Annotated in this window: 51 protein-coding genes (2 of these 51 cut by a window edge); 30 read left to right on the top strand and 21 right to left on the bottom strand. The window is 65.7% G+C overall.

The features are described 5' to 3' along the window. On the bottom strand, positions 1–452 hold the beginning of the coding sequence (locus AC1DUN_RS21405; protein ID WP_477715773.1) for a 1-aminocyclopropane-1-carboxylate deaminase. The gene continues 565 nt to the left of window position 1, outside the view; 452 of the gene's 1017 nt are visible here — the first part of the coding sequence; the start codon lies at positions 450–452; its stop codon lies beyond the left edge, outside the window. 222 nt (positions 453–674) lie between these two features. On the opposite strand from AC1DUN_RS21405, the gene AC1DUN_RS21400 reads away from it, so the two are divergent. Both AC1DUN_RS21400 and AC1DUN_RS21395 read left to right on the top strand, forming a co-directional pair. Next, complete coding sequence (locus AC1DUN_RS21400) at positions 675–1139, top strand: Lrp/AsnC family transcriptional regulator (protein WP_477715749.1); 465 nt, start codon at positions 675–677, stop codon at positions 1137–1139. A 27-nt stretch (positions 1140–1166) separates the two neighbouring features. Continuing rightward, on the top strand, positions 1167–2990 hold the full coding sequence (locus AC1DUN_RS21395) for a sensor domain-containing diguanylate cyclase (protein WP_477715748.1): 1824 nt from the start codon (positions 1167–1169) through the stop codon (positions 2988–2990). 27 nt (positions 2991–3017) lie between these two features. Here AC1DUN_RS21395 and AC1DUN_RS21390 read toward each other — a convergent pair whose 3' ends face one another. Further along, complete coding sequence (locus AC1DUN_RS21390) at positions 3018–3485, bottom strand: Lrp/AsnC family transcriptional regulator (protein WP_477715747.1); 468 nt, start codon at positions 3483–3485, stop codon at positions 3018–3020. 106 nt (positions 3486–3591) lie between these two features. On the opposite strand from AC1DUN_RS21390, the gene mdeB reads away from it, so the two are divergent. The 16 genes from mdeB (at position 3592) to AC1DUN_RS21310 (ending at position 22681) form a co-directional block, all read left to right on the top strand. Continuing rightward, complete coding sequence (mdeB, locus tag AC1DUN_RS21385) at positions 3592–6249, top strand: alpha-ketoglutarate dehydrogenase (protein ID WP_477715746.1); 2658 nt, start codon at positions 3592–3594, stop codon at positions 6247–6249. A gap of 379 nt (positions 6250–6628) precedes the next feature. Then, on the top strand, positions 6629–8311 hold the full coding sequence (locus AC1DUN_RS21380; RefSeq protein WP_477715745.1) for a type IV pilus assembly protein FimV: 1683 nt from the start codon (positions 6629–6631) through the stop codon (positions 8309–8311). Between the two features lie 126 nt (positions 8312–8437). After that, complete coding sequence (locus AC1DUN_RS21375) at positions 8438–9163, top strand: type II secretion system protein (protein WP_477715744.1); 726 nt, start codon at positions 8438–8440, stop codon at positions 9161–9163. 252 nt (positions 9164–9415) lie between these two features. Next, positions 9416–10165: a type II secretion system protein gene (locus AC1DUN_RS21370; protein ID WP_477715743.1), complete on the top strand. Its 750-nt coding sequence runs from the start codon at positions 9416–9418 to the stop codon at positions 10163–10165. 50 nt (positions 10166–10215) lie between these two features. After that, complete coding sequence (locus AC1DUN_RS21365) at positions 10216–12054, top strand: secretin and TonB N-terminal domain-containing protein (RefSeq protein WP_477715742.1); 1839 nt, start codon at positions 10216–10218, stop codon at positions 12052–12054. Positions 12055–12068: 14 nt separating this feature from the next. Then, positions 12069–12791 (top strand): tetratricopeptide repeat protein, encoded by a 723-nt coding sequence (locus AC1DUN_RS21360; RefSeq protein WP_477715741.1) that lies wholly within the window; start codon positions 12069–12071, stop codon positions 12789–12791. Positions 12792–12811: 20 nt separating this feature from the next. Continuing rightward, positions 12812–14497, top strand: coding sequence for a GspE/PulE family protein (locus tag AC1DUN_RS21355; RefSeq protein WP_477715740.1), 1686 nt, complete (start codon positions 12812–12814; stop codon positions 14495–14497). 37 nt (positions 14498–14534) lie between these two features. Next, complete coding sequence (locus AC1DUN_RS21350) at positions 14535–15740, top strand: type II secretion system F family protein (RefSeq protein WP_477715739.1); 1206 nt, start codon at positions 14535–14537, stop codon at positions 15738–15740. Then, the gene (locus AC1DUN_RS21345) at positions 15727–17232 is read left to right on the top strand and encodes a hypothetical protein (RefSeq protein WP_477715738.1); all 1506 of its coding nucleotides are present in this window, start codon (positions 15727–15729) and stop codon (positions 17230–17232) included. Before AC1DUN_RS21350 ends, AC1DUN_RS21345 begins: the two co-directional genes overlap by 14 nt. Further along, positions 17220–17894 carry a hypothetical protein gene (locus AC1DUN_RS21340; RefSeq protein ID WP_477715737.1) on the top strand — a complete coding sequence of 225 codons (675 nt, stop codon included), beginning with the start codon at positions 17220–17222 and terminating at the stop codon, positions 17892–17894. Before AC1DUN_RS21345 ends, AC1DUN_RS21340 begins: the two co-directional genes overlap by 13 nt. Further along, positions 17891–18337, top strand: a complete 447-nt coding sequence (locus AC1DUN_RS21335; protein ID WP_477715736.1) for a hypothetical protein — start codon at positions 17891–17893, stop codon at positions 18335–18337. Before AC1DUN_RS21340 ends, AC1DUN_RS21335 begins: the two co-directional genes overlap by 4 nt. Then, positions 18334–19599, top strand: a complete 1266-nt coding sequence (locus AC1DUN_RS21330) for a hypothetical protein (RefSeq protein WP_477715735.1) — start codon at positions 18334–18336, stop codon at positions 19597–19599. Before AC1DUN_RS21335 ends, AC1DUN_RS21330 begins: the two co-directional genes overlap by 4 nt. Continuing rightward, positions 19596–20396, top strand: a complete 801-nt coding sequence (locus tag AC1DUN_RS21325; protein WP_477715734.1) for a type II secretion system protein — start codon at positions 19596–19598, stop codon at positions 20394–20396. Before AC1DUN_RS21330 ends, AC1DUN_RS21325 begins: the two co-directional genes overlap by 4 nt. Before the next feature lie 14 nt (positions 20397–20410). Beyond that, the gene (locus AC1DUN_RS21320) at positions 20411–21199 is read left to right on the top strand and encodes a hypothetical protein (protein WP_477715733.1); all 789 of its coding nucleotides are present in this window, start codon (positions 20411–20413) and stop codon (positions 21197–21199) included. Continuing rightward, positions 21189–21905 (top strand): hypothetical protein, encoded by a 717-nt coding sequence (locus AC1DUN_RS21315; RefSeq protein ID WP_477715732.1) that lies wholly within the window; start codon positions 21189–21191, stop codon positions 21903–21905. Before AC1DUN_RS21320 ends, AC1DUN_RS21315 begins: the two co-directional genes overlap by 11 nt. Further along, a complete protein-coding gene (locus AC1DUN_RS21310) occupies positions 21902–22681 on the top strand; it encodes an ABC transporter ATP-binding protein (RefSeq protein ID WP_477715731.1) in 780 nt (259 codons plus the stop codon). The genes AC1DUN_RS21315 and AC1DUN_RS21310 overlap by 4 nt, the downstream gene beginning before the upstream one ends. Positions 22682–22759: 78 nt before the next feature. Here AC1DUN_RS21310 and AC1DUN_RS21305 read toward each other — a convergent pair whose 3' ends face one another. Next, on the bottom strand, positions 22760–23314 hold the full coding sequence (locus tag AC1DUN_RS21305; RefSeq protein WP_477715730.1) for a fasciclin domain-containing protein: 555 nt from the start codon (positions 23312–23314) through the stop codon (positions 22760–22762). 168 nt (positions 23315–23482) lie between these two features. After that, positions 23483–24076, bottom strand: a complete 594-nt coding sequence (purN, locus tag AC1DUN_RS21300; protein ID WP_477715729.1) for a phosphoribosylglycinamide formyltransferase — start codon at positions 24074–24076, stop codon at positions 23483–23485. Positions 24077–24232: 156 nt separating this feature from the next. Between purN and AC1DUN_RS21295 the strand changes: the two genes are divergently transcribed. Both AC1DUN_RS21295 and AC1DUN_RS21290 read left to right on the top strand, forming a co-directional pair. After that, positions 24233–25414: an acyl-CoA dehydrogenase family protein gene (locus tag AC1DUN_RS21295; protein ID WP_477715728.1), complete on the top strand. Its 1182-nt coding sequence runs from the start codon at positions 24233–24235 to the stop codon at positions 25412–25414. A gap of 21 nt (positions 25415–25435) precedes the next feature. Further along, the gene (locus tag AC1DUN_RS21290) at positions 25436–26551 is read left to right on the top strand and encodes an acyl-CoA dehydrogenase family protein (RefSeq protein ID WP_477715727.1); all 1116 of its coding nucleotides are present in this window, start codon (positions 25436–25438) and stop codon (positions 26549–26551) included. A gap of 88 nt (positions 26552–26639) precedes the next feature. Here AC1DUN_RS21290 and AC1DUN_RS21285 read toward each other — a convergent pair whose 3' ends face one another. Beyond that, entirely contained in the window at positions 26640–27197 is a 558-nt protein-coding gene (locus AC1DUN_RS21285; protein ID WP_477715726.1) for an HNH endonuclease, read from the bottom strand. Positions 27198–27348: 151 nt separating this feature from the next. Here AC1DUN_RS21285 and AC1DUN_RS21280 point away from each other — a divergent pair, with 151 nt between their 5' ends. The 5 genes from AC1DUN_RS21280 to AC1DUN_RS21260 all read left to right on the top strand — a co-directional run bounded on the left by AC1DUN_RS21280 (position 27349) and on the right by AC1DUN_RS21260 (position 34809). Continuing rightward, positions 27349–28380 (top strand): bifunctional riboflavin kinase/FAD synthetase, encoded by a 1032-nt coding sequence (locus AC1DUN_RS21280; RefSeq protein WP_477715725.1) that lies wholly within the window; start codon positions 27349–27351, stop codon positions 28378–28380. 107 nt (positions 28381–28487) lie between these two features. Beyond that, a complete protein-coding gene (ileS, locus tag AC1DUN_RS21275; protein ID WP_477715724.1) occupies positions 28488–31319 on the top strand; it encodes an isoleucine--tRNA ligase in 2832 nt (943 codons plus the stop codon). Next, the gene (gene lspA / locus AC1DUN_RS21270) at positions 31319–31819 is read left to right on the top strand and encodes a signal peptidase II (protein ID WP_477715723.1); all 501 of its coding nucleotides are present in this window, start codon (positions 31319–31321) and stop codon (positions 31817–31819) included. The genes ileS and lspA overlap by 1 nt, the downstream gene beginning before the upstream one ends. Positions 31820–31948: 129 nt before the next feature. Next, positions 31949–33154, top strand: coding sequence for an AGE family epimerase/isomerase (locus AC1DUN_RS21265; protein WP_477715722.1), 1206 nt, complete (start codon positions 31949–31951; stop codon positions 33152–33154). Further along, the gene (locus AC1DUN_RS21260) at positions 33151–34809 is read left to right on the top strand and encodes a Na/Pi cotransporter family protein (RefSeq protein WP_477715721.1); all 1659 of its coding nucleotides are present in this window, start codon (positions 33151–33153) and stop codon (positions 34807–34809) included. Before AC1DUN_RS21265 ends, AC1DUN_RS21260 begins: the two co-directional genes overlap by 4 nt. 16 nt (positions 34810–34825) lie before the next feature. Here AC1DUN_RS21260 and AC1DUN_RS21255 read toward each other — a convergent pair whose 3' ends face one another. From AC1DUN_RS21255 to AC1DUN_RS21240, 4 genes are all read right to left on the bottom strand, one after another. Further along, positions 34826–35644: an NUDIX hydrolase gene (locus AC1DUN_RS21255; RefSeq protein ID WP_477715720.1), complete on the bottom strand. Its 819-nt coding sequence runs from the start codon at positions 35642–35644 to the stop codon at positions 34826–34828. A 763-nt stretch (positions 35645–36407) separates the two neighbouring features. Next, positions 36408–37766, bottom strand: a complete 1359-nt coding sequence (locus tag AC1DUN_RS21250) for a DUF1501 domain-containing protein (RefSeq protein WP_477715719.1) — start codon at positions 37764–37766, stop codon at positions 36408–36410. A 29-nt stretch (positions 37767–37795) separates the two neighbouring features. Further along, positions 37796–39238, bottom strand: coding sequence for a DUF1800 domain-containing protein (locus AC1DUN_RS21245; RefSeq protein ID WP_477715718.1), 1443 nt, complete (start codon positions 39236–39238; stop codon positions 37796–37798). A 134-nt stretch (positions 39239–39372) separates the two neighbouring features. Next, the gene (locus AC1DUN_RS21240) at positions 39373–40368 is read right to left on the bottom strand and encodes a quinone oxidoreductase family protein (RefSeq protein WP_477715717.1); all 996 of its coding nucleotides are present in this window, start codon (positions 40366–40368) and stop codon (positions 39373–39375) included. A gap of 133 nt (positions 40369–40501) precedes the next feature. Between AC1DUN_RS21240 and AC1DUN_RS21235 the strand changes: the two genes are divergently transcribed. Continuing rightward, on the top strand, positions 40502–41401 hold the full coding sequence (locus AC1DUN_RS21235; protein WP_477715716.1) for a DMT family transporter: 900 nt from the start codon (positions 40502–40504) through the stop codon (positions 41399–41401). A gap of 86 nt (positions 41402–41487) precedes the next feature. Here AC1DUN_RS21235 and AC1DUN_RS21230 read toward each other — a convergent pair whose 3' ends face one another. The 9 genes from AC1DUN_RS21230 to AC1DUN_RS21190 all read right to left on the bottom strand — a co-directional run bounded on the left by AC1DUN_RS21230 (position 41488) and on the right by AC1DUN_RS21190 (position 50365). After that, positions 41488–42348 (bottom strand): ABC transporter permease, encoded by an 861-nt coding sequence (locus AC1DUN_RS21230; protein WP_477715715.1) that lies wholly within the window; start codon positions 42346–42348, stop codon positions 41488–41490. Beyond that, on the bottom strand, positions 42345–43235 hold the full coding sequence (locus AC1DUN_RS21225; RefSeq protein WP_477661293.1) for an ABC transporter permease: 891 nt from the start codon (positions 43233–43235) through the stop codon (positions 42345–42347). Before AC1DUN_RS21225 ends, AC1DUN_RS21230 begins: the two co-directional genes overlap by 4 nt. Before the next feature lies 1 nt (position 43236). After that, complete coding sequence (locus AC1DUN_RS21220; protein WP_477715714.1) at positions 43237–44334, bottom strand: ABC transporter ATP-binding protein; 1098 nt, start codon at positions 44332–44334, stop codon at positions 43237–43239. 147 nt (positions 44335–44481) lie between these two features. Next, complete coding sequence (locus AC1DUN_RS21215) at positions 44482–45633, bottom strand: ABC transporter substrate-binding protein (RefSeq protein WP_477715772.1); 1152 nt, start codon at positions 45631–45633, stop codon at positions 44482–44484. 78 nt (positions 45634–45711) lie between these two features. Then, complete coding sequence (locus AC1DUN_RS21210; RefSeq protein ID WP_477715713.1) at positions 45712–46992, bottom strand: glucarate dehydratase family protein; 1281 nt, start codon at positions 46990–46992, stop codon at positions 45712–45714. A gap of 6 nt (positions 46993–46998) precedes the next feature. Further along, entirely contained in the window at positions 46999–48012 is a 1014-nt protein-coding gene (locus AC1DUN_RS21205) for a Bug family tripartite tricarboxylate transporter substrate binding protein (RefSeq protein WP_477715712.1), read from the bottom strand. A gap of 101 nt (positions 48013–48113) precedes the next feature. Then, a complete protein-coding gene (locus AC1DUN_RS21200) occupies positions 48114–49157 on the bottom strand; it encodes a LacI family DNA-binding transcriptional regulator (protein ID WP_477715711.1) in 1044 nt (347 codons plus the stop codon). Positions 49158–49193: 36 nt separating this feature from the next. Next, positions 49194–49565: a hypothetical protein gene (locus AC1DUN_RS21195; protein WP_477715710.1), complete on the bottom strand. Its 372-nt coding sequence runs from the start codon at positions 49563–49565 to the stop codon at positions 49194–49196. A 5-nt stretch (positions 49566–49570) separates the two neighbouring features. Beyond that, entirely contained in the window at positions 49571–50365 is a 795-nt protein-coding gene (locus AC1DUN_RS21190; RefSeq protein ID WP_477661299.1) for an SDR family oxidoreductase, read from the bottom strand. Positions 50366–50435: 70 nt separating this feature from the next. Between AC1DUN_RS21190 and AC1DUN_RS21185 the strand changes: the two genes are divergently transcribed. From AC1DUN_RS21185 to AC1DUN_RS21175, 3 genes are read left to right on the top strand one after another with little or no spacing between them, the layout of a single operon-like run. Next, positions 50436–51014 carry an SH3 domain-containing protein gene (locus AC1DUN_RS21185; protein WP_477715709.1) on the top strand — a complete coding sequence of 193 codons (579 nt, stop codon included), beginning with the start codon at positions 50436–50438 and terminating at the stop codon, positions 51012–51014. A gap of 34 nt (positions 51015–51048) precedes the next feature. Continuing rightward, positions 51049–52095: a M48 family metalloprotease gene (locus AC1DUN_RS21180; protein WP_477715708.1), complete on the top strand. Its 1047-nt coding sequence runs from the start codon at positions 51049–51051 to the stop codon at positions 52093–52095. Between the two features lie 43 nt (positions 52096–52138). Then, on the top strand, positions 52139–53605 hold the full coding sequence (locus tag AC1DUN_RS21175; RefSeq protein ID WP_477715707.1) for a tetratricopeptide repeat protein: 1467 nt from the start codon (positions 52139–52141) through the stop codon (positions 53603–53605). Here the strand turns inward: AC1DUN_RS21175 and AC1DUN_RS21170 are convergent. Further along, positions 53583–54119, bottom strand: a complete 537-nt coding sequence (locus tag AC1DUN_RS21170; RefSeq protein WP_477715706.1) for an RBBP9/YdeN family alpha/beta hydrolase — start codon at positions 54117–54119, stop codon at positions 53583–53585. The genes AC1DUN_RS21175 and AC1DUN_RS21170 overlap by 23 nt on opposite strands. Before the next feature lie 120 nt (positions 54120–54239). Between AC1DUN_RS21170 and AC1DUN_RS21165 the strand changes: the two genes are divergently transcribed. Continuing rightward, positions 54240–54698, top strand: coding sequence for an Lrp/AsnC family transcriptional regulator (locus AC1DUN_RS21165; RefSeq protein ID WP_477715771.1), 459 nt, complete (start codon positions 54240–54242; stop codon positions 54696–54698). 35 nt (positions 54699–54733) lie between these two features. Here AC1DUN_RS21165 and AC1DUN_RS21160 read toward each other — a convergent pair whose 3' ends face one another. Then, on the bottom strand, positions 54734–55696 hold the full coding sequence (locus AC1DUN_RS21160) for a DMT family transporter (RefSeq protein ID WP_477715705.1): 963 nt from the start codon (positions 55694–55696) through the stop codon (positions 54734–54736). Next, positions 55662–56456, bottom strand: partial view of a gamma-glutamyltransferase family protein gene (locus AC1DUN_RS21155; RefSeq protein ID WP_477715704.1) — the final stretch only. Its footprint extends 816 nt past the window's final position; the window shows 795 of its 1611 coding nt (coding positions 817–1611); its start codon lies off the right edge, out of view; its stop codon occupies positions 55662–55664. The genes AC1DUN_RS21160 and AC1DUN_RS21155 overlap by 35 nt, the downstream gene beginning before the upstream one ends.

Genomic DNA, 56456 nt, shown 5'->3' with positions numbered 1-56456 from the left:
GCCTTGCGCACGTCGTCCATGGCCTGCTCCCAGCTGGGACGTATGCCGATGTCAAAACCGGCCGCGTCCAGCCGCACGTCGGCGCCCATGATGCGCGACATCTCGATATTGCCCACGCGGTCATACACCGCGTCGGAGTAGTTGACCCAGTTCTCCTGCACCAGCACGCACTTCATGCCCAGGTGCGCGGCCACCGCCGCCACCTGCCGCGTCTGGTTGGACTGGATGCCGCCTATGGACACCAGCGTGTCGCAGCCCTGGGCCAGGGCCTCGGGAATCAGGTATTCCATCTTGCGGGTCTTGTTGCCGCCGAAGGCCAGGCCGCTGTTGCAGTCTTCGCGTTTGGCAAAGAGCTCGACCTTGCCGCCCAGGTGGGCGCTCAGGCGTTTGAGCGGCTGGATGGGCGTGGGGCCGAAAGTCAGCGAATGCCTGGCGAATTTCTGGAGCTGCAACGGATGTTGAAGAGGATGCTTGAGCGAAGTGGACATGAAGGAGGTTCCCGGTTGGAAGTGAAACTGACGCTTGAAGCGACGATGAATCAAATCGTAGCCAGGCCCTCCTGCAATGAGTTGCTTAAACACCCTGTCAAACAGACCCAAAAATCTTCCTTTCACGAATTTATGTAATTAATTCCATAAATTCGCATTTTTACGCAATATTTGTAGAATCCCCCCATGGAACACACGCTGGACCGCATTGACCGCAAACTCCTGAAGCTGCTGCAGCAGGACGCCTCCCTGCCCAATATCGAACTGGCCGAAAAGACCAGCCTGAGCCCGCCCGCCTGCTCGCGGCGCGTGGCCAGGCTCAGGGAAGCCGGCCTGATCCGCAAGACGGTGGCGCTGGTGAACCCGCGCGCGCTGGGCTACAACGGACTGGTCATCATCGGCGTGGTGCTGGACCGTTCCACCACCGACTCTTTCGCGGCGTTTGAAAAAGCCGCATCCGGCCTCAGCGGCTGCCTGGAAGTGCAGCTGGTGACCGGCGAGTTCGACTACTTCGTGAAGCTGCGCATCCAGAGCATCGACTCCTTCAACGAACTGCATGCGGCGCAGCTCATAGGCCTGCCCGGGGTGCGGCAAATCCGCACCTTTGTCTGCCTCAAGGAGGTGTTCGAGACCACGGTGATTCCGGTTTAGGCCGGGCTTTTGCAATAAGCTATGCGCATGTTGCCCAAAGCCAGCCTGTGCCTTCGTTTCTTCCTCATGCTGCTGTGCGCCTTCTGCGGCGCAGGCCATGCACAGGTGTTTGACCGCCTGTATGAAAGCAGCGCCCAGATCACCCTGGCCCAGCCGCTGCAATGGATCGCGGTGCCCAGGGATTCCATCGCATCGCCCGATGCCTTCGCCACGGGCGAACTCGCGGCCACCGCAAAACGCGCCTTCCAGCCCTACACCGACGACACCATTCTTCCGACCTCGGACACACAGGAAGTCTGGGCCAGCTTCGCCCTGCCCACCACGGAAACCCTGCAGACCTGGTACATCCGGCTGGCGGGCCAGGCAGTCTACAAGGTAAGCCTTTACTCGCGCGACGCGCAGGGCGGCTGGCAGGTCCATTCCGCCGGCGAGGCGATCGCCCCCGCCTACTGGGCGCTGCGCACCCGCGTCCCGAGCTTTGAGCTGCAATCGCACACCGACCAGCCGCAGACCTACTACCTGCGCTTCGAACACCGCCGGCCCATCACCGAGCGGCCCATGCTGCTCACGCCCGTCGAGTACATAGACGGCGCCTCGCGGGTCGGCGTGGTGATAGGCCTGATGTGGGGCATGTTCAGCGTGCTGGCCGTGCTGTGCCTGGCCGCTTTCAGCATGTCGCGCAGCAAGGTCTTCCTCTGGTTCGGCGCCGTGGTGGTCACGCTGATGTTCACGCAACTGGTGCTGATCGGCTACGGCGGCTGGCGCATCTGGCCCTACAGCGTGCACCTCAACCAGGTCATGGGCTGGGTGTCGGCCACGGTGACCATGGCCGCGGCCGCCTGGTTCTGCGCCCAGGCCAGCTATGCGCGCGACGGCCATCCGCGCGTGTACCGGCTGCTGGCCGGCGTCACGGCGGGCAGCCTGCTCATGGCCTGCGCATTCATGGTCCGCCTGGACTTTGTGCCGCGCGACCTGCGCAACCTGTGGCTGGCGCTGGCCACCGTGACCATCCTCGCGAGCCTGGTCTGGATATCGCTGCGCGGCCAGGCCTGGAACCTCCTTTTATTGATAGGCGCCGCGCCCATAGGCGGGGCCGCGCTGGCGCGGCTTTCCTATAACGCCGGCTGGGTGCTCAATGTGGAATCGGCGCAGGCCGCGGGTGTGCTGTCTGCCATGGTGGGCCTGCTGTGGATTTTCGGGGTGCTGGCGTGGCGCAGCCGGGCGGCACTGTTTTCCAACCACCGCGGCGCGGCCCTGTCGACCTACGATGCGGCCAGCGGCCTGATGCTGCCGCGCATCATCGAAGCCAGGCTGCCAGGCATGCTGCTGCGCGGCCGCCGGCAGAAGCTGGCCTGCGGCGCGATGATGCTGCACTGGCTCAACCAGGCGCCCAGCCATGACGAGGTGGGCGACCTGAAACGCGGCGCCGCGCTGTCGCGCATCGGCGAGATCCTGCGCCGCGCCGCGCGCGACGTGGATACCGTGGCACGCTGCGATGAAAACCATTTCATGGTGCTGGTCGAAGGCCCGGTCAGCCGCGCCGTGCTGTCCGAGATTTCCACCAAAATCCTGGCGGACTGCATACGCGCCTCCGAAAAACTGGGCGAGGCCGACGCATTCACCCTGCACATCGCCATATGGCACGACACGCCGAGCGCGCAAACCGCCGCGGAGGTGACCGACCTGCTCAAGATACGCCTGCACCACATGGCCGCCGGCACCAAACGGCCCGTGCAGTTTGTCGACTCGCCGCTGGAGCCCGGCAGCGCCGCGGCCGAAGAAGCCAGCCGACGCGAAGACCTGGTGGCCAAGATCAACGCGATCGAGACCTCGCATCCCACGCTGGGATAGCGGCGGCTCGCCGTAGAGTCGCCCCGGTCAGCGCCCTGGAAGCGGCAAAGCGGTCTTATACCGGACCTGCTTGAGCGCAAAACTCGAGCGGATTTTTTCGATCCCCGAAATCGGCGACAGCTGCTCGAGGATGAACTTCTCCAGCGCGCCTATGTCGGCCACCGCCACGCGTATCAGGTAGTCGCTGTCGCCCGACATCAAATAGCACTCCATCACCTGGTCGTGCTCGGCGATGCGCCGCTCAAAGTCGGCCAGCGACTCCTTGCTTTGCGTGCGCAGGCTGATCGAAATAAACACATTGAGGCCCAGGCCCAGCGCCGCGGCGTTGGCAATCGCCACATAACGGTCAATCACGCCGCCAGCCTCCAGCGCCTTGACGCGGGCCAGGCAGGGCGAAGGGCTCAGGTGCACACGCCGCGACAGCTCCACATTGGACAGCGAGCCGTCGCGCTGCAGTTCGTCGAGAATCTTTAAATCGAGGGCATCAAGCTGCATAATCTGTAAAAACCGGTTTTTACAGAATTTTATGCCTCTTAACAGCCAAACACCACGATATTGAGGCTACAACTTCTGGGCAAACCTGCGTACAGTCATTTTTGCCATGAACCATTCCACCCCCCATCATTTGCTGGCGCAGGCCGAGATGCCCGCCGATACCGATCCGCAGGAAACCGCTGAATGGCGTGAAGCGTTCGAGGCCCTGGCCCTTACCCACGGCCCAGCCCGCGCGCGGCACATGCTCAATGAATTGAGCCGCGTCGCGCGCAAGCAGCGCATTGGCTGGCAGCCCGAGCTGGCCACGCCCTATATGAATACCATCGCGGTGGACGAGCAACCCGTGTTTCCCGGCGACCTCGCGCTGGAAGAGCGCCTGGCCTCGCTGATGCGCTGGAACGCACTGGCCATGGTGGTGCGCGCCAATCAGGCCGAAACCGGCGGCTCCGCCGAACTCGGCGGCCATATCGCGAGTTATGCCAGTGCGGCCGACCTGTTTGAGACCGGCTTCAACCACTTCTTCCACGCGCGCGAAGGGGTGGCTGAAGGCCAGCACCGCGGCGACCTGGTGTTCTTCCAGCCGCACAGCGCGCCCGGCGTCTATGCGCGCGCCTACCTCGAAGGCCGGCTCAGCGAAAAAGACCTGGGCTTTTACCGCCAGGAACTCAGCGCACCCGGCCAGGGCGCGCAAGGCCTGTGCAGCTACCCGCACCCTTATTTGATGCCGGACTTCTGGCAGTTCCCGACCGGCTCCATGGGCATAGGCCCCATCAGTTCCATCTACCACGCGCGCTTTATGCGCTACCTCACGCACCGGCGTTTGCTGAACTGCGCGGGACGCAAGGTCTGGGGTGTGTTCGGCGACGGCGAGATGGACGAGCCCGAATCCATGAGCGCGCTGACCCTGGCCGCGCGCGAAGGCCTGGACAACCTGGTCTGGGTCGTCAACTGCAACCTGCAGCGACTGGACGGCCCGGTGCGCGGCAACGGCCGCATCATCGACGAGCTCGAAAAGCTGTTTGCCGGCGCCGGCTGGAACGTCATCAAGCTGGTCTGGGGCAGCGACTGGGACGGCCTGTTCGCGCGCGACCTCACGGGCGCGCTGACGCAGGCCTTTGCCCAAACGGTGGACGGCCAGATGCAGACCTTTGCCGCCAAGGACGGGCGCTTTAACCGCGACAACTTCTTCGGCCAGAACGCCGAACTCGCGCGCCTGGCCCAGGGCATGACCGACGAGCAGATAGACCGCCTGAAACGCGGCGGCCACGACCTCGTGAAAATCCACGCCGCCTACGCCGCGGCGGCGAACCACCAGGGCCAGCCCACCGTGATCCTGGCCCACACCAAAAAAGGCTACGGCATGGGTAGCGCCGGCCAGGGCAAGATGACAACGCACTCGCAGAAGAAGTTCGATGGCGAGGACCTCATCGAATTCCGCAACCGCTTTAACCTGCCACTGTCCGACGAGCAGGCCAAAAACCTGGCCTTTTACAAACCCGCCGCCGACAGCGCCGAAATGCAGTACATGCACGCCAGGCGCACGGCGCTGGGCGGCTACCTGCCGCGCCGCGAAACCACGGCCGATGTGGTCGACATCCCCGCCCTGCCCTCCTACGCCCAGTTCGCGCTGGCGGCCGACGGCAAGGACATGAGCACCACCATGGCTTTTGTGCGCATGCTGGGCGGCCTGCTCAAGGACGCTGGTCTGGGCCCCAGGATCGTGCCCATCGTCGCCGACGAGGCGCGCACCTTCGGCATGGCCAACCTGTTCAAGCAGGTCGGCATCTATTCCAGCGTGGGCCAGCGCTACGCGCCCGAAGACATAGGCTCGGTGCTGAGCTACCGCGAGGCGCTGGACGGCCAGATCCTGGAAGAAGGCATCAGCGAGGCCGGCGCCCTGGCCAGCTGGACGGCCGCCGCCACCAGCTACAGCGTGCACGGGCTGGCCATGCTGCCCTTCTATATCTATTACTCCATGTTCGGCTTTCAGCGCGTGGGCGACCAGATCTGGGCCGCCGCCGACCAGCGCGCACGCGGCTTTTTGCTGGGCGCCACCTCGGGCCGCACCACCCTGGGCGGCGAGGGCCTGCAGCACCAGGACGGCACCAGCCACCTGGTCGCCGCCACCATTCCCAACTGCAAGGCCTATGACCCGGCTTTCGCGGGTGAACTTGCCGTGATCCTGGACCATGGCATGCGGGAAATGATGGTCGAGCAGAAAGACGTCTTCTATTACGTCACGCTGATGAACGAAAACTACGCCCAGCCCGACCTGCGGCCCGGCGCCGAGGCCGACATCATCCGCGGCTGCTACCGCTTCGACAGTTTCCTGCCCGCCGGCAAGAAGGCCGAGGGCGAAGTGACCCTGATGGGCTCGGGCGCCATCCTCACCGAGGTCATCAAGGCCGCGCGGCAGCTCGCCCAGCAGGGCATTGCCGCCACTGTCTATAGCGTAACCAGCTGGAGCGAACTCGCGCGCGACGGCGCAGCCTGCCAGCAAGCGGCGCTCAACGCTGAAGCACACGCCGAAGCCTTCGTCGCGCAGCAGTTGAAGGCCAGCACCGGCCCCATCATTGCCGCCACCGACTATGTGCGCGCCGTGCCCGAGAGCATCCGCGCCTTCCTGCCCGAAGGCCGGCGCTACCTGACCCTGGGTACCGACGGCTTCGGCCGCAGCGACACGCGCGCCGCGCTGCGCGCGTTTTTCAGCGTCGATGCGCAAAGCATCGTGAAAGCCGCGCTGCACCTGCTCAAGCCGGCCTGAGGCCTTCGCCAGACAGCCGGGCGGCCGGGCCGTACCGGCCGTCCCCGCGTGCTTGCACGCACGCTTTCACGCATCCATCCTCCTTCGCGACTTCGCGCGGGCTTAAGCCTGCCCGCGATGAATGCTTGCGCTCCGCATAGGGTTTATGGATACAAACAAAAGAAGTAAGAACATCACACAAAGATTGTCCGCACAAAGACTATCTCTCCCCTGTTCGAAGGAGGTGCTCAGTAAGCTTCAAAACATTCTGTATCGCGAACTACTACTGGCTGCTGATCTCCTTCATCACCGCAACATGAATTGCCCCCGAGCCACGCCACCCAAGATGGCACTTTCCCAAACCATCACGCTGACGGCGGCTGGCAACAGGGCCTGAACCATGATCGCTGACAACATCAGCTACACCCACGGCGCCGCCATAGAGCTTCAGTGCTCCGCTGCCATGGTGGCCGTCCTGATGGTGTCCCGGCGCTGGCCCTGCCGTTCAGGGTTCGACAATCCCAGCCAGGCTCGCCTCGCCCATCGCTCCCGCCAGATCATCCGCATGATGCTTGTCGCGCTGATGGGTTGCTCGCTGCCTTGCGGCGCGGTCAGCCTCGGCGACGCCACACTGCTGTCCGGCCCGGCCCAGCCGCTGCGCGTGGAAATTGAACTGGCGTCCGACATCCAGTCCGGCTTTCAGGTCAGGCTGGCCTCCGAGCAGGCCTTTCGTGAAAACGGCATCGCCTACCCGGCCTGGCTAGGCAATGCACAAGTCTCCCTGCTGCAGGCGCAGGGCTTGCGCCGGCGCGCCGCGCTGCTGCTGCAAGCCCCGCAGGCAGTGCAAGCGCAACTGGTCGAACTGGTGCTGGAATTTTCCTGGCCTGCCGGCAGCAGCCAGCAACTTTACGTGCTGATGCTGGACGCCCCGACCCAGTCGAGGGACAAAAAAGAAGTTGCCGACGTACCAGTCACCGCAGTCACCGCCGCACTGGCGGACAACACCGCCGGACCTGTTCCCGACAGCGCTGAATCCACTCCGGCTGCCGATGCAAGGCGGCCCGGCCTGCTCAAAGGCATGACGTTCGAAACGGCGCTGCGCTTTCCTTTCAAAAATCGCGAGCATGCCGGCGTAGTCTCGGCGCGCAACGGCAAGCCATCCTCTTCCCAGCCAAAGCAAGACCGGCTGCGGCTCGAAAAAGCCAAATCCGCCCAGGCCGACCGCATCGCGCAGGAGCGCCGTGAGGCCGACCAGCAGGCGCGCTTGCGGGAACTCGAACTCAACGCGCGGCAAATTCGCGAGCTCACCGACCAGGTCGCAGCCGCAACGCCGCCGGCGCCCTTGCCACAAGCCCCCGCACCCGCTGCGCTGCCCCCACCAGTCGCATTGGCCGTCGCGCCGGCGCCTAAAACTGCCCCCCTCCCACCCCAGAAGCCTGCCCATCTCAGCCAGCGCACATCCATCTGGCCCTGGGTGCTTGCGGGGCTTACCGTGCCGCTGTTCATCGTCTGGGCCCTGCGTTTCTGGCTGGCCCGTCGCCGTCCTGAATTCACCGACAGCATGGGCGCAGCGGCATCGGTCTTTGAACTCAGCCCGGCAGAAGCCGAACAGGCCTACACCAACTATATGCAACAGCGGCAGGTGCCGGCGCGGTCGGATACACCCAGCGCGGAAGACGCCCGCGCCCTGTTTACCCTTGGCCAGTTCGCCGACGCGCAGCAGTTGCTGGGCACATTACTCAGCCAGAACCCCCGCAGCCATGAGGCCTGGTTCCTGCTGGCACGCGTGCTGTGCGCCCAGGGCGACAGCGCCGGCTTCGCGCAGCGCATGCCCCAGTTGCGCGAACTGACCGGCGCAACCGGCGAGTTGTGGGAGCGCGTGCTGGTGCTGGGCCACGAACTGGACCCCGGCAATCCGCTCTACCAGGCCGCCCTGCTCCAGAAAGCGCAAGAGCATCCCGCGGCACCAGCAGCGCAGCCGGCATCACCGGGCACTCACAAACCGCTTACGCCACCTAGCGCCAGCAGCGCCGTCGACGATGCACTGCGCATGGCCACGGCTTATGGAGCACGCCCGGCATGAGCTGTGCGCCCGCCTTGGCCGCCTCAGGCATGCGACTGGCCCAGCCGCCGCCTGAGCTCCCTTTTCCCATTCTGGTTTTCCCGTCAGTTCTCTCGTCATCGCAAACATCACCAGGAGCCAAGCACCATGAAACATCGTTCATCAACCAACCGCCGCCAAGGCGGCTTCACCCTCGTCGAAATCGCCATTGTGCTGATGATTCTCGGCCTGCTGATAGGCGGCATCCTGCGCGGCCAGGAGCTGATCCAGTCGGCACGCGTGCGCAACATCGTTGACCAGAAGTCGGCGATACAGACGGCCTACATCGGCTTTCTGGACCGTTACCGGATGTTGCCGGGGGATTTGACATCGACCCAAGCTGGGGTCGTCGGGAACAACGCCCGCGCCTCGTCTGTAGCATCGGGCGGCACTGCGCTCATCTCCAGAGCCACCGAGTCCACATTGTTCTTTCAGAATCTCACGGCTGCAGGTTTTCTTTCCTGCAGTGCTTGTGCGAATGTGCCTGCTGGTGGCGCAGCGGCAAGCATCAACAACAGCCCCACCAATGTCTATGGAGAGTTTCTTAGTGTAGGGCACGATAACTCCGACAATACCGGTGCCACCACTTGGTTTGATGCAACCGACGCTCTCAACCGTTTAGTACTCTATACCGGAGCATCAATCCCATCGCAGGTGTTGGCGGAAGTTGACCGAAAAGCCGACGATGGAAGGCCAGGTACCGGGCAACTCCGGTTTGCTGCCGGTGGATTCGCAGTTGACGTGTGCACTGGTGATGGGATGGTCGCAACTCCAGCAAACGGCACTTGGATAAATCCCTCCCAGTCCAATTGTGCGGGCGCCTGGCTGTTTTAATCTGCGGCAGCAAGGACTGATCATGAAATCGCCGGTCCAACGGGTTTCGGAAAAACGGCGGCGCTTGTGATGCTCGCCGGAGGGCTGACGAGCTCCTTTTAACCATGACGTTGCGGCAGCGCCACGGCTCCGCTTGGAGCCAGCATGGCCGCATGCTGTTCCAACGGAGCAGTTTCTTGTGACTATCAATGTGCAGCGGCCCCGAGAGTTTATGGCCTGCTTTTAATGTGACACCTTCAAGAAGTCCGCATCATGAAAAATCACAATGCCTCGCGCCGTCAACGCGGCTTCACCCTCGTTGAAATCGCCATCGTACCGATGATCATCGGCCTGCTGATTGGCGGCACCCTGCGCGGACAGGAACTGATCCAGACGACACGCGTGCGCAACCTGATCGACCAGAAGTCTGCGGTTCAGACAGCTTATATCGGTTTTCTGGACCGCTACCGCATGATGCCCGGGGATTTGACTCCCGCGCAAGCTGCGGTCGTCGGGAACGGTACGCTTTTCGCGGCGGGTACGCTTGACGGTGATGGCTTGATCCTCTGGAACCTCGATTCCATCGTGTTCTTCCAGAATCTCACGGCTGCAGAATTTATTTCCCGCGGTGCCTACATAACCGTAACGGGCGTCAATACACCAGAACCCTTCAACACCTTGGCCAACGTCTATGGAGACTACGTTGTGGTAGCTACCCAGAACAGCAGCAATACAGGTGGTGGCTGGTTTGATCCGGTTCCGGCGCCGGGCATCAGCCGATTCTTCATGGGAACGGGAGGGTCTGTCCCTTCACAGGTTTTGGCTGAAGTCGACCGCAAGGCGGACGATGGGCTTCCGAGCACCGGCCAACTCCGCTATCACTATATGCGGACATCGGCGGCATGCAGCCGCATGCGCCCTTTGTATGACCGCCATCCCGACGGTAAGCGGTTGGGCCAATCCCAGTCAAGACAATTGCGCAGGAGCCTGGTTGTTCTGACAAAGAGCGAGATACCGGCATGAACCCCATAAAGACAACGGCCTTATTTGCGCTTGCACTACTGGCAGGCTGCATGGCCGCTCCACCACCCGCCAGCACGCAACACATAGGCATGGCCGAACCGGTACGGCCACCGGCCCCAGCGGCGCTGCGGCCGGTGCGTCTCCCCGCGCTACCGGCGGCGCCCCAGCCACAGGCGCAGCAGGAATTGTTCAGCGTGGTGGTCAGCGAGGTACCCGTCAAAACACTGCTGTTCGCGCTGGCGCGCGACAACCGGCTCAATGTGGACGTCCATCCCTCCATCGCCGGCCAGGTCACGCTCAATGCCACCGACCAGACCTTGCCGCAGCTGCTGGACCGCATCGCGCAGCAGGCGGACCTGCGTTATGAAATGACGGGCAACACCGTGCGCCTGCAACGCGACACGCCCTACCTGGCCCACTATGCGGTGGACTATGTCAACCTGAAGCGGCAATCGTCCAGCCAGACGTCGGTATCCTCGCAGCTTGGTACCGGCAACACCGCTGGCTCCTCGAACGCAAGCATCAGCAACGCCGCCGATAACCAGTTCTGGGACACGCTGATCAACAACGCCTGCCTGATCATCGGCGCGGCTAACCTGGAGTTCAAGCAAAAAGACGACCTGGCGCAAAAGCAGGATCGCGAGCGCGAACGCGACGACAGGCTGCGCATCGCCATGGAGCTGTCCCGCGCGGCACCGAACAGCGCCACCGGCACGGCGACTTCAACACCCTTTATGACCAATGCCGGAACCCCCGACCTGTTGAAACAGGTCCTGGCTACCAAGGATGCCGTGGACAAGGTCGAATGCGGCAGCGCTTCATCGGGCGCGGCCACAAGTTCCTCTACATCCAGCTCCGGCTCCAGCGCCAATAACATCGTGGTGAACCGCGAAACCGGCCAACTGGCTGTCTACACCACCTCACGCGGCCACGAGCAGTTCCGCCAGTTCCTGGATCGCATCAGCGCCAGCGCGCGGCGCCAGGTCTTGATAGAAGCCACGATTGTCGAAGTCACGCTGTCCAATGCCTCCCAGCAGGGCGTCAACTGGCAAAAAGTGGTACAGGGCGGGCTGCTGCGTGGCCTGAGCTTCCAGATGCAGCCTTCGGGCACGGGCGCGTTTTCGGGTACGCAGGACGCCGCGCTGCTGCGCATGAGCTACACCAGCGGCAGCGGCGACTGGAGCGGCATCCTCTCGCTGCTTGAATCCTTTGGCCAGACGCGCGTGCTGTCCAGCCCCAAGGTGTCGGTGCTCAACAACCAGACGGCAGCCCTCAAGGTGGTGGACAACTATGTCTACGTCACCATCACTTTTACGCCGGGCACCTTCACCCCCAATGCCACCGGGCAGCTGGTGCGGACCACGCCCGACAGCTACACCTCCAACCTCAATTCGGTGCCGGTCGGTTTTGTGATGACCGTGACGCCGCAGGTGGCTGAAAGCGGCGAGGTCACGCTCAATGTGCGGCCCACCATCAGCCGCGTGGTGCGCGAAATCATAGACCCCAACCCCGCGCTGCTGGGCGCGACGCCGCCCATCATCAACCGCATTCCCGTGGTGCAGTCACGCGAACTCGAATCCGTGCTGCGCGTGCAAAGCGGCGAAATCGCCGTGCTGGGAGGCCTGATGCAGGACGCCAGCAACGACGGCGAAGACGCTGTGCCGGGTGTCAGCCGCATCCCGCTGCTGGGCGAAGCCTTCAAGCAGAAACAGCAAACCCGCAGCAAAACCGAGTTGGTGGTGTTTTTGCGGCCGGTGGTGGTGGGCGATGCCTCGCTCAACGGCGACTACAAGGCCTACAAGCCGCTGCTGCCCACATCCAGCTTCTTCAAGGACGCGGCGCCGGAGGCCCTGGGCCGAAAACCGCTTGATGCCTCGCCAACCCGCTAATCCGACGGAAACCCATGAAGCCCCTCCTTAGCGTTCTACCCTTGCTGCTCTGCGCCGCCCCCCTGGCATGGGGCCAGGCCAAACCAGGCGCCGCCGCGCCGGCCCAGGCCGCGGCCGCGTCGCGCGAGCCGGACATCCGCATCACCCGCCGCAAGCCCGCGCCCGTGGTGGACGTGGACGTCAAGCGCGGCTACGAGGCCCTGCAGGCCGGGCGCTACGGCGAGGCGCGCAGCGCTTATGAACAGGCCTTGAAGCGCGACGGTGCGCTGCGCGACGCGCTGATCGGCCTGGCCTGGTGCCTGGAAGGGCTGGAAGACCACCAAGGCGCGCAGGCCGCGCTGCGCCGCCTGCTGGAGCTTTATCCGCGTGACGCCGAGGCCCAGGCCGCGCAGTACCTGGTGGGCGGTGGCATCCCCGGCGATGCCGCGGCCCGCTTCAAGCAGCTGGCTGAGCGCAGCGAGCGCAACGCACCCCTGCATTACACGCTGGGCGTAATCCATGCCGAACAGGGCCGTTGGGCCGAGGCGCGCCTGGCCTTTGAGCGCGCGGCGGCGCTGGAGCCCGGCCAGCCCGACTACCTCTACAACTTCGCGTTGTCGCTGGACCGCCTGGGCCAGGGGCCCGAAGCCATGCGCCAGTACGTCAAGGCCCTGAACCTCTCCTTCCGCCAGCCTGCCGCCTTCAACCAGGAAGCCGTGCGCAACCGCCTGCGTGCGCTGGCCGCACCGGCCTCTTGACCTCAAGACCCCAAGCGCCCATGTCCCTGGCACCTCCGCCCCATCTGCAGGACCCGCCGGTGGCCATGCGCAAGGCGGAGCGCGAACTGGCCGAAGCCCTGCTCCAGCAGCGGCGGCTCACCTCCTCCCAGCTGGCCATCGCCCTGGCCGAAAAACGGCTGCGCGGAGGCAGCCTGCATGCGCAGCTGGCCGGTTTGGGTTTTGTGGGCGAGCTCGAGCTGCGCGCCTTGCGCGCGCAGCTGCACCAGCTGCCCGAAGTCGACCTGCTGACCCGCCGGCCCGACCCGACCCTGCTGCAATTGCTGGCCGCGCCCCTGGCGCGCAAGCACGGCGTCCTGCCCGTGGAGATGACGGCCCAGGGCGAGCTGCTGCTGGCCGTCGACGAGACCGACAACCTGGTGGCGCTGGACCAGATCAGCGCCCACCTGCGCGCCAAGGGCGTGCCCCGTGTGCGCCTGGCACTGGCGACGCCGGACGAACTGATACGCGAGATCGACCGGGTCTACGGCGAACGCCCCAGCGTGGACGCCCTGCTCGCCGCCAGCGGCAAGGAGCCGCCCGTGGACAAGCTCATCGAGGCCATCGTCCACAACGCCTACGACAGCCTTGCATCGGACATCCACTTCGAACCCGAAGAGCATCTGCTGCGCGTGCGCATACGCGTCGACGGTGTGCTGATCCAGGCGCATCTGCTGCACGCCTCGATGTGGCCGGCCCTGGCGGTCAAGCTCAAGGTCATGGCCGGCATGAACATCGCCGAAAGCCGCGCCGCCCAGGACGGGCGCTTTGCCATGGAGCTGGGCGCGAGCCAGATCGACTTTCGCGCCGCCTGCCTGCCGACGGCCCATGGTGAAAACATCGTGCTGCGCCTGCTGGACCGGCGCCGCAGCATAGTCCCGCTGGAACGGCTGCAACTCACACAGACCACCATGGACAGGCTGCATGCGCTGATGAGCCGGCCCGAGGGCATTGTGCTGGTCACCGGCCCCACCGGCAGCGGCAAGACCACCACGCTGTATTCCATGCTGGCCGAGATCAGCACCGAAGCGGTGAACGTCATGACGCTGGAAGACCCCATCGAATACCCGCTGCCGCTGATACGCCAGACCCAGGTGACCGACAAAATCGGTTTCGCCGAAGGCGTGCGCGCCCTGATGCGGCAAGACCCGGACGTGATCCTGGTCGGCGAGATCCGCGACTCCGAAACCGCCGAAATGGCTTTTCGCGCCGCCATGACGGGGCACCAGGTGTTCGCCACCCTGCACACCAACTCGGCCCTGGGCGCGGTGCAGCGCCTGCGCGACATCGGCGTGTCGGCCGAAATCCTGGCGGGCAACATGATAGGCGTGATAGGCCAGCGCCTGGCGCGGCGCCTGTGCCCGCACTGCAAGACGCGCCGCCCGCCCACCGCGCACGAAAAAATCCTACTCGAGCTGCCCGACGACGAACACCCGCTGTACCAGGCCGTGGGCTGCGCGCACTGCAGCCAGCGCGGCTTTCTGGGCCGGGTGCTGCTCATGGAAGTGCTGTGCTTCGACGAAACCCTGGACCACCTGGTGGCCAAGCATGCCAGCCACATCGAACTGGCGCGCCACGCGCGCGCCGAGGGCTTCACCTCGCTGCGCGACGACGCGATCCGCTACGTGCTGGCGGGCCACACCACGGTCGAAGAGGTCAGCCGCGTGGTCAACCTCGCGGCGCATTGACGGACAGCGACAAGGAAGGAAGAGGACAGGGACCGCCATGCCGCGATACAAATGGACCGCACTGGCTGCCGACGGCGCGCGCGTCAGCGGCCAGACCGCCGCGGCCGACGCGGGCGCGCTGGCCGCGCAGCTGGAGCAATCAGGCCTGCTGCTGGTCAAGGCCCGCGCGCAGGGCGGCTCGCTGCGCCTGATGCGCGCCCGCATCCGCCTGCTGGACCTCGTCAACTTCAGCTTTCAGGCGACCATGATGCTGCGCGCCGGCGTGCCGCTCATGGAAGCCCTGCATGACATGGAAAGCGCCGAAGGCAACCCCGCGCTGCGCCAGGTGATCAGCGGGCTGGCCGAGGGCCTGAGTTCGGGCAAGACGCTGTCGCAGGCCATGGCCGATCATCCGCTGGCCTTCGATGAGGTATATGTGAGCCTGGTGCGCGCCGGCGAGAGCAGCGGCCAGCTGCCCGAGGTGTTGGCCAAGCTCACCGAAACGCTCAAGTGGCAGCATGAAATCGCCGCCCAGACGCGCAAGGCGCTGATCTACCCCTGCGCCGCGCTGGTCATCATCACCGCCGTCACGCTGTTCCTCATGAGCTACCTGGTGCCCCAGGTCGCCAGCCTGCTCAAGGTCATGCGCATAGAGCTGCCCTGGCAGACGGTGCTCATGATCAAGATATCGGAGGTCGTCGAAGCCCATGTGGGCAAGATCGTGGCGGGGCTGGTGTTGTCGGCCGTGTTGCTGCCCACGCTCGCGCGCATACCCGGTCCCCTGCGCGGCGTGGTCGACGGCATCAAGCTCAGGCTGCCCGTCGTGGGACCGGTGCTTCGCCAGATCGCGCTGGCGCGCTTTGCCTACGTGCTGGCGCTGCTGTACGCGGCCGGCATCACGGTGGTGGAAGCGCTCAAGGTGGTGGAGATCGCCGTCGGCAACCGCGCCGTGGCACAGGCCGTGGCCGTGGCGCACGGCAGCATCGTGCAGGGCCGGGGCCTGAGCGCCGCGTTTTCCGGGATGACGATGTTTCCGCCCATGGTGGTCAGCATGCTGCGCGTCGGCGAGGCCACCGGCTCGCTGGACGCGGCGCTCGAAAACGTCAGCTATTTCTACACCCGGCAGGCGCGCGAATCCGTCGAAAACCTGCAGGCCACGCTGCAACCCGTGCTCACCGTCGTGCTGGGGCTGATGCTGGGCGCCGTGATCTTCTGCACGCTGGGCCCCTTGTACGACTCGGTGATCACCAATGCGAAGTTCTGAAGCCGTCCCCGCGCCGCTGCGCATCCTGCACCTCGAGGGCGAGCAGCCGCGCGTCTATGCCGTGGCACGCCACGGCCTGGAAGAAGAAACAGGCCCGCACCAGGGATGGACGCAGCCCGAAGCGCTGGCCGACCATGCGCGAAGCGACCCGGCCTGCCGCTGGCTGGTGCTGGCCGACTACGCCGAAGAAGAATTCTGGGGCGACGTGATGCCGCCCTTGCGCGGCGCGGCGCGCAAGGCCTGGCTGGTGCGCATGCAGCAGCGTTTTGCGATGGAGTCGCCGTTTCGATGGATATCCCTGCAAGGCGCAAGCCGCTCCCGCCCCGGCAAGCTGCGGGTGCTGGGCTACAGCCTTGGCAATGCCGGCCGCGTGATGCCCTGGCTGGAGGCGCTGGAAGGCGCACAGGCCCGGCTGGGCGGCGTCTACACCCCCATCATGCTGGCGGCACCGCTGCTGCGCCGGCTCAAGCTGCCTCGCCGCGGGCCGGTGGTGCTGGTCACGGCCCATCCGTCCGGGCTGCGGCAATGTGTGGTGATAGACGGCCGGCCCTGCTTCTCGCGCCTGGCGCTGCGCGCCGATGCCGCCGGCGCGGGCTGGCTGCCCGCCGTGCGCGAGGAAACCGCGCGCCTGAAGGAATACTTGTACGAAAACGCCATCCTCGTGCGCGACAAGGCGCCCATGCATGTGGTGAGCCTCTGCCCTCCCGGCATGAACCCGCAGGCCGCGGCCGGCCCTGATGGCGCGCACAACATCCACCACCTGCTGCGGGCCGACGCCGTCGCCCGGGCGCTCAAGCTGCCGCCGGCCTGGGCCGATTCGCCCGAGCTGTCCCGGCTGCTGTTCGTGTTTGCGCTCGCGCGCGGCACACCGCCCGACCAGTTGGCGCCGCCCACGCTGCTGCGCATCGACTGGGTGGCGCGCATGGCGCGCAACACCCGGCGGGCGGCTTACGGCATCTGCGGCGCCTGCCTGCTTTATGCGGCCGGTGTGGCCGTCTCGCTGTGGCCGCTGGCCGGCCAGCTCAACGAAGCCGCCGCCAGCACCCGAAAATTCGATGCCCGCTACCAGCGCGAAGCGGCCACCTTTCCCGAGTCCGCGCTGAAGGCGGACGAACTGCTCGTGCTGGAGCAGAAAGCCAAGGCCCTGGAAGCCTCACCGCCGGGCCCGCGCGCGCTGCTCGCCGCGGCGGGCGGCGTGCTGGAAAAACATACCGAGCTGCAACTGGACCAGTTGCGCTGGGAGCGCGACAACGCGGGACACGCGGGCCCGCCCACACTGCAGATACGCGGCGCGGTGCACGGCCTGCAGCCCGACGACCTGCGCGGCGCGCGCGACGCCATGGCGCGTTTCACCGCCAGCCTGGTTTCCGCGGGCCTGGTGGCGGAGGTCATCAAGGTTCCGCTGGACCTGCAAAGCAGCGCCAGCATCAACGGCTCGGGCCAGCAGGACAAGGCCGAACTCGGTTTCGAGGTCAAGGTATGGAGCAAGTAGGCCTGCGCCAGGCCTGGCGCCCCGGCACATGGCCGCGGCTTCTGCGCCGCGCCGCGCAGCAGGCCGGCGCCCTGGTGGTGCTGGGTTTGCTGCTGGCGGGGGCTTTCCACTGGTGGCGCGGTGACCTGTTCGGACAGCTGGAGCGCCAGCTCAAGCTGGAACAGGCCAGCCGCCAGCGCTTTCAAAACAGCGGCCGCGAAAGGGACGACATCGAGCGGCTGCTGCCGCTGCTGCGAAACCTGCAGTCGCAAGGCCTTTACGGCGAAGAAAAGCGGCTTGAATGGATAGAACGCCTGCGCGGCATGGAAAGGCGCTGGCCCGGCCTCAAGCTGCAGTACACCATTGAAGCCCAAGCCGTGCAGCCCACCGAAAAAGCCGGCGCGGCCGGCCCCGCCGCCCAGTCCCCGCCCGGTGCGGCGGGTAGCGGCCGGCGCATAGAGCTGTTCGCCACCCGCATGCGCCTGACCATGACCCTGGTGCACGAGGAAGACATGCTGCGTGTGCTGGACGACCTGGCCGGCGCGCAGCTGGGCCGCGTCAGCGTGGAGCGCTGCGAGATGAACCGCGCCAACGGCGCGGCCATCAAGGCCGAATGCAGCCTGCTCTGGAACACGCTGCGCGCTTACGAACCACCGGCACGCCCGGCAGGAGCCAGGATATGAAGGCGCTCAGCAAGGCCCTCATGCTGGGCGGCTGCATGCTCCCGCTGTTTGCCGCCGCCGCGCCAGACGGCTTGGGGCGGCTGTTCTACACCGCGGCCGAGCGCGCCGAGATGGAAGCCAGGCGCCACGGCCAGCCCGCGCCGCAGGAAGTGGCCGCGCGCGCGCTGGCCTCCATGTTGCGCATAGACGGCATTGCGGTCCGCCCCCAGGGCCGGACCACTGTCTGGATCAACGGCACACCCTACCTGGAGCGCGACCTGCCCTACGGCCTGCGCGTGCGCCGTGATTCGAAGGGCCGCGTGCTGGGCGTCGAAATGCCGCTGCAGGACGGCGACCTTGAGCGCGCGGCGATTGGCGAGACCCTGATGCGGCCGCTCAGCAGCGCGGCCGCCGCGGCCTCGGCACCGTCGGCAGGCAAGGCGAAACCGGAGACGGTGAAATGAAGCGGCAGCGGGGTTTTGTCGCGCTGCTGATGATCGTGCTGATCGCGGTCGGTGTCTTCGGCGCGATGGCGGCTTGGGTGGCGAGCGAGCCGCCGCCATCAAAACAAGCGATCAACCGGGTGGTTTTGGGGCAGGCCAAAGAAGCCTTGTTGGCGTATGTGGTGGGAACTGCCTTGGCAAACCAAAATACGCGGCTACCTTGCCCCAATATTGACGGCAATGGCACGGCCGACGCGGTGATACCTGGAAGCTCAGCCAAACCCTGCGGTCTGGCAGGGAATACCCAGTTAGGCCTCCTACCTTGGAACGCGTTGAGCTTGCCGCCTCTGCGGGACGCTTACGGCGAATGTCTTTGGTACGCCGTTGACGGCCAGTTCAAAAACGCCCCTTCATCGGAAATTACGCCCGGTGTCAACGCCGATACCGATGGCAGGATCACGATCAAGGATGAGGCCGGACATGTGCTTGCAGACAAGGTGGTGGCGGTGGTGTTCGCCCGGTCGGGGAAAACCAGTTTGCAGGCGCATAGCGCTAGCGCCAGCGGCGCCCCGCCTTGCGCTACAGCTCCATCAGGAGATGCAGCTCAGGATGCGGCGGTCTACCTGGGTTCGAGCAATGCAGCGCCCGCCGCCAGCCCCGTTACTTCGGTAGACCTTTTCAGCGCGACGGAACTTGCACCAGACAAGGTCTCGTTCACCCATCAGCTCATCTGGATCACCACCGATGAATTCGCGACCGTTGCCATGCGGGCTAACGCGGAAGCATTAAAAATCACCTTCAACGCCGCCGTTCAGGCTTCGATGTCCACCACGAATGGCCGGCTTCCATTCGCAGCGGCCGCACCGGGTGGTGCCTGCCAGTACCAGCCTCCGCTATACCGGGGCTTTCTTCCTGTCAGTTGCAAGTACCCCGACCCTGTCTTAGGCCCACTGTCCTTCACTCCCAACGCAACTGTTCTGCAGACGGATCGATGGGGGGATTTGGCCTTCTATGCCGTCGCCCCAAGCTGCGCATTCGATGCCCCGAATTGCCAGTCCGACGCAACGCTGATTCCATCGAAAGGATTGGTGAAAGGTGCATTGCTTGCGCGCGGCAGGAAATTATCCGTATCCGGTCAGGATTGTGCTGCGCAGGCACTGACATGCCTCGAAGGTAGCAACAAGCTGGCATTTGATTCCACCCAAAGCGGGTGGCTATCCCGACCATTGGTCGAGCCCGACCCGGCCCTCCCTTCCAACGACGTTCTGAAGGAGCTGAAATGACAGTGCGCGCATATCCACGCCTTAGCCAGCAGGGCTTCACTTTGGTGGAACTGGCCCTTGTCATGGGCATTGTGGCCTTGCTCCTGGGCGGACTGATGGTTCCGGTGGCGCGAATGCTTGAGCAGAAAGCAAACGCTACAACCCAGGCCTCCCTGGAAGCCGCACAGCAGGCATTGTTGGGTTTCGCGTTGATGAAACAGCGCCTACCTTGCCCTGATATCGGAAACACCGGCGTGGAGGGCACGTACGACACAGTGACCAATACATGCCCAGTATCTGCCACAACATTTTCAGACACCGCAGACGCCAGTTGGGGACACCTGCCTTGGGCGACCTTGGGTGTCTCTGGCGCTGATGCGTGGGGCAACAGATTGCGCTACGCGGTCTCGACGCCGCTGACCAATACCACCACCACTTCTTTCAGGGCCTCAGTCACCTCGACCAGCAATCTCATCATCAAGTGCACCACGGTGGCTGGGGTGGATATTTCCGGCTGTGGCACCTCCGCAGTGACACCAGCAAGCAACGCCACCTTTGTGGTGTATTCGCACGGAAAGAACGGTCGGGGGGCGTTTCTCATGGGCAGCTCCACGGCATCTGCCGCACCTGCGGGTAACGATGAACTCCAGAACCTCCCGGACAGCAGCTCGCCGAGTAGCACCGCGCTCAGCCGCCGTACCTTTGTTTCGCGATCCCGGACCGATGAGACGAGCACCGCAGGCGAGTTTGACGACCTCGTGGCCTGGATGCCGGCCCCTGTCCTGGCTGCCAAACTTCTGGCGGCGGGGTTGTGGTGATGAAGGACAGCCTCATGAAGCAACTCACCCCCCTCACCGCCCTCACCCGCCTCACCCTCATCGAAGCCTGGCGCGGCCGCAGCGCGCGGCTGTTGCTGCTCTTCCTCGCGGCGGTCTACGCGCTGGGCGCCTTCGCCGCGTCCATGGCGGTGACAGAGGGAGCGGAAACCCGGCTCGCGCTGGCCGCGCACCTTTGCCGCCTGGGCCTGGTGCTGGCGCTCGCGCTCATTGTGGTCTCCAGCACGGTGCGCGACATGGAGGGCGGCTTCTTCCAGGTGCTGCTGGCCTTTCCCTTGTCGCGCGCGCAGTTTGTGGTGGGGCGCCAGGCCGGCTACATGCTGCTGGCCTGGCTCGCGGCGGCGGGGGCCACGATGGTGATGTTGGGCATGGCCGTGCCGGGCGGGCGCACCGCGGTGCTGGCCTGGGGCGCATCGCTGGCGCTGGAGCTCAGCATCGTCGTGGCGGCCGCCTTGTTCTTTTCATTGGGCCTGCGCCGTGTGCTGCCGGCTTATGCGGGCTGCTGCGCGTTTTACCTGTGGGCGCGGCTGCTGGACGTGGCGCGCTTTATGGCGGCACACCCGGTGGGGCAGGATGCCGGGTCGTGGGACGTGGTGGCGGGCCGCGCCGTCTTTGACCTGCTGGGCTGGCTGCTGCCGCCGCTGGCGGGTTTTGCGCCCTCGCCCTGGGCGCTGGGCGGGCCTGTTCAGGGCGCGCTGCTCGCGCTGCAGTTCGGCTGGGCGCTCTGGTATGCGGCGCTGTGCGCGGGCGCCTCCTTGATAGACCTGTACCGCCGTGAAGTTTGAATTACGCCGCACCGGCACTACGCGCCGCGCGCCCGCGCGCGTGGTGGCCGTGTTCGCCGTGCTGCTGGCCGGCCAGGTGGCGCTGGCGTTGTGGCGCGGCGTGCCCGAAGCCGGCGCGCAGCCGCTGGGCCGCCCGCCCAGCCTCACCGCATCGCGCCTCGCCTCGCTTGACGATCCCGTGCCGCTGGCCAAGATGCTGGACTTGTACCTGCAGGCCCACGACGTCCAGCCCGGCCTGAGCCTGCCCTGGCGCGAACTCGACTACGGCGAAGTCGTCGCCTGGCTGGGCCACATCCTGCAGCTCGACCCGCAGGGGCAGTACCCGCTGCTGGCCGCCGCGCGGCTCTACACCCAGGTGCCCGATACGCAGCGCCAGCGCCTGATGACCGATTTCGTCGCCGGCCAGTACCCGCAAGACCCTTTGCATCGCTGGCGCTGGATGGCGCATGTGGCCTATGTGGCCAAGGTGCAGATGAAAGACCCGGCGCTGGCCGTGCGCTATGCCGCCGAGCTGCGGCAATACGCCGAAGGCTTGCCGCAGGTGCCGGCCTGGGCGCGGCAGATGGAAATCTTTTTACGCATGGGCCAGAACGACCTGGACACCGCCAGGGCCCTGCTGGGCGCGCTGCTGGCCAGCGGGCAGATACACGACGACAACGAGCTGCGTTTTCTCACGCACACCCTCAAGGAGCTGGAGCAAAAATGAACGACGCCCAACACCCGGCGCTGCAGGCCCGTGAGGTCCATAAACACTACGGTACAACCAAGAAAGCGCGCGCGGCACTGGCCAACGTGTCGCTGCAAGTCCATCCCGGCGAATGCCTGGCCTTGCTGGGCATGAACGGCGCGGGCAAGACCACCTTGATCAAATGCCTGCTGGACCTGGCCGCGCCGACCTCGGGCACGCTGACCCTCTTCGGGCAGGACCACCGCCAGCCGCTGGCGCGTGAACAGCTCGCCTACGTGCCCGAGCGTTTCTCGCCACCGGGCTGGCTGCATGCACGCGACTATTTCCGGCTGGCAGCCCGTTTGCACGGCCAGCCGTTTCCGCAACGGGGCCTGTCCGGCATGTTGGCCGAGCTTGACCTGGAGGAAAGCGTGCTGGACAGGCCTATCCGCGAATGCTCCAAAGGCATGGCACAAAAAATCGGCCTCGCAGCAGCCTTCCTGGCGCGGCGCCGCCTGCTGGTGCTGGACGAGCCCATGAGCGGCCTGGACCCACTCTCGCGCATACGCGTGCGCGAACAACTGCGCCTGCAGCGCGATGCCGGCTGCGCGGTGCTGATGAGCACGCATTCGCTGGCCGACGTGCAAGACCTGGCCGACCGCGTCGCCATCCTGCACGCAGGCAGCCTGCGCTTTATAGGCACGCTGGACGAATGGCTGGTGCAACATGGGCCGGGTGGCATGGAAGAGGCCTATTTGTCGGTCGTGCAAGCGGCCCGGCTGGTGCCGATAGCGGCATCACCGCCGGCAAACTGATACGTATACCGGCCGGCAGCGGACGCAACAAGGCCCGCGCACAGCCATGCCGCACGCGGGCCTCAAAGCGCTGCTTTTTTACTTGGGCAGCAGCACCTTGTCCACCACGTGGATCACGCCGTTGGACTGGTAGACGTCGGCGATGCTCACGGTGGCCACGCCGCCTTTTTCATCGGTCACCGTGACCTTGCCGCCGGCCGACTTGGCCACCAGCGTGCCGCCGGCCACCGTCTTGATGGAAGCCATGCCCTTGCCGTCTGCAATCATCTTGCTGATGGCCGCGGCGTCCCATTTGCCGGGCACCACGTGGTAGGTCAGCACGCCGGTCAGCATGCCCTTGTTCTCGGGCTTGAGCAGGGTGTCCACCGTGCCGGCGGGCAGCGCCGCGAAGGCCGCGTTGGTGGGCGCGAACACCGTGAACGGGCCCGGGCCCTTGAGCGTGTCGACCAGGCCCGCGGCCTTGACCGCCGCGACCAGCGTGGTGTGGTCCTTTGAGTTGACCGCGTTGTCGATGATGTCCTTGCTGGCCAGCATGGGCGCGCCGCCCACCATGACCTGCGCGAACGAGGGAAAGGCCGCAAACGACAGGGCCAGCGCGACGCCCAGGGAAGCGAGTTTGTGTTGAGTCTGCATGTGAAGTCCTTTGATGAAAGAAGTTGAACCAAGAGCCGAAATCACCATGATTCAAGCGGCTGTGATGAATACGGTGCGCGCGGCACGCTGGATTCAAAACAGTTTCGGTTTCACACTTTCAAAGGCCGCCCGTGGCGACACGGCGCCCGCGCAGCAGGCTACCGTGACTCAGCCGCGTTCGAGAAACGCGCGCACGGCCCGCGGAAAGATCAAATGCTCTTGCGTGAGCACACGCGCGGCCAGGGTCTCGGCTGTGTCGCCAGGCAGCACCGGCACCACGGCCTGCGCCAGGGTGGCGCCGTGATCCAGCTCCGCCGTCACCTGGTGCACGGTGGCGCCCGCCACCGTGCAGCCCGCGTCGATTGCGCGCTGGTGCGTGTTGAGGCCGGTGAAGGCCGGCAGCAGCGAAGGGTGGATGTTGATGAGCCGTCCCGCGTAGTGCTGCACAAAGCCCGGCGTCAGGATGCGCATAAAGCCGGCCAGCACCACCAGGGCCGGCGCATGGGCGTCTATGCGCGCCATCAGTTCCGCATCAAAGGCCTCGCGCGACGCAAAATCCTTGTGCGGCACCACGGCGGTGGCGATGCCCAGGCTTTGGGCCAGTTCCAGCCCCGCGGCGTCAGCCCGGTTGCTGATGACGGCCGCCACCTGGGCGCCGAAAAGCCCGCGCCAGCCTTCCTTGTCCGCGGCGCGGGCGATGGCGGCCATGTTGGAGCCGCTGCCGGAAATCAGGATGACGATGTTTTTGTTCGCGCTGGACATAACCCCCTAGTTTAGAGGGGCGCAGACCGCTGGCCGGCCCGCCCCCTGCCCCATGTCCCACCTGAGACATAAAATTGCGAACGACCGTGCTAAAAATAAGAAATCCACCGCAGGCACGCCGCTGCGGCAGCCCGACAACCCCGGAGACATCCCGCCATGGATTTAGCTTTCACCCCTGAAGAACAGGCATTCCGCGAAGAGATTCGCGCCTGGGTCCGCGCCAACCTGCCGGCCGACATTTCGCACAAGGTGCACAACGCCCTGCGGCTGACGCGTGACGATATGCAGCGCTGGGCCAAGATACTCGGCAAAAAAGGCTGGCTGGGCCACGGCTGGCCCAAGGAATTCGGCGGCCCGGGCTGGAATGCGGTGCAAAAGCACTTGTTTGAAGAAGAGTGCGCCCTGGCCGGCGCGCCGCGCGTCGTGCCCTTCGGCCCGGTGATGGTGGCGCCCGTCATCATGGCCTTCGGCACGCCCGAACAGCAAAAGCGCTTCCTGCCCGGCATCGCCAGCGGCGAGGTCTGGTGGAGCCAGGGTTATAGCGAACCCGGCTCGGGCTCCGACCTCGCCTCGGTCAAGTGCCGTGCCGAACGCCAGGGCAACAAATACATCGTCAACGGCCAGAAGACCTGGACCACGCTGGGCCAGTACGGCGAGTGGATTTTCTGCCTGGTGCGCACCAGCAACGAAGGCAAGCCGCAGACCGGCATTTCCTTCCTGCTCGTCGACATGAAGTCGCCCGGCGTCACGGTGCGCCCCATCGTGCTGCTGGACGGCGAGGCCGAGGTCAATGAAGTCTGGTTCGACAACGTCGAGGTGCCGGCCGAGAACCTGATCGGCGAGGAAAACAAGGGCTGGACCTACGCCAAGCACCTGCTGAGCCATGAGCGCACCAACATCGCCGACGTGAACCGGGCCAAGCGCGAACTCGAGCGCTTGAAGCGCATTGCCAAGGCCGAAGGCGTGTACGAGGACCCGCGTTTTCGCGACGAGATCGCCAAGCTGGAAGTCGACGTGGTGGCACTCGAAATGCTGGTGCTGCGCGTGCTGTCGGCCGAAAAATCGGGCAAAAACTCGCTGGACATCGCCGGCCTGCTCAAGATACGCGGCAGCGAGATCCAGCAGCGCTACAGCGAACTCATGATGCTGGCCGCCGGCCCCTTCAGCCTGCCCCTGATCGAGGAAGCCATGGAAGCCGGCTGGCAGGGCGACTTCCCCGGCGGCCTGGCCGGCGACGCGCCGCTGGCGTCCACCTATTTCAATCTGCGCAAGACCACGATTTACGGCGGCTCCAACGAAGTGCAACGAAACATCGTCTCGCAAGTCGTTCTCGGCTAAACCGGTTTAAAGGAAAGCATCATGGATTTCGATTTCACCGACGACCAGGAACAGCTGCGTGACGCCGTGCGCAAATGGGTGGACAAGGGCTACGGCTTCGAGCGCCGCCGCGGCATCGCCAAAGCCGGCGGCTTCTCGCGTGAGGCCTATGGCCAGATCGCCGAACTGGGCTTGACCGGCCTTTACATTCCCGAGGCCGACGGCGGCCTGGGCATGGGCCCGGTCGAGGGCATGGTGGTGATGGAGGAACTGGGCCGCGGCATTGTGCTCGAGCCCTTTGCCCAGGCCCTGATCGCCGGCGCGCTGCTCTCCGGCTACGCGCCCGCCGCCCTCAAGGCCGCCTGGCTGCCGAACATCGCCTCGGGCGAAGCCCTGGTGGTGCTGGCCCACCAGGAGCGTGCGGCGCGCTACGACTTTGAAAAATGCCAGGCCACGGCCACGGCGGCCGGCGATGCCTGGACGCTGGACGGCAGCAAAAGCATAGTCCCGGCCGGCGACCAGGCCGAGGCTTTTATCGTGCCTGCAATGGCCCAGGGCAAGCTTGCGCTGTTCCTGGTCGAACGCACGGCGGCCGGCGTGGCGACGCGCGGCTACGGCACGCAGGACGGCGGCCGCGCCGCCGAGCTCACGCTCAAGAACGCGCCCGCTGCGCTGCTCACGCTGGACGGCCTCACGGCCCTGGCCCATGCCGTCGACATCGGCATCGCCGCTACCTGCGCCGAAGCCGTGGGCGTGATGGACAAGACCCTGGCCATCACCGTCGAGTACATGAACACCCGCAAGCAGTTCGGCGTGGCCATCAGCAGCTTCCAGGCCCTGCGCCATCGCGTGGCCGACATGAAGATGCAGCTGGAACTGGCCCGCTCCATGAGCTACTACGCCTCGCTCAAGCTCAACGCCCCGGCCGACGAGCGCCGCCGGGCCCTGGCCCGCGCCAAGTACCAGCTCGGCGTGTCCATGCGTTTTGTCGGCCAGCAGGCGGTGCAACTGCACGGCGGCATCGGCGTGACCGACGAATACATCGTGAGCCACTACTTCAAGAAGCTGACCCAGCTCGAAATGAGCTTCGGCGACACGCTGCACCACTTGGGCGAGGTGTCCAGCCGCATGCAGGACACCGCCGGGGTTTTTGCCTGAAAGTATGGCTCCCCCGAAGCGGCCTGCGGCCCGGCAAAGCCGGTTCCGCGCTGGCACTTGACCCAGCCGCGCTACCCTATCAGGAGAGTTACGCGTGCAGGCGTGAGGTTTTGGGAATGTGCGCCATCAAAAACTCCATCTGGTCCGCCAGGATGCGGCGGTTGCGCAGGATGAAGTCTTCCCAGAGGCTGGGCACATAAGGCGTGTACAGCAGCGGCATGTGGGCCTGCTCGGGCGTGCGGCTGCTCTTGCGGTGGTTGCAGGCGCGGCAGGCCGTCACCACATTCATCCAGGTGTCCACCCCGTTTTGCGCGAAGGGGATGATGTGCTCGCGCGTCAGGCCTTCCTCATGGAAATGCCCGCCGCAGTAGGCGCACACATTGCGGTCGCGGGCAAACAGCTTGCCGTTGGTCAGGCCCGGTTTGAGGTCAAAGGGGTTGATGTTGGGCACGCCCTTGGTGCCTATGATGCTGTTGACCGTGATGATGGACTGCTGGCCCGTGATCGCGTTGTGGCCGCCGTGAAAGACCACCACCCGCGCGCCCATCTCCCAGCGCACCTCGTCGGCCGCGTAATGCAACACGGCTTGTTCAAGGCTGATCCACGACTGTGGCAATCCCTGGGCTGAGAGCTTCAAGACCTTCAAAACGAACCTCCATCAAGGTGGACGACGCATGAGACACGGTACTGTGTATCAATATACAGTGAAATCATGAAAAACGCCCCCAAATCCCCCATTAACCACGTTCAAGCCCCGCTCAACCGGGCTCCGGCGCTACAAAAACGATAATTGCCCCATGAAAGTTTTCCGTGGCTACCACCATCCCCAGCTGGCCGAACACTGCGCCCTGACCATAGGCAACTTCGACGGCGTGCACCGCGGCCACCAGGCCATGCTGGCGCTGCTGAAAAACGAGGCCCAGCACCGCGGGGTGCCCAGCTGCGTCATGAGCTTTGAGCCCCATCCGCGCGACTATTTCGCCGCCGTGGCGCGCAAGCCCGAACTCGCGCCGGCCCGCATCGCCACCCTGCGCGACAAGCTCACCGAACTGGCGCGCTGCGGCATAGACCAGTGCGTGGTGCTGCCCTTTAACGCCGCGCTGGCTTCCCAGCCGGCCGAGGCCTTTATCCAGGACGTGCTGGTGCGCGGCCTGGGGGTGAAATACGTGCTGGTGGGCGACGACTTCCGCTTCGGCGCCAAACGGGTGGGCGACTACGCCATGCTGGACGCCGCCGGCGAGCGCCTGGGCTTTGACGTGGCCCGCATGAACAGCTACGAGGTGCACGGCACCCGGGTCTCCAGTTCCGCCGTGCGCGAGGCGCTGGCCCAGGGCCGCATGGACCGCGTCGCCGGCCTGCTGGGCCGGCCTTACAGCGTTTCCGGCCATGTGGTGCACGGCCGAAAGCTGGGGCGCGACCTCGGTTTTCGCACCCTCAACCTGCGTTTTTCGCACTGGAAACCGGCCGCCGGCGGGATTTTTGCGGTGCAGGTGCACGGCCTGGCCGACAAAGCCGTCCCGGGCGTGGCCAACCTGGGCATACGGCCCTCGCTGGACCCGGCCGACGTCAACGGCGGGCGGGTGCTGCTGGAGACCCATTGCCTCGAATGGCCCGCCGGCCTGGGCCCCGAGGGGGCATACGGTAAAATCATCCGCGTGGAACTGCTGCACAAACTGCACGACGAACTGAAATACGACAGCCTGGAGAGCCTGAAAACAGGCATCGCCAAGGACTGCGACGAGGCGCGGGCGTTTTTTGCCCTGCCCCAGTCGTTTTCAGCCGCCATGCACACGGAAACCAGCCGCCAGACCACGCGCGACCGAATTTAGACGATCTCGTCGCCTCTGGCCCCGCCCTGCTTTCACGGCGGATGGCTTTCCTCCCCACCGTATGGCCGGCGCCCCGCTTTCCCGGGCCGCCCTAACAAGAGCATCCCATGTCCGAGACCAAAACCGATTACCGCAGCACCCTGAACCTGCCAGACACCCCGTTTCCCATGCGCGGCGACCTGCCCAAGCGCGAAGCCGGCTGGGCCAAGGAGTGGGACGACAAAGGTATTTACAAAAAGCTGCGCGACGTGCGGGCCGGCAAGCCCAAGTTCGTGCTGCACGACGGCCCGCCCTATGCCAACGGCAAGATCCACATCGGCCACGCCGTCAACAAGGTCCTCAAAGACATGATCGTCAAGGCGCGCCAGCTCAAGGGCCTGGACGCGATCTACGTGCCCGGCTGGGACTGCCACGGCCTGCCGATCGAAAACGCGATCGAAAAACTGCACGGCCGCAACCTGCCGCGCGACGAGGTGCAGGCCAAGAGCCGCGCCTTCGCCACCGAGCAGATCGAGGGCCAGCGGGCCGACTTCAAGCGCCTGGGCGTGCTCGGCGAATGGGACAACCCCTACCGCACCATGGACTTCGGCAACGAGGCCAATGAAATCCGCGCGCTCAAACGCATCATGGAGCGCGGTTTTGTCTACCGCGGCCTGAAGCCCGTGTACTGGTGTTTTGACTGCGGCTCCTCGCTGGCCGAGTTTGAAATCGAATACGCCGACAAAAAATCCAGCACGCTGGACGTCGGCTTCAAATGCGCCGAGCCGCAAAAGCTGGCGCTGGCCTTCGGCCAGGCCGCGCTTAGCAAGGACGCCTTCGCTGTCATCTGGACCACGACCGCATGGACCATCCCCGCCAACCAGGCGCTGAACCTGAATCCCGAGCTCGAGTATTCGCTGGTGGACACCGAGCGCGGGCTGCTGGTGCTGGCTTCGGTGCTGGTCGACAAATGCCTGGAGCGCTTCCAGCTGCAAGGCCGCGTCATCGCCGTCACCAAGGGTGAAAACCTTGCGAAGATCAACTTTGAGCACCCGTTCTACGACGCCGACCCGGGCTATCGCCGTTTCAGCCCGGTGTTCCTGGCCGACTACGCCACCGCCGACGACGGCACCGGTATCGTGCACTCCTCGCCCGCCTACGGCGTGGAAGACTTTAACTCCTGCGTCTCCAACGGCATCGCCCATGAGGACATCCTCAACCCGGTGCAGGGCAACGGCCGCTATGTCGACGAGCTGCCGTTTTTCGGCGGCCTCAACATCTGGAAGGCCGCGCCGCTGGTCATCGACAAGCTGCGCGAGCACGGCCGCCTCTTCGCCACGCAAGACATCCAGCACAGCTACCCGCACTGCTGGCGCCACAAGACGCCGGTGATCTACCGCGCAGCGGCCCAGTGGTTCATCCGCATGGACGGCGAAACCGCCGGCACCCAGGGCGTGTTCGCCAGCGACAAGGCCGGCAAGACCCTGCGCGAGCTGGCCCTGGCCGCCATCGAGGAAACCAGCTTCTACCCCGAAAACGGCAAGGCCCGGTTGCGCGACATGATCGCCGGGCGGCCCGACTGGTGCATCAGCCGGCAGCGCAACTGGGGCGTGCCCCTGCCCTTTTTCATCCACACCGCCACCGGCGAGCTGCACCCGCGCACCATGGAAATCATGGACCAGGCCGCCCGCATGGTGGAAGCCGGCGGCATCGAAGCCTGGAGCAAGGCCAGCGCCGAATCCATCCTGGGCGCCGAGGCGGCCGACTACATCAAGAGCACCGACATCCTCGATGTCTGGTTCGACTCCGGCACCACGCACGACCACGTGCTGCGCCACAGCCATGCCGCGCAATCGACCTGGCCGGCCGACCTCTACCTCGAGGGCCACGACCAGCACCGCGGCTGGTTCCATTCCTCGCTGCTCACCGCCTGCGCGATGTACGACCGCGCGCCCTACAAGGGCCTGCTCACGCACGGCTTCACCGTGGACGGCAAGGGCCGCAAGATGAGCAAGAGCGAAGGCAACGTCGTAGTGCCGCAGGAAGTCAGCGACAAACTGGGCGCCGAAATCATCCGCCTGTGGTGCGCTTCGACCGACTATTCGGGCGACCTGGGCATAGACGACAAGATCCTGGCCCGTGTGGTCGACGCCTACCGCCGCATCCGCAACACGCTGCGCTTCCTGATGGCCAACGTCAGCGATTTCGACCCGGCCAAGGACGCCGTGCCGTTTGACCAGATGCTGGAAATCGACCGCTACGCGCTGAGCCGCGCCTCGCAGCTGCAGGCCGACATCCTGGCGCACTACGAGGTCTATGAGTTCCATCCGGTGGTCTCCAAGCTGCAGATCTACTGCAGCGAAGACCTGGGCTCCTTCTACCTCGACATCCTGAAAGACCGGCTCTACACCACCGGCCCCAAATCGCTGGCCCGCCGCAGCGCGCAAACCGCGCTCTGGCAAATCACGCACGCCATGCTGCGCTGGATGGCGCCTTTCCTGAGCTTCACGGCCGAAGAGGCCTGGAAGGTGTTCGGCTCGTCCGAGTCCATCTTCATGGAAACGTACTCCGAGTTCCCCGCGCCCGACGCGGCGCTGCTGGCCAAGTGGTCGCGTATCCGCGAGCTGCGCGACACGGTCAACAAGGACATCGAAACCCTGCGCGCCGACGGCAAGGTGGGCTCCTCGCTGCAAGCCAATGTAATGCTCGAAGTGCCGGCCGAGGACCACGCGCTGCTGGCCGGCCTGGGCGAAGACCTGAAATTCGTCTTCATCACCTCCGCCATCGAAGTGGCCGCCGCCAGCGCGGTTGCCACCCAGGTGACGCCCAGCATCGACGCCAAATGCGAACGCTGCTGGCACTACCGCGCCGACGTGGGCCATGACCCGGCCCACCCGACGATTTGCGGCCGCTGCACCAGCAACCTGTTCGGCGCCGGCGAAGCGCGGAAGTTCGCGTAATGGCCAAAACCACCTTCACGCGCTCCCCGAGTTCGCTGCTTCCCTGGCTGGGCCTGGCGCTGATCATCCTGATCGCCGACCAGTTCACCAAGGTGCTGATCCTGGGTTATTACCGCCTGGGCGATTCCACCTACGTGACCAGCTTCTTCAACGTGGTGCGGGTGCACAACACCGGCGCGGCCTTTTCCTTCCTGGCCGAAGCCTCGGGCTGGCAGCGCTGGTTCTTCACCGCCATCGGCATCGCCGCGGCGCTGTTCATCCTGTGGATGCTGCGCTCGCATGCAGGGCAAAAGCTGTTCTGCTTCGCGCTGGCCTGCATCCTGGGCGGCGCCCTGGGCAACGTGATTGACCGCGCGATGCACGGCTATGTCGTGGACTTCCTGCAGTTCCACTGGGGCGGCTGGTATTTCCCGTCCTTCAACATCGCCGACAGCGCCATCACCGTGGGCGCGATCTGCCTGATCCTGGACGAGCTGTTGCGGGTGCGCAAAACCAGTTAGGTGGGGGCTTCCGGCCGGGGTTTGCCGATTCCGGAAAAAACAGCGATTTGGGGTGCAAAATCAGGTTCTGGCCGCGCTGCGGCCGCCTGATGAATAACAACTCACGCCCAACCCGTTTTGCCACGCTTGATGCCCCCAGAGTCCTTCCCCGCTTTTCTTGCCGACACAGGCCGGCACACCAGGCACTGGCTGTTCGAGTCGGCCCTGCCCCTGTGGTGGGAGCGCGGCGCGGACCACGCAGGCGGCGGTTTCCATGAAAAACTCGGCCAGGACGGCCAGCCCATCGGCAAGCCGGTGCGCGTGCGGGTCCAGGCCCGGCAGACCTATGTCTATGCCCGCGCCGGCGCCCTGGGCTGGAGCGGCCCCTGGCAGGCGGCCATGCGGCATGGGCTGTCCTTCATGCTCTCGCGCTATCCCCGGCCCGACGGCCTGTTCCGCAGCACGCTGGACACCACCGACGACAGCATAGACCTCTACGACCAGGCCTTTGTGCTGTTCGCACTGGCCCATGCCTATGAGGCCGAGGGCCGGCCGCGCGAGCTGCTGGACACCGCCCAGGTCCTGCTGCGGCAAATCGAGGCCGCGCTGGCGCATGGCGAAGGCGGCTATTACGATGGCCTGCCGCAGCAGCCCATCCTCAAGTCCAACCCGCTCATGCATTTGCTCGAAGCCCTGCTGGCCTGGGTGGCCGTAGGGGTGGAGGGCCGCTTCCGCCCGGCGGCCCTGGCGCTGTGCGAGCTGGCGACCACGCGCCTGATCAACCCGGCCAATGGTGCCATCGGCGAACTCTTTACCACCGGCTGGGCGCCGCTGGGCACTCCCCAGGAGCGCCTGTATGAACCCGGCCACCAGTTTGAATGGGCTTACCTGTTGCTGCAGGCCGAGGGCCTGTTGGGCATCCACGCACGCAGCGAAGCCATCGCGCTCGAAAACTTCGGCCGCTCCTTCGGCATAGACAGCGAACGCCAGGTCGCGCTGTTTGCCGTCGATGAGGCAGGCAAGCCCACGGACCGCAGGGCGCGGCTGTGGGCGCAGACCGAAAGGCTCAGGACCTCGCTGCTGTTCGCCACCCAAGGCCTGGGCGATGCGGCCAGCGCCCCGGCTTTCCAGGCCGCCGTGGCCGGCAGTTTCTCGGGCCTGATGCGTTTCCTGGCCACTGACGTGCCCGGCCTGTGGCATGAGTGGCAGCGCGAGGACGGCGGTTTTGATCTCGCCCCCTCACCGGCCTCTTCGCTTTACCATCTGATGACCGGCCTCGAAAGCCTGTCGGCCCTCGCACCCCTGACGCCCGCGGCACATCGCCCCGGCATTGTTGAACGGACAATCACCGCATGAAGCATTTGTTGAATCTCCTGGCGGCGATCGCGCTGCTGGTCTGGGGCACCCACCTGGTACGCACCGGCATACTGCGCGTCTTCGGCGCCAACCTGCGCCACGTGCTGGCCGTCAGCATCAGCAACCGGCTGGCCGCCGCGGTCTCGGGCATAGGCGTCACGGCGCTGGTGCAGTCCAGCACCGCCACCTCGCTCATCGTCTCGTCCTTTGTCGGCCAGGGCCTGGTCACCTTGCCGCTGGCGCTGGCCGTGATGCTGGGCGCGGACATAGGCACCAGCCTGATGGCCGTGGTGTTTTCGTTCGACCTGTCCTGGCTGTCGCCGCTCTTTATCTTCGCCGGCGTGGTGCTGTTCATCTCGCGCCAGGACACCAATGTCGGCCGCGTGGGCCGCGTGCTGATCGGCCTGGGCCTGATGCTGCTGGCGCTGCGCCTGGTCACGGCCTCCACCGAGGTGCTGACCCAGGCGCCGGCCGTCAAGGCCTTGCTGGCCTCGCTGAGCAGCGACCTGCTGCTTGAAATCACCGCCGGCGCCTTCCTGGCCGTGGTCTCGTATTCCAGCCTGGCCATCGTGCTGCTCACGGCCACGCTGGCCGCCTCGGGCGTGATCCCCCTCGACGTGGCGCTGGGCCTGGTGCTGGGCGCCAACCTGGGCAGCGGCCTGCTGGCCGTGCTGACCACGCTGCGCTCGCCCGTGCAAGTGCGGCAGGTGCCGCTGGGCAACCTGGTGTTCAAGCTGCTGGGCATTGTGGTCGCCGCGCCTTTTGTGGGCTTGTGGATACGCCATGTGCGGCCCTACCTCGGCGAGGCCGCCACCGTGGTCGTGCTGTTCCACCTGGCCTTCAACATGCTGGTGGGCGCGGTCTTCATAGGCTGGACGCAGGTGATCGCGCGTTGGGTGGAAAAGCTGCTGCCCAAGCCCGACAAGAGCAAGGCCGGCGGACGCCCCCACCACCTGGACCCTTCGGCCCTGGCCACACCCTCACTGGCGATCTCCTGCGCCGCGCGCGAAGCACTGCACCAGGCCGACGTGGTGGAGAGCATGCTTCTGGGCGTGCTGCAGGTCATACGCAACAACGACCTCAAGCTGGCCGAGGACCTGCGCAAGATGGACGACATCGTCGACGAGCTGTATTCCTCGATCAAGTACTACCTGACCAAGATCTCGCGCGAGGCCCTGGCCGAGGAGGAAAGCCGCCGCTGGACCGACATCATCAGCTTCACCATCAACATGGAGCAGATAGGCGACATCATCGAGCGCGTGCTGATCGACATCGAGGACAAAAAAATCAAGCCGGGACGCAATTTCTCGGAAGCCGGCATGGCCGAGATCGTCGAGCTGCACGAGCGCCTGGTCGACAACCTGCGCCTGGGCATGAGCGTGTTCCTGAACGGCACGGTGCGCGATGCGCAAAAACTGCTCGAGGAAAAAGCGCGTTTCCGCGACCTGGAGCGCGCCTATGCCACCACCCACCTGGGCCGGCTCTCGGCCAACACGGTGCAAAGCCTGGAAACCAGCTCGCTGCACATCGACCTGATCAGCGAACTCAAGCGCATCAACTCGCACATCTGCTCGATCGCCTACCCTATCCTCGATTCAGCCGGCGCGCTGGCACCCAACCGGCTGCGCGCTTCCGCGCTCACCGACCAGGCCTGAGCCGGCAGGGAAGTCCTCAGGCCAGTCCCATCGCGTCCGAGAGGATCAGGGCCGCCTCAGGCGTGAACTCGCCGCGCTGCATGGCGTCCAGCAACTGCGCGGCGTCCATCAGGCGGAATTGTTCGACCTCGCCGTCCTGGTTGTCCGGCACCATGCCCTCGGGCACGGTGCAGACATACCAGTCGATGTCTTCCACCACGTAGCCCGCGCCCTTGCCGTCAGTGGACGGACGCCGCGCCACCAGCCGGCCGCCATAACGCATGGCCAGCAACTGCTTCACATGCAGGCCAGCCTCTTCCCAGGTCTCGCGCGTGAGCGCGGTTTCCACCGTGTCGGCAGCCGACACCATGCCGCCCATCAGCGTGTCCCACAGGCCCGGGTCGTTGGACTTGTTGAAGGCGCGCTGCTGCACCCAGAAACGCCCGTCGGGCGACTGCCCCACCAGGTGCACCGCCAGCGTGGTGATGCCCAGCGGCCGCACCGCCGCCCGCTCCACCGTGCCCTTGCGGTGGCCGAACTGGTCGGGCACCGCAAGCTGCTCATCGCGCCAGGCACCGGCCAGGCCCGCCTCGTGCAGCGCGACCGCGATCTTGTTCAAGCTGGTCGTCACGTCACCCATCACGCGCCAGCCCAGGGTTCCGGGGCGCTCTTCCTTGAGGAGGGGATGGTCGCCGTCGGTCATGGTGTGCAGGGCGAGCTTGTGGAAGAAACCCGGTTCCACCGAACCGATCACGGATTCGCCGGCCCATAGCGGCACGCGCGGGTGCAAGGGTGGGACGATTGCGCCTGCTCGCAGGTCGCGCAACCAGTCTGGATTGTGGTTCGGGTTGGTCATGGTTTTTGAGGCTGTCAGTTTACTTCTTGGGTTTTGTTTTGGGGATGTGTTTTGCTTGGTTCCGGGGCCGGGGGTTGCCCGGCGGCAACTCACTTTTATCGAAACCCGCACAGCGGGTTTTCTTTTGTTCGCCAAAAGGCGCGCTACGCGCGCGGGGTTTGCTCACTTCGCGAAGCGAAGTTACGCAAACACCAAAAGTAAGCAAAAGAAAAGGCGACCCTGGTGTCTGCGTCCCTTCGCTTCGCTACGGGCAGCCTGCGGTGCTCGGTCCAGCCGGGGTCTGGCTAAACTCGCTACGCTACGCTTCGCTCAGACAACGCCAGCCCTTATCCGTCTGGACCTCCGCTCCTCGGCGCATACACAAGGGGGTGGGGACAGGAATACCAATACCGAATACCCGAAGAAACAAGGACACGCCATGGCGTGTCCTTGTTTGTATTTGGCTTCTTTGTCTTCTGTCCCCGCTCCCGATTGCCCCGTCCTGGCTGGGCCGAGGAGCGCAGACGTAGGCGGATCAGGGATCGCGCTTGTCTGAGCGAAGCGAGTTTGCGCGAGACCCCGCCGTAGTCGAGCACCGCAGGTTGCCCGGAGCGAAGCGCAGGGACCCAGACTGCGGGTCGCCTTTCTTTTGGGTACTTTTCTTTGGCGAAGCAAAGAAAAGTGCCTCGCCCGCCGGGGCGAGACCCGGCCAGCTGAACTAAGAAGAGGAAGGAGGAGGATGAGGAGGAAGAGCGCGTAAGGCCGGAGCAAGACCCGACCTCATTCAAGCCTTATTAAAAACCCCATCCAACCTCTTATCCCACTTAACCCCAGGCAACACCTCCGCCAACTGCGAATCCCCAAACGCAAAGGCGCCACGAAGCACCTGGGCCAGCACGGCCCGATAGTCATGGTGGGCCGGCAGGTCGCGGCCTTCGTTAAGTTGGCCGAGACCCGTCCATACCCCATGCCAGCGCCCGCCGGCAACCCGATTCCCCATCAGCCACATCGCATTACCGAAGCCGTGGTCGGTACCACGGGTACCGTTCTCCGCACTGGTGCGGCCGAACTCGCTCATCACCACGACCACGTCGCCGGGCTCCGCAAAATCCTGGCGCAGCTGCGCGATGCCGCGCGCGAGGTTGCCTAAGTTGTTGGCCAATTGGCCGGTGGCCGCACCCTGGTTGGCATGGGTGTCCCAGCCGCCGGCCGATAAAAAGCCCAGGCGCAGTTTGCGGTCGTTGCGCATCAGCGTGCCCAGGTGCTGCGCGTCCAGCTGCAGGCCCACCGGGTCGGCCGCACCGTTGCTGGCCGCCAGCATCTGCGCGTTCAGTGCCTGCAGGTTGGCGGGCGTGCCGTCGCGGTCCAGCGTTCTGTCGGCCATGCGTTTGGCGTCCTGCGCCATCTTTTCGGCCCTGGCGCTTTTTTGTTCAGTCAATTCCTGCGCGCTCTGCATGCGGCTGCCCGCGCCCTGGCGAAAGGCTTCGCTGAGTTTGTCGTCGCCGCCATACAAGTCCATCAGCGCCTGGCGGGTCTTGTCGTTGGCCAGCACGCCGGTGCGCTCGGCCGACTGGCCGCGCGGAATCAAACGCACGGCGGCGGCCTGGCCGGCCAGGATGGCGGGGTTGGCCTCGCCCACACCGAGCGCGACCGCGCCGCCCGCCCCGGCCCGGCCTATGCCCGCCGTGGTGTTGAGCCAGCCGGGCGCGCTGCTGGTCTTGCCGCTTTGCGCGATTTCCATCTGGTACTGCGCATCAAAGTGCGAACGATTCGGCGCCGGCAGGCCGGCCGCGGGCACAAAGCCGAGCACGCCCTGCTGCCACAGCGGCAGCAGCGGAGCGAGGGCGGGATGCAGGGCAAAGGTTTTGTCGAGCTTGATCGCGGTTTGCGCCGTGCCGTCGGGCGCGGCGATCGCGATGCTGGGGCGCAGCGCGTAGTAGTCCTTGTCCGCATAAGGCACAAAGGCCGACAGGCCGTCATAAGCGCCGCGCAAAAAAACCACCACCAGGCGCCCGTTGTTCAGGCCGGGCGCGGCTTGCGCCCATACGCCGGGCGCCGCCAGCGACAGGGCGGACAAGGCGCCCATGCCGAGCAGGCTTCGGCGTTGCAGCAGATTGACCGATGAAGAAGGAATGGGGTCCATGGCTATCCTCGCGCGGTTTATTGATTGACTTACTTACGCATGAAATCGGGGCTGGCCAGCATCAGGCCGGTGCGCATCTGCGCGGGCTCCTGGGCGATGCGCTCACGCGTCGCGACGCTGAAAAAAGCATTGAGGTAGGCCGGCTCGGCCGTGCGCTGGGCCAGGCCCATGGCGTAGTCGGCGCGCCGCGTCAGCGCCTCGGGCGCGAGCCAGGTGTTGGCGTCGGTCTTGTAGCCGTCAGGCGTCTGCCAGCCATGCATGGGCTGGCCGGCCTGCGCGAGAAAGCCCAGGGTCTGGCCTATGTCGCGCCTGTCCCTGACGCCACCGGCCGCGGCAAGCGCCGAGCAGGCAAAGTCCAGCGGGGTCTTGAACAGCTGGTTGTCCTTGGCCCAGAACTCGGGCGACTCGATCAGGCTGCGCATCACCGCGCGCAGGTCGCCCTGGGTGTCGGTAAAAACCGCGGCCAGCCGGGCCACCAGCGCGGGCGGCGGTTTGTCGGCCACAAAAAAAGTTGCCAGCCGGGTGGCGACGCGACGCGCCGTCTCGGGCCGGCGCGCCAGGTAGCGTATGGCCTCCTCGCCCTCGGCCACGCTCTCATTGCCGAAGGTGCGGCCCAGCAGGACCTTGCCGTCCTTGTCGTGCAGGCGCTCGGCAAAACGAAAGCCTTCGCCGTCCTTGAGGTTGACCGTCCAGCCGGTCAGGATGCGGGCCAGCTCGCGCACGTCTTTTTGCGTGTAGCCGCTGTTCACGCCCAGGGTGTGCAGTTCCATGAGCTCGCGCGCGTAGTTTTCATTGAGGCCGCGGCTGTTGCTTTGCGCCTGGTCCAGGTAGAACAGCATGGCCGGGTGTTTGGCGCTGGCCAGCAGCAGGTCTTCAAACCGGCCCAGGGCGTGGGCGCGTATCACGTTGATCTCATAGTGGCCGACAAAGGGTCGCACCGGGCCCTTGCCGACAAACACATTGAGGTGGTTGAACCAGAACTCGGTCATGCGCGCGAGCAGCGGGTTCTCGAGCGCGGGGTCGCTGCAGGACATCAGCCGCCAGGCGGCCGCGCCCTGGGCCATCTCGCGGCTGAATTTTTCATTGCCCGCTGCCGCATCGGCGGTGGCCGCCATGCCGGGTTTGGGCGTCTGGCGCGCGCTGCGGCGCGTCTCACGCTCGGCCTGGAAACTGCGCGCGATGTCGCCCAGCGGCGCGTTGATGCCGGCAAGTTCGGCGGGAAGGGTGGGCGGGCGCTTGCTCGCGGCATAGGCCGCATCGAGCTGCTGCAGCGCCCAGGCGCGGGGCGAGGCGGCGGCCTGCGGCCAGGCCGGCGTGGGCGCATAGCCCAGGCGCGAGGCCGCGCGCCAGGTGGCTGAAAGATTGGCCGTGGGGGGGACGGCTTCGGTCTGTCCTTCGGCTTGCGCCGCGGGGCCGGCGAGGCCGGCCAGCAAGGCAGCCAGAACGCCGGCCAGGGTATTCGCTGTGGGCATGTTTTTCTCCTGCAGCCTTGGAAGCTGTTTATGGCCTAAACAGCTTCTTAAACGCACACCCCCCGGCTTGCGTTGAATCCCGTCCCGCAGCTTTACACAGGCCTAGGCCCAGAGGCCGGCCATTTCGCCCCGGTTTACAAAGTCAGTATGGTGCAGCCCGTGGTCTTGCGGGCTTCCAGCGCGCGGTGCGCCTCGGCCACATCGGCCAGGGCAAACCGCTGGTCTATCGGGATAGCGACCTTGCCGCTGGTCACCATGGCAAACAGCTCGTCGGCCATTTCCTGGGTGACTTCGCGCGTGGCGATGTGGGTGAACAGCGTGGGCCTTGAAACATAGAGCGAGCCCTTGGCCGCCAGCACGCCTATGTCCAGCGGCGGCGTCTTGCCCGAGGCATTGCCGAAGTTGGCGAGCAGGCCGAAGGGGCGCAGGCAGTCCAGCGACTTCATGAAAGTGTCCTTGCCCACCGAGTCGTACACCACCTTCACGCCCTTGCCGCCGGTGATCTCCTTGACGCGGGCCACGAAGTCTTCCTTCGTGTAGTTGATGGCGAAGGCCGCGCCCTGCGACAGGGCCAGCGCGCATTTTTCGTCGGAGCCCGCCGTGCCTATAAGCTGCAGGCCCATGGCCCTGGCCCACTGGCAGGCGATCAGGCCCACACCGCCGGCCGCCGCGTGGAACAGCACATAGTCGCCGGCCTGCAAGCCGCCCTGCGGCTGGGTGCGGCGCAGCAGGTACTGCGTGGTCAGGCCCTTGAGCATCATGGCCGCGCCGGTCTCAAAAGAGATCGCGTCGGGCAGCTTGCACACGCACTTGGCCGGCATCACACGCAACTCGCAATAACTGCCGGGCGGCTGGCTGGCATAGGCCGCGCGGTCGCCGGCCTTGAGGTGGGTGACGCCCTCGCCCACGGCCTCGATGACACCCGAGGCCTCCATGCCCAGCTGCAGCGGCATGGCAAAGGGGTAGACGCCGCTGCGCTGGTAGACGTCGATGTAATTGAGGCCCACCGCCTTGTGGCGTATGCGTATCTCGCCCGGGCCGGGCTCGCCCACCGTGACGTCCACCAGCCTGAGTTCTTCGGGGCCGCCGTGCTGGTTGATGTGGACGGCTTTGGAGGGGTATGAGGCCATGGGCGTGTTCCTTGCAGAGGGAGAAATAAATGCGTGGCCGCCATGGTGCCATGAATCAAAATGGGCCGCTCGGGCCGAGGGTTGAATCCCGGCCTGCCCACGGGCAAGGACGGCGCTTGCTAAAGTCGCCGCCATGACTCAGCGCCTGACTCCCGCCACCGCCTCGCTGCTGGTGCTTCCCCCCATGCTCTGGGCCGGCAATGCCGTGGTGGGCCGCCTGGTCACCGGCCTGGTGCCGCCCATGACGCTCAACTTCCTGCGCTGGGCCCTGGCCTTCGTGATCCTGCTGCCGCTGGCCTGGCGCCTGCTCCAACCCGGCAGCAGCCTCTGGTCCCACTGGAAGCGCTTTGCCGTGCTGGGCCTGCTGGGCGTGGGCTGCTACAACGCGCTGCAATACCTGGCGCTCAAGACCTCGACACCACTCAACGTCACGCTCGTGGCCTCCAGCGTGCCCATCTGGATGCTGGTGGTGGGCGCGCTGTGCTTTGGCCAGCCGGTGTCGCGGCGCCAGCTCGCCGGCGCCGTGCTGTCGATTGCCGGCGTGCTGGTGGTGCTCTCGCGCGGTCAATGGGCGCTGTTGATGCAGGTGCAGCTGGTGCCCGGCGACCTCTATGTGCTGCTGGCCACACTGGCCTGGGCGTTTTACAGCTGGCTGCTGTCGCAACCCAGGGAACCCAAAGAGATTCGTGGCGACTGGGCGGCTTTTTTGCTGGCGCAAATCGTGTTCGGCCTGGGCTGGTCGGGCGCTTTCGCCGCCGGCGAATGGGTGCTGACCGACGCGCACATCGCCTGGGGCTGGCCGCTGGCCGCCGCCCTGCTCTACGTGGCCGTCGGGCCCGCGGTGATCGCCTACCGCTGCTGGGGCATGGGCGTGCAGCGCGTGGGGCCGGCCATCGCCGGTTTTTTCTCCAACCTCACGCCGCTGTTCGCCGCACTGCTCTCGGCCGCCTTCCTCGGCGAGCTGCCGCACCTCTACCACGCGCTGGCCTTTGTGCTGATCGTGGGCGGCATTGTGGTGTCGTCGCGGCGCTAAGCGGTTGCGGCAAAAAAAAGCACGGAGAACAGCCCATGCTGCTTTCCGTGCCCAATTTCCACCAACGGAAATTTTTACTGCCGTGCTCAGCCCTTGACCGGATGCTCCTTGACGCGGCTGACCAGCTGAGTCGGGTTCACAAAGCGCAGCGCGATCAGCAGCCACAGCACCGTGATCGCCATGTAAATCATGGCCATGGCATCCACCGACTGCCCGGCGCGCACGCCCGCGGCGAAGACCGCGTAATACAGCGCGACCACCAGGGTCTGGGTGTCGGGGCCGGCCACCAGAAAGGTCAGCTCGAACATGGCCACCGTGCGCACCAGCACCAGCAGGCCGGCCGCCAGCACACCGGGCGCCAGCAGCGGCACCAGGGTGTAGAGAAACATCTGCCGCGTATTGGCGCCGAAAACGCGCGCGGCCGATTCGATGTTGGTGTCCACCTGCTCGACGAAGGGCGTCATCACCAGGATCACAAAGGGCAGGGCCGGGATCATGTTGGCGATGATCACGCCCGGCAGGGTGCCGGCCAGGTGCAGCTGGTACATCACCGTGGCCAGCGGAATGCCGTAGGTGATGGGCGGCACCATGAGCGGCAGCAAAAACAGCAGCGTGAGCAGCTTCTTGCCGCGAAAGTCCTTGCGCGCCAGCGTGTAGGCGGCCGGCACGCCGATCAGCAGCGACAGAAAGACCACCGAGAACACCACCACCACGGTGACCACCAGCACATGGCTGAGCTGGAACTCCTTCCAGGCCGACACATACCAGGCCGTGGTGTAGGCCTCGGGCAGCCAGGTGCCCAGCCAGCGTGTGGCCACCGAGTTGGTCGCGACCGCGAGGATCAGCAGGCCGACATTGACCAGGAAGAAGGCGATGACACCCCAGACCAGCGCGCGCCAGGCACGGTCGCGCAGCGGGTGGGGATGCTGTTGTGCCGCGGCGCTCATCCCTTGCCTCCGGTGACCGGGCCGCGGTAAAACAGCCGGCGCAGGCCCAGCGCGGCGGCGACGATGGCCAGCTGGGCCAGGCCCATGATCATGGCGACGGCCGAGGCCAGCGAGTAGTCGTACTGCTCAAAAGCCGCTTCGTAGGCCGCAATCGCAATCACGCGCGTGGTGCCGGCCGGCGAGCCCAGCAGCACCGCCGAAGGAAAGACCGAGAAGGCCTGCACAAAACTCAGGCAGAAGGCCATGACCAGGCCCGGCGTGAGCAGCGGCAAATAAATGTAGCGAAAGCGGTTCCAGCCGTCGGCGCCCAGCGTGGCCGCGGCGCGCGGCAGCGCCGGGTCTATGCCGGTGATGTAGGAGAGGATCAGCAGGTAGGCAAACGGAAAACCGGTGATGACCAGCGAGATCAGCACACCCCAGTAGTTGTGCGTCAGGCGTATCGAGCCTTCATAGAGGTTCAGCCAGTGCAGCGCCTGCGCCAGCCAGCCGCGCGGGCCGAAATAGGTCAGCATGCCTTCGGCGATCAGCACCGTGCCCAGGGTCAGCGGCACCACCAGCAGGGTGGACAGCAGGCGCTGGTAAGGGCTTTTGACGCGCGTGGCGTAAGCAATGGCCAGCGCAAAGCCGACGTTGATCAGCGTGGCCGGCAGCGCCAATTGCATGGTGTTGCCTATGGTCTGCCACAGGTCGCGTGTCTGGAAAAAATGGATGTAGTTCTGCAGCACCCCGCCCTGTGCCGGCTGGAAGGACAGCAGCAGGCCGTAGGCAAAGGGGTAGACAAAAAACATGACCATCACCGCGGCCGCCGGCGCGACCAGCATCACGGCCGGGTCCAGCGGCGGCCGCGCATGTTGGGCGGCGGGGGTTGGCGTGGCGAGTCCGGCCATTTCAGGACTCTCCCGCATAGACCAGCACCCGATCGGGCGCCGCAGCCAGCATCACGCTGTCACCCGGCGTGACGGCACGTGACGAACGCACATAGAGCAGGTCCTCAAAAGCCGTCCTGACCTGCAGCAGCCATTCGCGGCCGCCATACTCCGCGGTTTCCACCGTGCCGGGGAAGGCGTGTTCGCCTTCGGCAATCGCGATCTCGTCGGGCCGCACGGCCACCATGACGGTGGCGCCTTCGGGCAGGGCCTGCATGGCCGTGCCCGCCAGGCGAACGCCGCCCGCGCCTTCGACCGTGACACTGGTGCCATCCGAGCGCAGCACCCGGGCCGGCAGCACATTGCGGTAACCCATAAAGCGCGCCACATCCAGCGTGGCCGGCCGCGCGAACACCTCCTGGGGCGTGCCGACCTGCTGCACCACACCGAGCTTCATCACCACCACACGGTCGGCCATGGCCAGCGCCTCGTCCTGGTCGTGCGTCACATAGACGGTGGAGCAGCCCTGGGCGCGGTGTATGCGGCGTATCTCGGAACGCATTTCAATGCGCAGCTTGGCGTCCAGGTTGGACAGGGGCTCGTCCATCAGGATCAGCGGCGGCTCGATGACGATGGCGCGCGCGATCGCCACGCGCTGCTGCTGGCCGCCCGAGAGCTGGCCGGGCAGCTTGTCGGCATGGCCTTGCAGCTGCACGGTGTCCAGCGCCGCGGCCACACGTTTGTCGATCTCGGCCGCCGGCACGCCGCGCATCTTCAGGCCGAAGCCCACGTTGCGGCTGACCGAAAGGTGGGGGAACAGCGCGTAGTTCTGGAACACCATGCCGAAGCCGCGTTTTTCCGGCGGCAGCGTGTCTATGCGCTGCTGGTCCAGCCAGATGCTGCCGCCCGACAGCGGCAGCAGGCCCGCCATGCAATTGAGCGCGGTGGACTTGCCGCAGCCCGAAGGGCCCAGCAGCGCGATGAACTCACCGCGCTCTATGGTCAGCGACAGCTGGTCCAGCGCGTTGGCCCCGCCGAACTGGCGGCTCACCCCCTCCAGGCGCAGCTGCTTGAACTCGTTTTTTTCCACGGGCCGTCCCGTGGTGTTTGGCATCACCATGTCAAAAACCTTTTGTGATATCTACCCCCTCTCCCCCTGGGAGAGGGTTGGGGTGAGGGCCGGCGGCGTCAATAACACCACGCTTTCGTGCACAGGCCGCGGCCCTCACCCCTGCCCTCTCCCAGAGGTAGAGGGAGCAAGAACCTCTTATTTGCCTTTACCAGAACCGATTTCCTGATCCCACTTCTTGAAAGCGGCAACCATGGCCTTGTCGTCCAGTGGCTGGGTGTGCGGCTGCTTGGCGATCCAGTCGGCGTACTCGGGGCGGCCGTACTCCTTGATGATGTCCTGGCTCTTTTGCGGCGCCGCGCTCAGCGGCACGTTCTTCACGGCCGGGCCGGGGTAGAAGTAGCCGGAGTCATAGGTGAGCGCCTGCTGTTCGGGCTTGAGCAGATAGGCCATCAGCTCCATCACGGCCGCCTGGCGGGCGGGCGGCAAGCCCTTGGGCACGGCCATGTAGTGGGCGTCGTTGATCCAGGTGAAGCCATTGAGCGCCGCCACCTTGAACTGCTTGGGCACCACGCCCAGCGCGCGCGGGTTGATGTCCCAGCCGGTCACGGTGACCGTCATATCGCGCGAGCCTTCGCCGAGTTCCTTCATGACAGCGCCGGTGCCCGTGGGGTAGTACTCGATGCAGCTGTTGAGCTCCTTGAGGTAAGCCCAGGTCTTGTCCCAGCCGGCCAGCGGTTCCTTGGGGTCCTTGTCGCCCAGCAGGTAGGGCAGGCCCATCAGGAAGGTGCGGCCCGGGCCCGAGTTGGCGGGGCGCGCGTAAATCAGCTTGTTGGGGTTGGCCTTGCACCAGGCCAGCAGTTCGGCCGGCGTCTTGGGCGGCGCCTTGACCTTGTCGGGGTTGTACTCGAGCAGCGGGCCCGCGGGCATATAGGTCACCATGACGGCCTGGCCGTTGGCCAGGTCCTGCATCTTGCGGGCGCTGGGCAGGTAGTTGTCCATCAGGTTGGGAAACCTGGCGGCATGTGCGGGCAGCATGGGCTCCCAAAGGTTCAGCGCCATGCCGGCGGCCAACGCGTCGGTGCCGGTCAGCACCAGGTCGATGTCGGTGCGGCCCGCCGCCTGCATGGCGCGGATTTTTCCGGGCAGCTCGGGCGCGGGCGCCTTGGTGAAAGTGATGCGCGAGACCAGGTTGGGGTTTTTCGCGGCAAAACTCTCCAGCGCTTCCTGCGTGAGCGCCAGGTTGCCCGCCACGTCAACGACGTTGAGCGTCACGGGCTCCGCATGGGCCGCGCCCGCGATCACGGCCAGGATACCGGCGGCCCGCAGGCCCTCTCCCAGGCGGGACATCAAATGTTTGAACTTCGTCATGGTCTTGTCTCCTTCGTTGTTGCTGTGGACTGAAAACACGAGGCTCGTGGCGGCCTCTTAAAAACGCGGGCTGGTGCCGGAAAACCCCGGCTGGTACTTGCGCATCTGCGCCAGGTCGTTGCGGTTGCGTATGCCGCAAGCCAGGTACTGCTGGTGCAGTTCGACCAGTTTGGCCGGGTCGAGTTCCACGCCCAGGCCCGGGGCTGTCGGTACCCTGACAGCCCCCTGCTCAAATTTGATACGGCCGCCCTTGATGACTTCTTCCTCCTGCCACGGGTAATGCGTGTCGCAGGCATAGGTCAGGTTGGGAATGGCAGCCGCCGCATGTGTCATGGCCATCAGGCTGATGCCCAGGTGCGAGTTCGAGTGCATAGACATGCCCATGCCGAAGACCTCGCACATGCGCGCCAGCGAAGCCGTGGCGCGCAAGCCGCCCCAGTAATGGTGGTCGGACAGCAGGATCTTCACCGCGTTCAGCGAGGCATTGCGGCGGAACTCATCCATGGTGGTGACCACCATATTGGTGGCCAGCGGGCTGCGGCAATGTTTGCTGAGTTCGGCCATGCCTTCCAGGCCGGGCGTCGGGTCTTCGTAGTATTCGAGCAGCTCGTCCAACTCGGGCGCGGCGTCTATGCTGGTTTGCAGCGACCAGTTGGCGTTCGGGTCCAGGCGCAGCGGGTGCGTCGGGAAGGCTTTGCGCAAGGCCTTGATGCCGGCAATCTCCTCAGCCGGCGTGAACACGCCGCCCTTGAGCTTGATGCTTTTAAAGCCGTACTGGCCGACCATGGCCTGGGCCTGCTTTACCAGCTGCTCGGGCGTCACGGCCTCGCCCCAGGCGTCGGGCGCATAGGGCTTGTCCACATGCTCGGCGTATTTGTAGAACAGGTAGGCGCTGTAAGGCACGGTATCGCGCACCGCGCCGCCCAGCAGGTCGCAGATCGGCAGGTTCAGCAGCTGGCCCTGCAGGTCCAGCATCGCGACTTCGAGCGCGCTGATCACCTTCTCGGCATTCTTGGCGGTATGCGAGCCCGGGGCGAGCTCAAACTGCACGCCACCGCCCTGCCCCGGCTTGATGCTGGCGCGCACGCGCTGCTCCATCACATTGAGGTCAAAGGGCGACAGGCCCACGGCCAGGGCACGCGCCTGCTCCAGCGCCAGCAACATGGGTGCATCGCCATAGGTTTCGGCAATGCCGAGGCGGCCGTCGGAGGTTTCCAGTTCGATGATGCTGCGCAGGGCCCAGGGCTCGTGGATGCCGCTGGCGTTGAGCAGCGGCCCGTCGCGAAAGGCGATGGGCGTGACGCGGGCGTGCGTGATGCGGATGTCTTTGTTTCTCATGGGTTCTCAGCTTGCCGTGGCTCCGGATTTTTTGACCAGTTCGGCCCAGCGCGCGATTTCGCTTTTCATGTGGGCGGCGAGTTCGTCGGGCGAGCTCGCGATGATTTCCATGCCCAGCTGGTCGTGCAGCTTGGCCACCACGTCGGGGGTTTTCAGGATCTTGGTGATCTCGGCATTGAGGCGCTGCACGATGGGCCGCGGCGTGCCCTTGGGCGCGTACACCGCCTGCCAGGAAGACATTTCGAACTTCGCGATGCCCGACTCCATCATGGTGGGCAGCTCGGGTGCCAGCGCGATGCGCTTGGCCGTGGTGACGGCCAGCAGCTTGAGCTTGCCGGCCTGCACCAGCGACACAGCGGCCGTCATCTGGTCGAACATAAAGGGCACCTGGCCGGCCACCACGTCCATCATGGCGGGCGGCGTGCCCTTGTAGGCCACGTGCGAGAGCGGCACGCCTATCAGCTCGGCGAACATCTCGCCCGCCAGGTGCGTGGAGGTGCCGGCGCCCGAAGAGGCGAAATAGCGCTTGCTGGGGTCGCGCTTGAGCAACGCCACCAGGTCGGCCACCGAGTTCAGGCCCAGCGCCGGATTCACGATGAGCACATTGGGCAGCATGGCCACCAGCGAAATCGGCTCGAAATCCTTCACCGGGTCGTAGGGCAGGTTTTTGTAGAGGCTGGCATTGATGGCGTGGGTGCTGATGGTGCCGCCGAACAGCGTGTAGCCGTCGGCCTTGGCCTTGGCGACATAGCTCGCGCCCACGGCACCGGCCGCGCCGGGTTTGTTGTCAACCACCACCGGCTGGCCCAGGATGTCCGAGAGTTTTTGCGACAGGGTGCGGCCTATGACATCGGTGGAGCCGCCCGGGGTGAAGGGCACGACATACGAAATCGGCTTGGTGGGCCAGCCCGGCGTGGCGATGTCCTGCGCCAGCGCGCGCAGCGGCGAGGCGGAAAGTGCCGAAAGGCCCAGGCCGCCAAGGCTGCCCAGCGCCGCGCGGCGTGTGAAGTGAGTGCTCATCCTGATGTCTCCTGGTATTTATGCTTTGATCGCGCCTTTGATTGTCATTATGTTAGCGCTAACAAATCAGGATGTTAAAGAGCAAAACCAGGCCCGTCAAGTCAGGCGCTGGCTCTTTCGACTATGGAAAACCCGAGGTCCCTGACCTTGGGGCCGGGGTCCAGGCCCTCGACGCGGTCCAGGATGAAACGCGCGGCCTGCCGGCCTATGGAGGTGCCGTCTATGCGCACCGTGCTGAGCGCAGGATGGGTATGGGCCGCAAAAGGCATGTCACCAAAACCCATGACCGCCACGTCGCCGGGCACGGCCAGGCCCATGGCCTGGACCTCGGTGATCACGCCCTGCGCGATCACGTCCGAGCCGCAAAACACCACGTCGGTTTCAGGATGCTCTGCCCACAGCTGGGCAAAGCCGGAGCGGCCGTTGGCCAGCGACGAAGGCGCGGGCACCATGCAGGCCGGGATCGCGGCCACGCCCAGGGCCGTGAAGCGCTGCTCGAAACCCGAGCGCCGCAGCATGGCACGCTGGTCGTCGGCGGTGATCAGCGCCGGCCTGCGGTAGCCCTTGCGGTACAGGTAGTCGGCCACCTCGGCGCCGGCTTTCTCCTGGGAAAAACCCACGATCATGTCGATGGGCGTGGGCGTGATGTCCCAGGTCTCGACAATGGGAATGCCCGAGGCCAGCAGGCGGCGGCGCCCTTCGGGTGAATGCATGATGCCGGTCAGCACGATGCCGTCGGGCCGCCGGCCCACGATGGCGTCTATCAGTGCATCTTCGCGCGCGCCGCTGTAGCCGCTTTGCCCCAGGATCAGCTGGCAGCCGGCCTCAGCCAGCGCATCGGTCAGCGCCTGTATGGTCTCCAGGAACACCGGGCCGGCGATGGTGGGCACCAGGGCCGCAACCAGCCGGCTGCGGTTGGAGGCCAGGCCGCCGGCGACCAGGTTGGGCACATAGCCGCTGCGCGAAATCGCGCTGCGCACGCGCTCCAGGGTTTCGGGCGAGACCGCCGCCGGCGTGTTGAGCGCGCGCGACACCGTGATGGCCGACACGCCGGCCAGGCTGGCCACGTCGCTCAGGGTGATGCCGCCGGTTCCGGGGCGCGGGGCGCGCTTGGCCTTGCGCAGCGTCTCAGAGGGTGATTTCATGCCCGGATGTTAACGCTAACTTGGCAGCCATCGTGCTCAGTCCAGGCCGAACTGTTGCCGGAAGGCCTCGCAAAAGCCGGCGTTGCCGCTCAGCGTCAGGGTCAGCGTGTGCCGGGCTTTGCCGGGCGCGCCGGGCCGCACCGCCAGGCGCCCCGCCGCCTCGTCATACAGCAGAGCCTCGGGCGCCGTCAGCTCCTGCATGCCGTGCAGGTCGTAGTCCCAGTCAAAACCTTCCTCCAGCGGGCCGCGCCGGCCGGGGAATTCGGCACAGGCCCAAGCCAGCACCTGCACGACTTCGGCATGCACAGAGGGCACCTGCTCCGGCCAGGTGGAGGCCATGGCCTCCAGCACACCCGTGCCGTCGCTGCCTTCCGCGTAGTCGAAGTGGAGGTAGTCCAGGCTCAACACGGAGCTCAGTAGGTACCCGGATAGGCCCCGCCGTCGGCCAGCACGTTCTGCCCCGTCATATAGGCGGCATGCGTGCTGCAGAGGAAGGCGCAGATGCCGCCGAACTCCTCGGGCGTGCCGAAGCGCTGGGCCGGGATGTTCTTGCGGCGCGCATCCATGACGGCTTCCAGCGGCTGGCCGCTTTTTTGCGCGGCGCCGCTCATGGTGCCGCGCAGGCGGTCGGTATCGAAAGCGCCGGGCAGCAGGTTGTTGATGGTCACGCCCTGGGCCGCGAGCTTGCTGCGCGCCACGCCGGCCACAAAGCCGGTCAGGCCGCTGCGCGCGCCGTTGGACAGGCCCAGCACGTCGATGGGTGACTTGACCGAGCTCGAGGTGATGTTGACGATGCGGCCGAAGCCGCGCGCGGCCATGCCGTCAACCGTGGCCTTGATCAGTTCGATGGGGGTCAGCATGTTGGCATCCACCGCCTTGATCCAGGCATCGCGGTCCCAGTCGCGGAAGTCGCCGGGCGGCGGGCCGCCGGCATTGGTCACGACGATGTCGAAGTCCTTGCGCACCGCGAACACGGCGGCACGGCCTTGCACGGTGGTGATGTCGGCGGCAACATATTGAACGCTGGTGCCGGCGGGTTTGGCCTTGTCCGCCGTGAGTTTTTCAGCGGCGGCCTTCAGCGTGTCCTCGCCGCGCGCCACGATCAGCACATGCACGCCTTCGCGCACCAGCGCCTGCGCGCAACCCAGGCCCAAACCTTTGCTGGCGCCGCAGACCAGCGCCCATTTGCCTGCAATACCCAAATCCATAATAATTCCTCATTACAACCACGGGGGAGAGCGGCTCATGATACTGAGTAAATACAAGACACAGGCGGGGATGGTTATCGCTCCCCTGCTCACATTGCTGCTGGCCTTCGGTGCCCCGGCGCAGGCCCAGCCCCAGGGCGAAGCGGTCCTCATCAAACGCGAATCACAGCTGCGCGACGCGCCCGGCGACTCGGCCCGCAGCCTGGCGCCGCTGCCGGTCCAGACCTCGGTCACGCGGCTCGGCGAACGCCAGGGCGCCTGGATCAAGGTACGCATGGCCGACGGCACCAGCGGCTGGGTCCATATGTTCGACATCACCTCGGCCAGCGCCCCCTCGGGCGGCGCCGCCGGCGGCGCGCTGCGCAGCCTCTCGAGCTTTTTCAACAAGGGCAGCGCGCAAGCGCCTTCCAGCACGGTGTCCACCTCCACCGTCGGCATACGCGGCCTGGGCGCCGAAGACCTGGCCAATGCGCAGCCCAACCTCGCGGCCGTGGCGCAGGCCGACGCCAACCGCGTGAATGCCGCGCAGGCCCGGCAGTTCGCCGGCAGCGCCTCGCTCAGCAGCCGCCAGGTCGACCCGCTGCCCACGCCGGCCCCACCACCGGCCGCCTCGCCCAGCGGCGCCGCACCCGAACAATACGGCCGCTAAAACAAAAAACATGCAAGAGACAAGAGGCATCGCCATGAATCTTCACCACTTTCCCAAACCGGCGCGCCAGGCGGCCTTTGCCCTGGCCTTGCTGGCCGGCCTGCTGCCTTTCAGCGCCCAGGCCCAGGACGCCGGCAAGGCGCTGGGCGGCCTGTTCCAGTCGCTGATTCGCCCCAACCAGCCCGCGCAGCCGGCGCCGGCACAACCCAACACCGCCTCGGGCCTGGCCGGCGCGCTGCTGGGCGCCAGCCTCACACCGGGCGGCCAGCAAGCCGCCCAGGGCGGCGACCTGTTCAAGCTGCTGTCGCAGTCGCTGGACCAGATCGACGAGCCGCGCGAAATCCAGATCGGCCAGCAGCTGGCCGCCGTGCTGCTGGGCAGCAAACCGCTCTACCCCGACGTGGCCATGCAGCGTTACATCAACCAGCTGGGCCGCTGGATCAGCCTGCAGTCCTCGCGCCCCGACCTGCCCTGGACCTTCGCCATCCTCGACGACCCCGGCTTTAACGCCTTCGCCACGCCGGGCGGTTATGTCTTCGTCACCAAGGGCCTGATAGACCGCGTGGCCGACGAGGGCGAGCTGGCCGGCATCCTGGCCCACGAGATCACCCACGTCACCGCCAAGCACCACCTGATTGCCTTGAACAAAAGCGCGCGCGCCGGCCTGCTGACCCAGGTCATCGGCTCGCAGCTCAAGAACGACCTGGGCGGCATGGTGTCCCAGCAGCTGCTGGCGCTGGGCCGCAATATGTACACCAAGGGCCTGGACCAGCAGGATGAGTTCGACGCCGACCGCAGCGGCGTGGCCCTGGCCACACGCGCCGGTTTCGATCCCTACGGCCTGGTCGCGGTGCTGCAGCAATTGCGCACCGCCGCGCCCGACGACGCGCTGTTCGCGCTGTCGCTGAGCACGCACCCGCCGGCACAAACCCGCTTGAACCAGCTCGAGCTGGCCATGGGAACGCGCCTCGACGCCTATGCCGGCCAGCCGGCCGTCACCGTGGCGCAGCGCCTGGGCGCCGCGAATCGCCGGCCCAGTGCCCAGGCACCCGCCGCGGGGAAAACCCCGGCCAAGAAGTAGCACAAAACTCCGGCCCTGGTTCAGGGACGGGCTGAAGGGCGGTATGGGATTCTGGAGCTGGCTGGGTCAAGCACAACAAAAGGTCAAGGAGCGGCCCGCCGCGGCTGTACAGGCACCGTCCCCCGCCGGCACGCCCGGCTCCACCGACTTGAAAAAGCAGGGCAACGCGCTGCTGGCCAGGGGCCAGCTGCACGAAGCCGGTTTGTGTTACCGCGCCGCGACCCTGGCCGACCCGCAAGACGCCGCCGCCTTCGTCAACCTCGGTTACGTGCTGTGCGAACAAGGCCAGGGCCGGCAAGCGCAGCAGGCGCTGGAACAGGCGCTGAAAGTAGACCCCTCCCAGTTTGACGCCCATTTCATGCTGGCGACCCTGGCGCAGGACCAGGGCGACATGGGCCGGGCGAGCGCTCACCTTCGGGAGGTGCTGCGGCTGCAGCCGGGCTTCGACTTCATGACCCATGTGTCCTATGAGGGCCAGTACGACAAAACCATCGCGCGCTACCGGGCCATCCTGGACATAGACCCCGGCAATGCCCCGGCGCACTGGGGCCTGGGTTTCGCCAGCCTGCTGCTGGGCGACTATGAACGGGGCTGGACCGAATGGGAGTGGCGCGCCCAAGTGAGCCACGGCAGCCACGACCGCCATTTTGCCCAGCCGCGGTGGCTGGGAGCAGAACCGGTCGCGGGGAAAACCGTGCTGCTCCACGCGGAATACGGCTACGGCGACACCTTGCAGTTCTGCCGCTACGCGGCCGACGTCGCCTCGCGGGGCGCGCATGTGCTGCTGCAGGTGCAACGCGGCCTGGGTGATGTGCTGTCCGGCCTGGCCGCCGACGCGCGCGTTGTGGAAGACGGCCAGCCGCTGCCGCCCTTCGACCTTCACTGCCCCTTGATGAGCCTTCCTCTGGCGCTGGGCCTGCATACCCGTGAAATCGTGACCCTGCCCACGCCCTACCTGCGGGCCGACCCCGGGCGCATCGGGCATTGGCGCAAGCGAATGGATGGCTTGGGCATGCCGGCCCCGCGCATAGGCATCGTCTGCTCCGGCAACCCGGCGCACCGGCGCGACCAGCAGCGCTCCATCGCGCTGGGCCAGTTTTTGCGCGCCCTGCCGGACGGCATGCGGGCGGTGTGCCTGCAGCCCGATTTGCGCGAAGCCGACGCGGCGGCGCTCGAGGCCGACGGCCGCGTCAGCTTCCCGGGCCGGGAACTGGCAAATTTCGCGGACACCGCCGCGCTCATCTCCACGCTGGACCTGGTCATCACCGTGGACACCAGCACCGCGCACCTGGCCGGGGCACTGGGCAAACCGGTCTGGATCCTGCTGCCGCATGCGCCGGACTGGCGCTGGCTGCTCCAGCGCGAGGACAGCCCCTGGTACCCCAGCGCGCGCCTGTTCAGGCAGGAAAAAGCCGATGACTGGAGCGCGCCCCTGGCCAGGGTCAGGGAAGCATTGACTCAAATGCGCGAAGGATCCAGGGCAGAGATCAACTCGCTGAAAATTGCTTGAGCAATTCGAGTCCGAAGGGCCAACCCCCAAGACCGCTTTGCGAATTGAGGTGCCCGCGCGGCCCGACCTCGACATAGTTTCCTCCCCAAGCCTTCGAACAGGAGCGGGCGTACGACGCGCTCCCGTAAGGATCGTCCGTGCTGGCGACGACGGTGCTGGGGAACTCCAGCTTTTTGAGTGGCACGGGTGAGAAGTCGATCGCTGAAGAAGTTGGAAACGCTGCCGAGGCAGGATCAGGTACGGCGACCAGCATGGCGCCTCTGATTTTCCTTCCTTCTCTGGCCGCCCAGTGAATGACCGCCAGACAACCCAGGCTGTGCGCCACGATGAGGGTGTCGGGCCCAAGCGACGCGATATGCCGGCTGATGGCCGATACCCAGTCATCGCAAACAACGTAATCCCAATCCTTGACTTGCAGTCGATGCCACTCAGGACCCCGCGCCTGCCAGAGGCTCTGCCAGTGTGAAGGACCTGAATTCCCAATGCCGGGCACGATTAGAACGGGAGACGTCATTTCTTGACCACCTATAAAAAGAGGTCCAGTCTAAAAATGAATGAGAATCCGCACCATGGAGAGTTCGAGGAATTGGGTGCATCCATTCTTTAAATCATTTGAATTTTCAATCCCATGCAAATGAAATCAAAGCAGGCCGATCTTGACAGGCTCGACTGGAAAATTCTCGAGGCATTGCAGCTCAATGCGCGCATCACGAACACCGATCTCGGAATGCAGGTCGGCTTGTCACAGCCGGCCGTCACCACACGCATCCGGCGCCTTGAAGAAGCGGGCGTGATCGAAGGATATGGAGCGAGGATCAACCTGCGCCAGGCAGGCTACCCGACCTCGGCCGTCATCCGCATACGCACCACGCACGCTCAAATTCCGCTCTGCCTGCAGGCTTTTGCGGCCATGCCGGAGGTCATCGATGCGCACCGGATCACCGGGGAAGACTGCTTCGTCGTGCGCGTGGTGGCCTCGGAAATGCCGGAGCTGGAGCACACGATTGACGCGCTCGCGAAGCTTGGCGCTGTGTCGACGGCCGTCGTGCTGGCGAGCTACCCGGCCAAGATAGTCCGTGCGCCTAAAGCTTGACCGGATTCCCGCGGATTGAAGGCAAGACGGCGCGGCTAACGCCCTTTTGTGAAGACAAAGATGCCGGCGATCACCAGCACCGTTCCCGCCGCCACCCAGGCGGTAAACGGCTCACCCAGGATCAGCACGCCCATCAGGATGGTGGACATGGGGCCCACCATGCCGGTCTGCGCGGCCATGCCCGCGCCTATGCGCTCAATCGCCATCATCACCATGAGCACGGGCGCGGCGGTGCACAGCGTGGCATTGAGCACCGACAGCCAGATCACCTCGGGCGCCACGGCGGCGGCACTCAGGGGCCGCAACAGCACGAACTGCAGCAGGCAGCACAGGCAGGCCACCGTCGTGGCCAGCCCCACCAGGCGCAGCGAGCCCAGGCGCCTGACCATCTCGCCGCTGTAGACCAGGTAGAGCGCATAACTGACCGCGCTGAGGAACACCAGCAGCGCGCCCCAGGCCGCGTCCGCGCCCTGCAGCGTGATCTCGTGGCCAAACACCAGCACCACGCCGCAGTAGCTGATGGCCATGCCTATGAGCTGCGGCGCGCTGACGCGGCGCTTGTACATCACCAGGCCCAGCAGCAGCACCAGGGTCGGGTTGAGGTACAGGATCAGCCGCTCCAGCGAGGCGCTGATATAGGCCAGCCCGGCGAAATCCAGGAAGCTCGCGAGGTAGTAGCCGGTGAAGCCCAGCCACAGCACGCCCAGCCAGTCCTTGCGCGTGAGCGGCGGCTTGCCGCGGCTGGCCCACCAGGCCATCAGCGCGAAGATGGGCAGCGCAAACAGCATGCGGTACATGATCAGCGTGACCGCGTCCACGCCGTAGCGGTAGGCCAGCTTGACGATGATGGCCTTGCCGCTGAAGGCGATGGCGCCCAGGGTGGCCAGCAGCAGGCCGGGCGCGAGGCTTTTGGGGGCGGCCGGGCTTGCGGGAACGTCGGGTGAAGAACTCAAAATCGCCCGCTTAAAAACCCACGGCCTGGCCGTCGCGCCGCGCATCGCTGGCCGCCACATAACCTTCGGTCTTGGGGTTGCCGGCGCGCCAGATGAACTGGCCGGCGCCGAAGTCCTGGTAGGAATCGTTGATGACTTCCACGCGGTGGCCGCGTTCCGTCAGGCCCTGCACGGTGCGCGCGTCCATCGCCGCCTCGACGTTGATCTCCATGCCCGCGTTGTAGCGCCAGCGCGGTGCGTCGCAGGCGGCCTGCGGATTCTGGCCGTAGTCCAGCATGCGCACCAGCGTCTGCATATGGCCCTGGGGCTGCATGTTGGCGCCCATCACGCCGTAACTCATCACCGGCTGGCCGTCCTTGCTCAGGAAGGCCGGGATGATGGTGTGGAAGGGCCGCTTGCCCGGCGCGACCTGGTTGGCCCCCGGCTGCAGGCTGAAGCCGTGGCCGCGGTTTTGCAGGCTGATGCCGAACTCCGGCTCCACGCAACCCGAGCCGAAGCCCATGTAGTTGCTCTGGATGAAGCTCACCATCATGCCGTCCTCGTCGGCCGCCGTGAGGTAAATCGTGCCGCCCTTGACGGGGTTGCCCGCGCCAAAGTCCTGTGCCTTTTTCATGCTGATGAGTTTGGCACGGGATGCGAGGTAGGCGTCATCGAGCATTTGCTCGGCCGTCACCGCCATTGACGAGGGCTCGGCCACATACTTGTAGACGTCGGCAAAGGCCAGCTTCATGGCCTCGATCTGCAAATGCTGGGAATCCACGCCGTCCACCGGCAGGCCCGCCACGTCGAACTTGTCCAGGATGCC

The organism is Polaromonas sp. P4_F6 (genome assembly GCF_056401275.1).
Note: the sequence above shows the minus strand (reverse complement) of the source record. Positions and strands in the feature narration are given on the sequence as shown.

What these genes read in the sequence shown, in the direction of transcription:
- ileS (WP_477715724.1), top strand. Translation starts at nt 28,488, where the DNA reads ATGTCCGAGACCAAAACCGATTACCGCAGCACCCTGAACCTGCCAGAC.
- AC1DUN_RS21280 (WP_477715725.1), top strand. Translation starts at nt 27,349, where the DNA reads ATGAAAGTTTTCCGTGGCTACCACCATCCCCAGCTGGCCGAACACTGC.
- AC1DUN_RS21400 (WP_477715749.1), top strand. Translation starts at nt 675, where the DNA reads ATGGAACACACGCTGGACCGCATTGACCGCAAACTCCTGAAGCTGCTG.
- AC1DUN_RS21170 (WP_477715706.1), bottom strand. Translation starts at nt 54,119, where the DNA reads ATGACGTCTCCCGTTCTAATCGTGCCCGGCATTGGGAATTCAGGTCCT.
- AC1DUN_RS21230 (WP_477715715.1), bottom strand. Translation starts at nt 42,348, where the DNA reads ATGAGCGCCGCGGCACAACAGCATCCCCACCCGCTGCGCGACCGTGCC.
- AC1DUN_RS21225 (WP_477661293.1), bottom strand. Translation starts at nt 43,235, where the DNA reads ATGGCCGGACTCGCCACGCCAACCCCCGCCGCCCAACATGCGCGGCCG.
- AC1DUN_RS21365 (WP_477715742.1), top strand. Translation starts at nt 10,216, where the DNA reads ATGGCCGCTCCACCACCCGCCAGCACGCAACACATAGGCATGGCCGAA.
- AC1DUN_RS21180 (WP_477715708.1), top strand. Translation starts at nt 51,049, where the DNA reads ATGAATCTTCACCACTTTCCCAAACCGGCGCGCCAGGCGGCCTTTGCC.
- AC1DUN_RS21265 (WP_477715722.1), top strand. Translation starts at nt 31,949, where the DNA reads ATGCCCCCAGAGTCCTTCCCCGCTTTTCTTGCCGACACAGGCCGGCAC.
- AC1DUN_RS21165 (WP_477715771.1), top strand. Translation starts at nt 54,240, where the DNA reads ATGAAATCAAAGCAGGCCGATCTTGACAGGCTCGACTGGAAAATTCTC.
- AC1DUN_RS21235 (WP_477715716.1), top strand. Translation starts at nt 40,502, where the DNA reads ATGACTCAGCGCCTGACTCCCGCCACCGCCTCGCTGCTGGTGCTTCCC.
- lspA (WP_477715723.1), top strand. Translation starts at nt 31,319, where the DNA reads ATGGCCAAAACCACCTTCACGCGCTCCCCGAGTTCGCTGCTTCCCTGG.
- AC1DUN_RS21185 (WP_477715709.1), top strand. Translation starts at nt 50,436, where the DNA reads ATGGTTATCGCTCCCCTGCTCACATTGCTGCTGGCCTTCGGTGCCCCG.
- AC1DUN_RS21350 (WP_477715739.1), top strand. Translation starts at nt 14,535, where the DNA reads ATGCCGCGATACAAATGGACCGCACTGGCTGCCGACGGCGCGCGCGTC.
- AC1DUN_RS21255 (WP_477715720.1), bottom strand. Translation starts at nt 35,644, where the DNA reads ATGACCAACCCGAACCACAATCCAGACTGGTTGCGCGACCTGCGAGCA.
- AC1DUN_RS21290 (WP_477715727.1), top strand. Translation starts at nt 25,436, where the DNA reads ATGGATTTCGATTTCACCGACGACCAGGAACAGCTGCGTGACGCCGTG.
- AC1DUN_RS21310 (WP_477715731.1), top strand. Translation starts at nt 21,902, where the DNA reads ATGAACGACGCCCAACACCCGGCGCTGCAGGCCCGTGAGGTCCATAAA.
- AC1DUN_RS21215 (WP_477715772.1), bottom strand. Translation starts at nt 45,633, where the DNA reads ATGTCCCGCCTGGGAGAGGGCCTGCGGGCCGCCGGTATCCTGGCCGTG.
- AC1DUN_RS21210 (WP_477715713.1), bottom strand. Translation starts at nt 46,992, where the DNA reads ATGAGAAACAAAGACATCCGCATCACGCACGCCCGCGTCACGCCCATC.
- AC1DUN_RS21260 (WP_477715721.1), top strand. Translation starts at nt 33,151, where the DNA reads ATGAAGCATTTGTTGAATCTCCTGGCGGCGATCGCGCTGCTGGTCTGG.
- AC1DUN_RS21190 (WP_477661299.1), bottom strand. Translation starts at nt 50,365, where the DNA reads ATGGATTTGGGTATTGCAGGCAAATGGGCGCTGGTCTGCGGCGCCAGC.
- AC1DUN_RS21325 (WP_477715734.1), top strand. Translation starts at nt 19,596, where the DNA reads ATGACAGTGCGCGCATATCCACGCCTTAGCCAGCAGGGCTTCACTTTG.
- AC1DUN_RS21175 (WP_477715707.1), top strand. Translation starts at nt 52,139, where the DNA reads ATGGGATTCTGGAGCTGGCTGGGTCAAGCACAACAAAAGGTCAAGGAG.
- AC1DUN_RS21340 (WP_477715737.1), top strand. Translation starts at nt 17,220, where the DNA reads ATGGAGCAAGTAGGCCTGCGCCAGGCCTGGCGCCCCGGCACATGGCCG.
- AC1DUN_RS21295 (WP_477715728.1), top strand. Translation starts at nt 24,233, where the DNA reads ATGGATTTAGCTTTCACCCCTGAAGAACAGGCATTCCGCGAAGAGATT.
- AC1DUN_RS21305 (WP_477715730.1), bottom strand. Translation starts at nt 23,314, where the DNA reads ATGCAGACTCAACACAAACTCGCTTCCCTGGGCGTCGCGCTGGCCCTG.
- AC1DUN_RS21395 (WP_477715748.1), top strand. Translation starts at nt 1,167, where the DNA reads ATGTTGCCCAAAGCCAGCCTGTGCCTTCGTTTCTTCCTCATGCTGCTG.
- AC1DUN_RS21370 (WP_477715743.1), top strand. Translation starts at nt 9,416, where the DNA reads ATGAAAAATCACAATGCCTCGCGCCGTCAACGCGGCTTCACCCTCGTT.
- purN (WP_477715729.1), bottom strand. Translation starts at nt 24,076, where the DNA reads ATGTCCAGCGCGAACAAAAACATCGTCATCCTGATTTCCGGCAGCGGC.
- mdeB (WP_477715746.1), top strand. Translation starts at nt 3,592, where the DNA reads ATGAACCATTCCACCCCCCATCATTTGCTGGCGCAGGCCGAGATGCCC.
- AC1DUN_RS21205 (WP_477715712.1), bottom strand. Translation starts at nt 48,012, where the DNA reads ATGAGCACTCACTTCACACGCCGCGCGGCGCTGGGCAGCCTTGGCGGC.
- AC1DUN_RS21330 (WP_477715735.1), top strand. Translation starts at nt 18,334, where the DNA reads ATGAAGCGGCAGCGGGGTTTTGTCGCGCTGCTGATGATCGTGCTGATC.
- AC1DUN_RS21220 (WP_477715714.1), bottom strand. Translation starts at nt 44,334, where the DNA reads ATGGTGATGCCAAACACCACGGGACGGCCCGTGGAAAAAAACGAGTTC.
- AC1DUN_RS21240 (WP_477715717.1), bottom strand. Translation starts at nt 40,368, where the DNA reads ATGGCCTCATACCCCTCCAAAGCCGTCCACATCAACCAGCACGGCGGC.
- AC1DUN_RS21160 (WP_477715705.1), bottom strand. Translation starts at nt 55,696, where the DNA reads ATGCGCGGCGCGACGGCCAGGCCGTGGGTTTTTAAGCGGGCGATTTTG.
- AC1DUN_RS21360 (WP_477715741.1), top strand. Translation starts at nt 12,069, where the DNA reads ATGAAGCCCCTCCTTAGCGTTCTACCCTTGCTGCTCTGCGCCGCCCCC.
- AC1DUN_RS21390 (WP_477715747.1), bottom strand. Translation starts at nt 3,485, where the DNA reads ATGCAGCTTGATGCCCTCGATTTAAAGATTCTCGACGAACTGCAGCGC.
- AC1DUN_RS21200 (WP_477715711.1), bottom strand. Translation starts at nt 49,157, where the DNA reads ATGAAATCACCCTCTGAGACGCTGCGCAAGGCCAAGCGCGCCCCGCGC.
- AC1DUN_RS21380 (WP_477715745.1), top strand. Translation starts at nt 6,629, where the DNA reads ATGATCGCTGACAACATCAGCTACACCCACGGCGCCGCCATAGAGCTT.
- AC1DUN_RS21345 (WP_477715738.1), top strand. Translation starts at nt 15,727, where the DNA reads ATGCGAAGTTCTGAAGCCGTCCCCGCGCCGCTGCGCATCCTGCACCTC.
- AC1DUN_RS21375 (WP_477715744.1), top strand. Translation starts at nt 8,438, where the DNA reads ATGAAACATCGTTCATCAACCAACCGCCGCCAAGGCGGCTTCACCCTC.
- AC1DUN_RS21335 (WP_477715736.1), top strand. Translation starts at nt 17,891, where the DNA reads ATGAAGGCGCTCAGCAAGGCCCTCATGCTGGGCGGCTGCATGCTCCCG.
- AC1DUN_RS21355 (WP_477715740.1), top strand. Translation starts at nt 12,812, where the DNA reads ATGTCCCTGGCACCTCCGCCCCATCTGCAGGACCCGCCGGTGGCCATG.
- AC1DUN_RS21320 (WP_477715733.1), top strand. Translation starts at nt 20,411, where the DNA reads ATGAAGCAACTCACCCCCCTCACCGCCCTCACCCGCCTCACCCTCATC.
- AC1DUN_RS21250 (WP_477715719.1), bottom strand. Translation starts at nt 37,766, where the DNA reads ATGGACCCCATTCCTTCTTCATCGGTCAATCTGCTGCAACGCCGAAGC.
- AC1DUN_RS21245 (WP_477715718.1), bottom strand. Translation starts at nt 39,238, where the DNA reads ATGCCCACAGCGAATACCCTGGCCGGCGTTCTGGCTGCCTTGCTGGCC.